52 protein-coding genes and 1 pseudogene (2 of these 53 running past the window's edge) are annotated in these 56,196 nt (G+C 70.7%); 25 read left to right on the forward strand and 28 right to left on the reverse strand.

Going from position 1 to position 56,196, the window contains the following annotated elements:
- Positions 1–561 carry the 5' portion of an enoyl-CoA hydratase-related protein gene (locus ACGFIQ_RS03000; protein WP_357522232.1) on the reverse strand. The gene continues 213 nt to the left of window position 1, outside the view, so 561 of the gene's 774 nt are visible here — the first part of the coding sequence; its start codon is at positions 559–561; its stop codon lies off the left edge, out of view.
- 96 nt (positions 562–657) lie between these two features.
- Between ACGFIQ_RS03000 and ACGFIQ_RS03005 the strand changes: the two genes are divergently transcribed.
- The 3 genes from ACGFIQ_RS03005 to ACGFIQ_RS03015 all read left to right on the forward strand — a co-directional run bounded on the left by ACGFIQ_RS03005 (position 658) and on the right by ACGFIQ_RS03015 (position 2,499).
- Positions 658–1,137, forward strand: coding sequence for a DUF6232 family protein (locus tag ACGFIQ_RS03005; RefSeq protein ID WP_393238285.1), 480 nt, complete (start codon positions 658–660; stop codon positions 1,135–1,137).
- 92 nt (positions 1,138–1,229) lie between these two features.
- Positions 1,230–1,709 (forward strand): DUF6232 family protein, encoded by a 480-nt coding sequence (locus tag ACGFIQ_RS03010; protein ID WP_393238288.1) that lies wholly within the window; start codon positions 1,230–1,232, stop codon positions 1,707–1,709.
- Between the two features lie 61 nt (positions 1,710–1,770).
- The gene (locus ACGFIQ_RS03015) at positions 1,771–2,499 is read left to right on the forward strand and encodes a hypothetical protein (RefSeq protein ID WP_393238291.1); all 729 of its coding nucleotides are present in this window, start codon (positions 1,771–1,773) and stop codon (positions 2,497–2,499) included.
- Between the two features lie 24 nt (positions 2,500–2,523).
- On the opposite strand, the gene ACGFIQ_RS03020 is transcribed toward ACGFIQ_RS03015, so the two are convergent.
- A complete protein-coding gene (locus ACGFIQ_RS03020; protein ID WP_393238293.1) occupies positions 2,524–2,982 on the reverse strand; it encodes a rhodanese-like domain-containing protein in 459 nt (152 codons plus the stop codon).
- 70 nt (positions 2,983–3,052) lie between these two features.
- On the opposite strand from ACGFIQ_RS03020, the gene ACGFIQ_RS03025 reads away from it, so the two are divergent.
- Entirely contained in the window at positions 3,053–4,075 is a 1,023-nt protein-coding gene (locus tag ACGFIQ_RS03025; protein WP_393238296.1) for a helix-turn-helix domain-containing protein, read from the forward strand.
- A gap of 86 nt (positions 4,076–4,161) precedes the next feature.
- On the opposite strand, the gene ACGFIQ_RS03030 is transcribed toward ACGFIQ_RS03025, so the two are convergent.
- Both ACGFIQ_RS03030 and ACGFIQ_RS03035 read right to left on the reverse strand, forming a co-directional pair.
- A complete protein-coding gene (locus ACGFIQ_RS03030) occupies positions 4,162–5,058 on the reverse strand; it encodes a ribokinase (protein ID WP_393238299.1) in 897 nt (298 codons plus the stop codon).
- A gap of 25 nt (positions 5,059–5,083) precedes the next feature.
- Positions 5,084–5,914, reverse strand: a complete 831-nt coding sequence (locus ACGFIQ_RS03035) for an ABC transporter ATP-binding protein (protein ID WP_393238302.1) — start codon at positions 5,912–5,914, stop codon at positions 5,084–5,086.
- Positions 5,915–6,045: 131 nt separating this feature from the next.
- Between ACGFIQ_RS03035 and ACGFIQ_RS03040 the strand changes: the two genes are divergently transcribed.
- Both ACGFIQ_RS03040 and ACGFIQ_RS03045 read left to right on the forward strand, forming a co-directional pair.
- Positions 6,046–7,053: an ABC transporter ATP-binding protein gene (locus ACGFIQ_RS03040; protein ID WP_393238305.1), complete on the forward strand. Its 1,008-nt coding sequence runs from the start codon at positions 6,046–6,048 to the stop codon at positions 7,051–7,053.
- A complete protein-coding gene (locus ACGFIQ_RS03045) occupies positions 7,050–8,066 on the forward strand; it encodes an ABC transporter permease subunit (RefSeq protein WP_393238308.1) in 1,017 nt (338 codons plus the stop codon). The genes ACGFIQ_RS03040 and ACGFIQ_RS03045 overlap by 4 nt, the downstream gene beginning before the upstream one ends.
- Before the next feature lie 120 nt (positions 8,067–8,186).
- On the opposite strand, the gene ACGFIQ_RS03050 is transcribed toward ACGFIQ_RS03045, so the two are convergent.
- Positions 8,187–9,362, reverse strand: coding sequence for an ROK family transcriptional regulator (locus ACGFIQ_RS03050; protein ID WP_357071338.1), 1,176 nt, complete (start codon positions 9,360–9,362; stop codon positions 8,187–8,189).
- A 169-nt stretch (positions 9,363–9,531) separates the two neighbouring features.
- Here ACGFIQ_RS03050 and ACGFIQ_RS03055 point away from each other — a divergent pair, with 169 nt between their 5' ends.
- From ACGFIQ_RS03055 to ACGFIQ_RS03070, 4 genes are all read left to right on the forward strand, one after another.
- Entirely contained in the window at positions 9,532–10,986 is a 1,455-nt protein-coding gene (locus ACGFIQ_RS03055; protein ID WP_393238311.1) for a glycoside hydrolase family 3 N-terminal domain-containing protein, read from the forward strand.
- A gap of 157 nt (positions 10,987–11,143) precedes the next feature.
- Complete coding sequence (locus ACGFIQ_RS03060; RefSeq protein ID WP_393238314.1) at positions 11,144–11,731, forward strand: hypothetical protein; 588 nt, start codon at positions 11,144–11,146, stop codon at positions 11,729–11,731.
- Positions 11,728–12,222 carry a thiol-disulfide oxidoreductase DCC family protein gene (locus ACGFIQ_RS03065; RefSeq protein ID WP_393238317.1) on the forward strand — a complete coding sequence of 165 codons (495 nt, stop codon included), beginning with the start codon at positions 11,728–11,730 and terminating at the stop codon, positions 12,220–12,222. The genes ACGFIQ_RS03060 and ACGFIQ_RS03065 overlap by 4 nt, the downstream gene beginning before the upstream one ends.
- Positions 12,185–12,883 (forward strand): TetR family transcriptional regulator, encoded by a 699-nt coding sequence (locus ACGFIQ_RS03070; RefSeq protein ID WP_357071327.1) that lies wholly within the window; start codon positions 12,185–12,187, stop codon positions 12,881–12,883. Before ACGFIQ_RS03065 ends, ACGFIQ_RS03070 begins: the two co-directional genes overlap by 38 nt.
- A 224-nt stretch (positions 12,884–13,107) precedes the next feature.
- Here ACGFIQ_RS03070 and ACGFIQ_RS03075 read toward each other — a convergent pair whose 3' ends face one another.
- Entirely contained in the window at positions 13,108–13,770 is a 663-nt protein-coding gene (locus ACGFIQ_RS03075) for a GNAT family N-acetyltransferase (protein WP_393238321.1), read from the reverse strand.
- Between the two features lie 164 nt (positions 13,771–13,934).
- Here ACGFIQ_RS03075 and ACGFIQ_RS03080 point away from each other — a divergent pair, with 164 nt between their 5' ends.
- The gene (locus ACGFIQ_RS03080) at positions 13,935–14,126 is read left to right on the forward strand and encodes a hypothetical protein (RefSeq protein ID WP_393238324.1); all 192 of its coding nucleotides are present in this window, start codon (positions 13,935–13,937) and stop codon (positions 14,124–14,126) included.
- A gap of 126 nt (positions 14,127–14,252) precedes the next feature.
- Positions 14,253–14,771 carry a hypothetical protein gene (locus tag ACGFIQ_RS03085; protein ID WP_393238327.1) on the forward strand — a complete coding sequence of 173 codons (519 nt, stop codon included), beginning with the start codon at positions 14,253–14,255 and terminating at the stop codon, positions 14,769–14,771.
- Positions 14,772–14,781: 10 nt separating this feature from the next.
- On the opposite strand, the gene ACGFIQ_RS03090 is transcribed toward ACGFIQ_RS03085, so the two are convergent.
- Entirely contained in the window at positions 14,782–15,513 is a 732-nt protein-coding gene (locus tag ACGFIQ_RS03090) for a Clp protease N-terminal domain-containing protein (RefSeq protein WP_393238330.1), read from the reverse strand.
- 141 nt (positions 15,514–15,654) lie between these two features.
- Here ACGFIQ_RS03090 and ACGFIQ_RS03095 point away from each other — a divergent pair, with 141 nt between their 5' ends.
- Positions 15,655–16,470 (forward strand): DUF72 domain-containing protein, encoded by an 816-nt coding sequence (locus ACGFIQ_RS03095; protein WP_393240326.1) that lies wholly within the window; start codon positions 15,655–15,657, stop codon positions 16,468–16,470.
- 9 nt (positions 16,471–16,479) lie between these two features.
- Here ACGFIQ_RS03095 and ACGFIQ_RS03100 read toward each other — a convergent pair whose 3' ends face one another.
- Positions 16,480–18,546, reverse strand: coding sequence for a glycoside hydrolase family 15 protein (locus ACGFIQ_RS03100; protein ID WP_393238333.1), 2,067 nt, complete (start codon positions 18,544–18,546; stop codon positions 16,480–16,482).
- Here ACGFIQ_RS03100 and ACGFIQ_RS03105 point away from each other — a divergent pair.
- Positions 18,446–18,871: a VOC family protein gene (locus tag ACGFIQ_RS03105; protein WP_393238336.1), complete on the forward strand. Its 426-nt coding sequence runs from the start codon at positions 18,446–18,448 to the stop codon at positions 18,869–18,871. The two genes, ACGFIQ_RS03100 and ACGFIQ_RS03105, sit on opposite strands and share 101 nt — an antisense overlap.
- Position 18,872: 1 nt before the next feature.
- Positions 18,873–19,418 (forward strand): YdeI family protein, encoded by a 546-nt coding sequence (locus ACGFIQ_RS03110; protein ID WP_393238338.1) that lies wholly within the window; start codon positions 18,873–18,875, stop codon positions 19,416–19,418.
- Between the two features lie 96 nt (positions 19,419–19,514).
- On the opposite strand, the gene ACGFIQ_RS03115 is transcribed toward ACGFIQ_RS03110, so the two are convergent.
- Complete coding sequence (locus ACGFIQ_RS03115; RefSeq protein WP_357071300.1) at positions 19,515–19,811, reverse strand: DUF6582 domain-containing protein; 297 nt, start codon at positions 19,809–19,811, stop codon at positions 19,515–19,517.
- Between the two features lie 350 nt (positions 19,812–20,161).
- On the opposite strand from ACGFIQ_RS03115, the gene ACGFIQ_RS03120 reads away from it, so the two are divergent.
- Positions 20,162–21,349, forward strand: coding sequence for a DUF1996 domain-containing protein (locus ACGFIQ_RS03120; RefSeq protein ID WP_393238341.1), 1,188 nt, complete (start codon positions 20,162–20,164; stop codon positions 21,347–21,349).
- Between the two features lie 44 nt (positions 21,350–21,393).
- Here the strand turns inward: ACGFIQ_RS03120 and ACGFIQ_RS03125 are convergent, their stop codons facing one another.
- The gene (locus ACGFIQ_RS03125) at positions 21,394–24,093 is read right to left on the reverse strand and encodes an RICIN domain-containing protein (RefSeq protein WP_393238344.1); all 2,700 of its coding nucleotides are present in this window, start codon (positions 24,091–24,093) and stop codon (positions 21,394–21,396) included.
- A 395-nt stretch (positions 24,094–24,488) separates the two neighbouring features.
- On the opposite strand from ACGFIQ_RS03125, the gene ACGFIQ_RS03130 reads away from it, so the two are divergent.
- Together ACGFIQ_RS03130 and ACGFIQ_RS03135 are read left to right on the forward strand one after the other, a co-directional pair.
- Positions 24,489–24,887, forward strand: a complete 399-nt coding sequence (locus ACGFIQ_RS03130; protein WP_393238347.1) for a nuclear transport factor 2 family protein — start codon at positions 24,489–24,491, stop codon at positions 24,885–24,887.
- Between the two features lie 203 nt (positions 24,888–25,090).
- Positions 25,091–26,095 (forward strand): GrpB family protein, encoded by a 1,005-nt coding sequence (locus tag ACGFIQ_RS03135; RefSeq protein ID WP_393238350.1) that lies wholly within the window; start codon positions 25,091–25,093, stop codon positions 26,093–26,095.
- Between the two features lie 44 nt (positions 26,096–26,139).
- On the opposite strand, the gene ACGFIQ_RS03140 is transcribed toward ACGFIQ_RS03135, so the two are convergent.
- Positions 26,140–26,574: an SRPBCC domain-containing protein gene (locus tag ACGFIQ_RS03140; protein ID WP_393238353.1), complete on the reverse strand. Its 435-nt coding sequence runs from the start codon at positions 26,572–26,574 to the stop codon at positions 26,140–26,142.
- A gap of 148 nt (positions 26,575–26,722) precedes the next feature.
- Positions 26,723–28,153, reverse strand: a complete 1,431-nt coding sequence (locus ACGFIQ_RS03145) for a class II 3-deoxy-7-phosphoheptulonate synthase (protein WP_393238356.1) — start codon at positions 28,151–28,153, stop codon at positions 26,723–26,725.
- Positions 28,154–28,419: 266 nt separating this feature from the next.
- Between ACGFIQ_RS03145 and ACGFIQ_RS03150 the strand changes: the two genes are divergently transcribed.
- Entirely contained in the window at positions 28,420–29,943 is a 1,524-nt protein-coding gene (locus tag ACGFIQ_RS03150) for an anthranilate synthase component I family protein (protein WP_393238359.1), read from the forward strand.
- Positions 29,940–30,518, forward strand: coding sequence for an anthranilate synthase component II (locus ACGFIQ_RS03155; RefSeq protein ID WP_393238362.1), 579 nt, complete (start codon positions 29,940–29,942; stop codon positions 30,516–30,518). The genes ACGFIQ_RS03150 and ACGFIQ_RS03155 overlap by 4 nt, the downstream gene beginning before the upstream one ends.
- 17 nt (positions 30,519–30,535) lie before the next feature.
- Here ACGFIQ_RS03155 and ACGFIQ_RS03160 read toward each other — a convergent pair whose 3' ends face one another.
- Entirely contained in the window at positions 30,536–31,957 is a 1,422-nt protein-coding gene (locus ACGFIQ_RS03160; protein WP_393238365.1) for a PLP-dependent aminotransferase family protein, read from the reverse strand.
- A gap of 110 nt (positions 31,958–32,067) precedes the next feature.
- Here ACGFIQ_RS03160 and trpD point away from each other — a divergent pair, with 110 nt between their 5' ends.
- The gene (gene trpD / locus ACGFIQ_RS03165; protein WP_393238367.1) at positions 32,068–33,153 is read left to right on the forward strand and encodes an anthranilate phosphoribosyltransferase; all 1,086 of its coding nucleotides are present in this window, start codon (positions 32,068–32,070) and stop codon (positions 33,151–33,153) included.
- Between the two features lie 142 nt (positions 33,154–33,295).
- On the opposite strand, the gene trpA is transcribed toward trpD, so the two are convergent.
- The 12 genes from trpA to ACGFIQ_RS03225 form a co-directional block, all read right to left on the reverse strand.
- Positions 33,296–34,132 carry a tryptophan synthase subunit alpha gene (gene trpA, locus ACGFIQ_RS03170; RefSeq protein WP_393238369.1) on the reverse strand — a complete coding sequence of 279 codons (837 nt, stop codon included), beginning with the start codon at positions 34,130–34,132 and terminating at the stop codon, positions 33,296–33,298.
- A complete protein-coding gene (trpB, locus tag ACGFIQ_RS03175; protein WP_393240329.1) occupies positions 34,125–35,288 on the reverse strand; it encodes a tryptophan synthase subunit beta in 1,164 nt (387 codons plus the stop codon). The genes trpA and trpB overlap by 8 nt, the downstream gene beginning before the upstream one ends.
- Before the next feature lie 116 nt (positions 35,289–35,404).
- Positions 35,405–36,208 (reverse strand): indole-3-glycerol phosphate synthase TrpC, encoded by an 804-nt coding sequence (gene trpC / locus ACGFIQ_RS03180; protein ID WP_393238372.1) that lies wholly within the window; start codon positions 36,206–36,208, stop codon positions 35,405–35,407.
- A 13-nt stretch (positions 36,209–36,221) separates the two neighbouring features.
- The gene (locus tag ACGFIQ_RS03185; protein WP_393238375.1) at positions 36,222–37,832 is read right to left on the reverse strand and encodes an FAD-binding oxidoreductase; all 1,611 of its coding nucleotides are present in this window, start codon (positions 37,830–37,832) and stop codon (positions 36,222–36,224) included.
- A 5-nt stretch (positions 37,833–37,837) separates the two neighbouring features.
- Positions 37,838–38,467, reverse strand: coding sequence for a DsbA family protein (locus ACGFIQ_RS03190; RefSeq protein WP_393238378.1), 630 nt, complete (start codon positions 38,465–38,467; stop codon positions 37,838–37,840).
- Positions 38,464–39,750 carry a flavin-dependent oxidoreductase gene (locus ACGFIQ_RS03195; protein ID WP_393238381.1) on the reverse strand — a complete coding sequence of 429 codons (1,287 nt, stop codon included), beginning with the start codon at positions 39,748–39,750 and terminating at the stop codon, positions 38,464–38,466. The genes ACGFIQ_RS03190 and ACGFIQ_RS03195 overlap by 4 nt, the downstream gene beginning before the upstream one ends.
- The gene (locus ACGFIQ_RS03200; RefSeq protein ID WP_393238384.1) at positions 39,747–40,916 is read right to left on the reverse strand and encodes a monodechloroaminopyrrolnitrin synthase PrnB family protein; all 1,170 of its coding nucleotides are present in this window, start codon (positions 40,914–40,916) and stop codon (positions 39,747–39,749) included. Before ACGFIQ_RS03200 ends, ACGFIQ_RS03195 begins: the two co-directional genes overlap by 4 nt.
- Before the next feature lie 135 nt (positions 40,917–41,051).
- Positions 41,052–42,791 carry a beta-ketoacyl synthase N-terminal-like domain-containing protein gene (locus ACGFIQ_RS03205; protein ID WP_393238387.1) on the reverse strand — a complete coding sequence of 580 codons (1,740 nt, stop codon included), beginning with the start codon at positions 42,789–42,791 and terminating at the stop codon, positions 41,052–41,054.
- 154 nt (positions 42,792–42,945) lie between these two features.
- Entirely contained in the window at positions 42,946–43,842 is an 897-nt protein-coding gene (locus ACGFIQ_RS03210) for an SDR family oxidoreductase (RefSeq protein WP_393238390.1), read from the reverse strand.
- A 210-nt stretch (positions 43,843–44,052) separates the two neighbouring features.
- Positions 44,053–45,531 carry an MFS transporter gene (locus ACGFIQ_RS03215; RefSeq protein ID WP_393238393.1) on the reverse strand — a complete coding sequence of 493 codons (1,479 nt, stop codon included), beginning with the start codon at positions 45,529–45,531 and terminating at the stop codon, positions 44,053–44,055.
- The gene (locus ACGFIQ_RS03220) at positions 45,528–47,003 is read right to left on the reverse strand and encodes a 4-hydroxyphenylacetate 3-hydroxylase family protein (RefSeq protein ID WP_393238396.1); all 1,476 of its coding nucleotides are present in this window, start codon (positions 47,001–47,003) and stop codon (positions 45,528–45,530) included. Before ACGFIQ_RS03220 ends, ACGFIQ_RS03215 begins: the two co-directional genes overlap by 4 nt.
- 70 nt (positions 47,004–47,073) lie before the next feature.
- Positions 47,074–48,375, reverse strand: a complete 1,302-nt coding sequence (locus ACGFIQ_RS03225) for an FAD-dependent monooxygenase (protein WP_393238399.1) — start codon at positions 48,373–48,375, stop codon at positions 47,074–47,076.
- Between the two features lie 278 nt (positions 48,376–48,653).
- Between ACGFIQ_RS03225 and ACGFIQ_RS03230 the strand changes: the two genes are divergently transcribed.
- From ACGFIQ_RS03230 to ACGFIQ_RS03245, 4 genes and pseudogenes are all read left to right on the forward strand, one after another.
- Complete coding sequence (locus ACGFIQ_RS03230) at positions 48,654–49,613, forward strand: AraC family transcriptional regulator (protein ID WP_393238402.1); 960 nt, start codon at positions 48,654–48,656, stop codon at positions 49,611–49,613.
- Between the two features lie 476 nt (positions 49,614–50,089).
- Positions 50,090–50,191: pseudogene (locus ACGFIQ_RS03235) on the forward strand (helix-turn-helix domain-containing protein); the annotation flags it as partial.
- Between the two features lie 82 nt (positions 50,192–50,273).
- Positions 50,274–50,501, forward strand: coding sequence for a winged helix-turn-helix domain-containing protein (locus ACGFIQ_RS03240; protein ID WP_393238405.1), 228 nt, complete (start codon positions 50,274–50,276; stop codon positions 50,499–50,501).
- Positions 50,502–50,563: 62 nt separating this feature from the next.
- Entirely contained in the window at positions 50,564–50,953 is a 390-nt protein-coding gene (locus tag ACGFIQ_RS03245; protein ID WP_393238408.1) for a transposase, read from the forward strand.
- On the opposite strand, the gene ACGFIQ_RS03250 is transcribed toward ACGFIQ_RS03245, so the two are convergent.
- The 3 genes in view from ACGFIQ_RS03250 to ACGFIQ_RS03260 are tightly spaced (at most 23 nt apart) and all read right to left on the reverse strand, a layout consistent with a single transcriptional unit that may run on beyond the window.
- Positions 50,882–52,681, reverse strand: coding sequence for a dynamin family protein (locus ACGFIQ_RS03250; RefSeq protein WP_393238411.1), 1,800 nt, complete (start codon positions 52,679–52,681; stop codon positions 50,882–50,884). The genes ACGFIQ_RS03245 and ACGFIQ_RS03250 overlap by 72 nt on opposite strands.
- A 23-nt stretch (positions 52,682–52,704) precedes the next feature.
- Entirely contained in the window at positions 52,705–54,729 is a 2,025-nt protein-coding gene (locus tag ACGFIQ_RS03255; protein WP_393238414.1) for a dynamin family protein, read from the reverse strand.
- Positions 54,726–56,196 carry the end of an NACHT domain-containing protein gene (locus ACGFIQ_RS03260; RefSeq protein ID WP_393238417.1) on the reverse strand. Its footprint extends 1,757 nt past the window's final position, so only the last 1,471 of its 3,228 coding nucleotides appear in the window; its start codon lies off the right edge, out of view — the gene reads right to left on this strand; it ends in the stop codon at positions 54,726–54,728. Before ACGFIQ_RS03260 ends, ACGFIQ_RS03255 begins: the two co-directional genes overlap by 4 nt.

The following is a 56,196-nucleotide window of genomic DNA, read 5'->3' on the forward strand; positions in this document are numbered from 1 at the left end:
GTCGTACACCTCGGCGGCCGGGACGACCCGGTCGACCAGGCCGATCCGCAGCGCCTCCTGCGCGTCCACCATCCGCCCGGACATGATCAGATCCTTGGCTCGGGCCGGGCCGACCAGGCGGGCCAGCCGCTGGGTGCCGCCCGCACCGGGGATGATGCCCAACTTGATCTCCGGTTGGCCGAGCTTGGCGTCCTCGGCGACCACCCGCCAGTCACAGGCCAACGCCAGCTCGCAGCCGCCACCGAGCGCGTACCCGGTGATCGCGGCGACCACCGGCTTGGGGATCCGGGCGAGTGCGCCGAGCGCGCTGGACAGATCCGGTGCCCGCTCGACCATGTCCACGTAGGACATGTCGGCCATCTGCTTGATGTCGGCACCGGCGGCGAAGACCTTCTCCCCGCCGTACACGATGACGGCGCGGACCTCGGGGTCGGCGGTGGCCGCCGTGGCGGCGGCGCGCAACTCCTCCTGCACCTGGGTGTTGAGCGCGTTCATCGGCGGCCGCTCCAGCCGGATCGTGCCGATGCCGTCCCTGGTCTCCAGCCGAACGAACTCGCCCACGGTGCCTCACTTCCTCGTTGAAGTCGCGTGCCAACCTTACGACCCCGCTCGTTGGGGTATGTAGTGTGGTGTCAGCCTCCGAGCAGGAGTGAAGCCATGGTCACTTATTACGACGACAGGTCGGTGCAGGTCACCTCCACCACCTTTCGAGTCGACGGCCGCAGCTACGCATTGACCGACATCACCATGATCTGGCACCGCCGCGGCACCCGTTCCTGGCGCGTCCTGGTGGGGCGCGGCGCGATCGGCGCCGCACTGGCCGGTCCGCTGGTCGCCGCGGTGCTCGGCATCGCCCTGGCCATCTGGCTGCACCGCTCGCCCACCGTGACGATCGCGATCGTCGGCGCGTCGGTGCTGGTCGGGCTGGCGGTCGGGCCGGTCGCCGACTTCCTCTTCGAATACCTGGACCGCTCGTACACCCGGGGCAGCCGCCAGTTGGAGATCTGGGCCCGCTGGCGCGGCCAGCCGGTGCGGTTGCTGCGCACCGGCGACGCGTTGCGCTTCGGTCAGATCTACCGGGCGGTGCAGCGCGCGGTCGAGCACAGCCAGCCGTCCCGCCCCGGCACCCGCCGCTAGCGACCCGGGCGCGTCCGGCACGGGGCCAGCCACCCTCGCGCGGATTGCCTACGGGCTGTCGACGGGTTGCCTACGGGTGGTTAGGCTTAGTGATGACCCTCTATTACCGGGACGACGCGGTGCAGGTGACCTCCGAGTCGATCCGGGCCGGTGGGCACGTGATCGCCCTGTCCGACGTGACGTTCGTGTGGCACGCGCGGGGGCAGAAGACCCTCGCCGTCCGCGGCCGGGTGCTGGGTCGCGGTGTGCTGGTCCTGCTGCTCTCGCTGCCGCCGTTGGTCGCGGTGGTCTGCGTGCTCTCGCTGGCCTGGTCGGCACAGGACCGGGGCAACTGGCAGTTGGCCCTGATCATCCTCGCCGCCTGCGCGGTGGGGGCGCTGGTGGCGCTGCCGTTCCTGGAGATCCCCCTCGGCTGGCTGGACCGCTCCTACGAGCGCGGCAGTCATGTGCACGAGTTGTGGGTGCAGCACCACGGCCGGGAGGACCTGCTGGTGCGCACTCCGGACGCGCTCCGGTTCGGGCAGATCTACCGGGCCGTCCAGCGAGCCGTCGAACAACACGGAGACCATTGACGATCGCCACCGCGGCGACGCCGTCGAGCGGTTGCGGCGCGGCCGACGCACACTTGGTCCCATGGCGATTCCCCTCCCCACACCGACCGCCGTTGTCGGTCTGACCCGCTTCGCTCTCGACCAGGCGCTCGGCTCGGCCGCCTCGATGGCCGCCGTGCCCGCCCGCGCGTTCGCGGTGCTGGACGGGGTGGAGGCGCTGCTGGCCCGGATCAACGGCGTGGTGGACCGGATCGAGACGACCCTGGACCGCACCGACCAGGTGCTCACCGACGCCGAGGCGGCGGTCCGTGAGGTGGGCCTGATCAGCGCGGCCGCGACCACCGCCATCGACACGGCCACCGAGGTGGCGACCGCAGCCGCCGTGGTGGTCGCCGAAGCCGACCGGGTGTCCCGGTCGGCCGGCTCGGTGGTCGCCGAGGCCGACACGGTGGCCCGCCGGGCCGCCGCCACCGTGGGCACCGCGGCGGAGGCCGCCGCCACGGCCGCCGAGTTGCTGGCGGCGTACGAGCCGGCGTTGCGCCGGGCCGCGCCGATGACGCGCAGGTTCGTCGAGGAGCTGAGCCACGAGGAGATCAGCGCGGCGATCCACCTGATCGACGAGTTGCCCAAGCTCAGGGAGCACCTGACGGCCGACATCCTGCCGATCCTCGCCACCCTGGATCGGGTCGGGCCGGACCTGCACGACCTGCTCGACGTGACCCGCGACCTCAAGCTCGCCGTGGCCGGCATCCCCGGGTTGGGCATGCTGCGTCGCCGCGGCGAGAAGCTCGCCGACGAGCCCGCCGACTGAGCCCTCCTCGCGCGCGTCGGGGGATCAGCACTCGCAGGTGATCGTCGCGGTCGGCGCGGTCAGGTCGTCGACCGGGCGCCGGGTCAACCCGGTCTCCGTCACCACCGGCAGCCCCTCCCGTACCCAGTACTCGAACCCGCCGAGCATCTCCTTCACCGGGTAACCGAGGCGGGCGAACTCCAGCGCCGCGCGGGTCGCGCCGTTGCAGCCCGGACCCCAGCAATAGGTCACCACCGCCGAGCCCGGCGGGATCAGGTCCGCCGCCCGGCTCGCGATCTCGGCGGTGGGCAGGTGCACCGCGCCGGGAAGGTGCCCCTGCGCCCAGGCGGCCGCGCCCCGGGAGTCGACAACCAGCAGGCCCGGGGTACGAGCCGACAGATCGGCGTGCACATCGCTGACGTCGGTCTCGACGCTGAGCCGATTGTGGAAGTGGGCGGCGGCGGTGGCCGGATCGGCCGGCGGAACGGCGAAAGTGAAGGTCATGCACCGATCCTCGCCGGCACACCACCTCGGGACGAGTGGCGCGAACGACGTCCTGCGCTAACATCCCGCCATGCCGACCCGAGCCCACACCACCGGCTCGCGCCCGCTGCCGACGCCCCGGCTGCCGGCGACCGCGCACCGCGTCGCCGTGCTCGCGTACCCGGGGATGTCGATGTTCGAGGCCGGCATCGTCACCGAGGTCTTCGGGCTGGCCCGACCCGAGTTCGACGTCGACTGGTACGACCTGGTGGTCTGCGCCGAGCGGCCGGTGCCGGTGGTCGGCGGGGCCAGCCTGCACACCCCGTACGGCCTGGCGGAGCTGGCGCAGGCACGGACGGTGATCGTGCCCGGCGTGCCGGACGTGACGGGTGACCCGTCGCCCGAGCTGGTGACCGCGCTGCGCCGGGCGCACCGGGGCGGTGCCCGCATCATGTCGATCTGCTCGGGCGCGTTCGCGCTGGCCGGGGCGGGGCTGCTCGACGGTCGGCGGGCCACCACCCACTGGCGGTACGCGGAGCTGCTGGCGCGGCGTTACCCACGGGTCGAGGTGGACCCGGACGTGCTCTATCTCGACGACGGTGACCTGCTCACCAGCGCCGGCAGCGCCGCCGGGCTGGATCTCTGCGTCCACGTGGTCCGGCGCGACCATGGCGCGGCGATCGCCAACGCGGTCGCCCGACGGCTGGTGATTCCCCCGCACCGCGACGGCGGGCAGGCCCAGTTCGTCGAGACACCGGTGCCCACCGACCCGGACGACGACCGGATCGCGGGCAGCATCGACTGGGCCCTCGCCCATCTCGCCGAGCCGCTGAGCGTGGCCCAGCTCGCCGGGCGGGCGCACATGTCGTCCCGCACCTACCTGCGGCACTTCGCCCGAGCCACCGGGACCAGCCCGATCCGGTGGCTGATCGACCAGCGGGTCCGTGCCAGCCTCACCCTGCTGGAGGAGACGGACGCCCCGGTCGAACAGGTCGCCCGGACGGTGGGCTTCGACACGCCGGTCACCTACCGCCACCATTTCGGCCGGGTCATGCTGACCTCGCCGTCGGCGTACCGCCGGGCCTTCCGGATCAACGCGGGCCGGCCGGCGTAGCGCGGGCGCGCTCAGGCCGGTGTAGCGCGGGCGCGCTCAGGCCGGCGTAGCGCGGGCGCGCTCAGGCCGGCGTAGCGCGGGCGCGCTCAGGCCGGCGCGTACAGCTCGTCGATCTCGGCGCGCCGGGGCAGCGCCACCGAGGCGCCGAGCTTGCGGACGCAGGCCGCACCGGCCGCCGACGCCCAGCGCACGGCGTCGACCAGGTCGCGCCCCTCGCCCCAGCCGACGGCCAGCGCGGCGGTGAACGCGTCACCCGCGGCGGTGGAGTCGACCACGTCGACCCGTACCGCCGGCACGTGCACGTGGGTGCCGTCCCGGTCGACGTACCAGGCGCCCTCGCCGCCCAGAGTGAGCACGGCCCGGGGGGTCAGGGCGAGCAGCGCCCGGGGGTCCTCCCGACCTCGGCCGGCCAGTGCCTGCGCCTCGCCCTCGTTGACGACGAGCACGTCCACCGCGGCGAGCAACTCGGGCGGGAGGTCACGGGCCGGGGCGGCGTTCAGGATGACCCGGGTGCCGGCGGCGCGGGCGGCCACCGCGGCGGCCGTCACGGTGCGCACCGGGATCTCCAGTTGGGCGACCAGGACGTCCGCCTCGCGCACCGTGGCCAGCTCCTCCTCGGTGAGGTCGACCAGGGTGTCGTTGGCGCCGGGGGTCACCATGATGGCGTTCTCACCCTGGGCGTTGACCATGACCAGCGCGACGCCGGAGGTGCCGTAGACCACGCGCAGTTGGCTGGTGTCCACCCCGGCGGCGGTGATGCGGGCCTTCAGGGTGACGCCGAAGGCGTCCGAGCCGATCGCGCCGAGGAAGGCGCAGGAGGCGCCGGCCCGGACGGCGGCGATGGCCTGGTTGGCGCCCTTGCCGCCGGGCACCATCACGAAGTCGGTGCCGAGCGTGGTCTCACCCACCCGGGGCAGCGTGGGTGCCATCGCGACCAGGTCCATGTTGGCGCTGCCCACCACGGCCACCCGGGTCTGCGGCACTGTCGTCTCCGCCCTGTCCCGACGCTCAGGCGGCCCGCGCGGTGTAACGGTCGCCCGACCGTTCGACAACCAGCGGCAGGCCGAAGGTCTTGGAGAGGTTGTCGCCGGTCAACGTCTCGGCGAGCAGACCCTGGGCGACGACCCCACCCTCGCGCAGCAGCAACGCGTGGGTGAACCCCGGCGGGATCTCCTCCACGTGGTGGGTGACGAGCACCATCGCCGGTGCGTCCGGATCGTGGGCCAGCACGGCCAGTCGGGCGACCAGGTCCTCGCGACCACCCAGGTCGAGCCCGGCGGCGGGCTCGTCGAGCAGCAGCAGCTCCGGGTCGGTCATCAGGGCACGGGCGATCTGCACCCGCTTGCGCTCACCCTCGGAGAGGGTGCCGTAGCGGCGTTCGGCGAGGCCACCGACGCCGAGCTGGCTCAGCAGTGCCCGCGCCCGCGCCTCGTCGGCACGGTCGTAGTTCTCCCGCCAGCGGCCGACGACCGACCACGCGGCGGTCACCACCACGTCGCTGACCCGCTCGTCGGCGGGCAGCCGCTCGGCGAGCGCGGCGGTGGTGAGCCCGATCCGGGTCCGCAGCTCGTTGACGTCGGTGCGGCCGATCCGCTCGCCGAGCACGTGCGCGACACCGGTGGTCGGGTGCAGCCGGCCCGAGGCGAGGTTGAGCAGGGTGGTCTTGCCGGCACCGTTGGAGCCGAGCACCACCCACCGCTCGTCCAACTCGACGCGCCAGGTCAGGTCCTGCAGGAGGGCGGTGCCGGACCGGCGTACACCGACGCCGGCCAGGCTGACCACCAGATCCGGGTCCACAGGCGCGGCGCCGGTAGCGTCGGGGATCAGGTCACCAGTCACCGCACCATCCAACCACGCAGCGACGAGGCGCCCCCCATGGGCGGCGCCTCGGCCATAGGGTGAAGCGCCGTGTCGTTGATCACCACACCCGGAGGACGGCTGATGCCCCGTCGAGGTACGGAGCCGCGCGGATGAGCGCGGTCATCGAGATCGAGGGTCTGCGCAAGACCTTCCACAGCCTGCGTAACGGGCGGCGGGTGGCGGTGGACGGGTTCGACCTGCTGGTCGAGGCGGGCCAGGTCCACGGTTTCCTGGGGCCCAACGGCTCCGGCAAGACCACCACCCTGCGAGCCCTGCTCGGGCTGGTACGCGCCGACGGTGGGCGGATGGCCGTGCTCGGCGAACCGTCGCCGCAGCTGCTGCCCCGGGTGGCTGGCCAGGTCGGCGCGATCGTCGAGAGCCCGCAGTTCTTCGGCAACTTCACCGGGTACCGCACCCTGCGGTTGTTGGCCCGTGCCGGCGGGGTGCCGATCTCGCGGGTGGACGAGGCACTGGATCTGGTGGGGCTGCGCGACCGGGGTGACGAACGGGTGAAGGGCTACTCGCTGGGCATGAAGCAGCGCCTCGCGGTGGCGTCCGCACTGTTGAAGGACCCACGGTTGCTGATCCTGGACGAGCCGGCGAACGGGCTGGACCCGGCGGGGATCCGGGAGATGCGGGACCTCATGCGATCGCTGGCGGCCAACGGGGTGACAGTCCTGGTGTCCAGTCACATCCTGGGTGAGATCCAGTTGATCTGCGACCACGTCACGATCATTTCGCGGGGGCGTCGGGTGGCGGCCGGCCGGGTGGACGAGGTGCTGGCGGGCCATGACCGGCACGAGTTCCTGGTGCGGGTGGCCGAGCCGGAGCGCGCGGCCGAGCTGCTGCACGCGGCCGAGCTGACGGCTGTCGTCGACGGCGGGGCGCTGGTGGTCAGTGGCGTGGATGACCCGACGGTCATCAGCCGGGTGCTCGGCGAGCAGGGGTTGTGGGTGGGCGAGCTGACGCCGCTTCGGCCGGATCTGGAGAGCGTCTTCCTGGAGCTGACCGGTGCGAACGCGCAGCCGGCGGTGCCCCGGCAGGTCGACGGCTCGGCGCTGCCGGCCGGCGGTCAGGGCGAAGCTGTGATTGACCTCGATCGGGGAGTGGACGCGTGAACCTGGTTCGTGCCGAGTTCGAGCGGCTGTCCGCCCGTCGCTTCGTGCAGCTCATGGTCGTCCTGTTGGCGTTGGCGTTCGCCGTGACGGCGGCGACCACCCTGGCTGGTTCCCACAAACCGAGCGCGAGCGAGCTGAACTCGGCGCGGGCGCAGGCCGCCGAGCAGCTACAGGGGATGGAGATCGCCTACCAGCAGTGCCTGGCCCGACAGAACGGCACTCTCCCGCAGAGGGACATGGACAAGTACTTTCCGGCGGAGTGCTCGGAGATCGACCCGGTCCGGCTTGAGCAGCTGCCGACCGCCGCCGACTTCCTGCCGGGGGTGTTCAGCTTCGCCCAGCAGGCGGAACCACTGCTCTACTTCCTCATCGCGTTCCTGGTGCTGTTCGGGTTCCTGGTCGGCGCCTCCTACATCGGCGCCGACCTGAACTCGGGCGGCGTGGTGAACCTGCTGCTCTGGCGACCACGCCGGTTGACGGTGCTCGGGGCCAAGTTGGGCACCCTGCTCGGCACGGTGCTGGTCCTGGCCCTGCTGGCGTCGGTGGCCTACCTGGCCACGTTCTGGGTGATCGGGCAGACCGCCGGGTTGCCGGGCCGGTTGGACGGGGACTTCTGGCGTTCGCTGGGCGCGGTGCACGGCCGTGGCCTGGTGCTGGTGTTGTTGGCCAGCGCGGCGGGCTTCGCCATCGCCACCCTGGGTCGGCACACGTCGGCGGCGCTCGGCGCGCTCGCCGCGTACGTGGTGGTCTGGGAGTTGGGCGCCCGGCTGGTTCTGGAGATCGTCGACGCCCCACAATCGGACCTGTTCATGCTCTCCAGCCACATCGGGGCGTGGCTCAACGGCGAGGCGCGTTTCTACGACGCACGGATCTGCCGCGGCGACAGCGCTGGCTCCTACTGCGAGGGGTTCTACACGCTGACCTGGTTGCCGTCACTGTTGGTGCTGCTCGTGATCACCGGCGGGCTGACCGCGGCGGCGTTCGCCGTGTTCCGCCGACGCGACCTGATCTGAGGTTTCGGCGGCCTGCCCGGAAAGTCGCGGGCAGGCCGCCGAACCAGGACGTCGACGGCAATGGCTTGCAGCCTGCTGGCCGGCGGTGAAATATTCCTTCACATGACCGGCGCAGCGGGCTCAGCCGACGGTGGAGCCGAACACCTCGTCGCGTACCGCGTCCAGGGCGGTGCGCAGCGCGCCGTGCAGGATCGGCTCCTCGGTCAGCCCGGTGGGCACCACCCGCGGTCGGACCAGGGTGATCGCCGCGACCTCGTGCTGCACCCGCTCGGCGAGGGCGGCGCCGCCGGCCTGGCCCACCTCGCCCGCGAGCACGACCAACGGCGGGTCGAGGACCACGCAGGTGCTGGCCACGCCGAGCGCGAGCCGGCGGGCCAGCTCGTCGAGCATCGGGCCACCGTCGGCGCCGGCCGCGACTGCCGCACGCACCGCCTCGGCGGCGTCGGTGTCCGGGTAGCCGTGCTCGCGGGCCACCGCGCGCACCGAATCCGCGCCGACGAGCTGCTGGAAGGCGGGCTTGGCGCGGCGGGAGACGTCCCGCGGGATGGGCGCGCCGGGCACCGGCAGGTAGCCGATCTCACCGGCCGCGCCACTGCTGCCGTGGTGCAGCCGCCCACCCAACATGATCGCCAGGCCCACGCCGGCACCCACCCAGACCAGCACGAAGTCCGCCAGCCCCTGGGCGGCACCGGACTGCGCCTCGGCCACCGCGGCCAGGTTGACGTCGTTCTCGAAGACGACCGGGGTGTGCAGGTCGTCCCGCAGGGCGGCGAGCAGGCCGCTGTGCCAGCGCGGCAGGTTGAAGGCGAAGGTGATGTCGCCGGTGCCGGGGTCGACCAGGCCCGGGGTGCCGAGCACGATGCGCCGTACGCTGCTCAACTGCGCGTGGGCGCTGCTGGCGGCCTGCACCACGGCGTTGTGCACGACGCCCACCGGGTCGTCGGTGTCCCGGGTCGACTGTTCCACCCGGCCAATGACCGCGCCGGTGATGTCGGCACACGCCGCCACCACCCGGTCCGGCCCGACGTCCACGCCGACCACGTGCGCGCTGCCCGGGCTGACCGCGTAGAGCTGGGCGTTCGGCCCCCGCCCGCCGGCCTGCTCGCCGACCCGCGTGACGAGACCGCGCTCCTCCAACCGCTCGACCAACTGGGAGGCGGTGACCTTCGACAGCCCGGTCAGCTCGCCGAGCCGGGCCCTGGTCAGCGGGCCGCGTTCGAGGAGCAGTTCCAGTGCCGCACGGTCGTTGAGCGCCCGCAACAGGCGGGGGGTACCGGGCAGCCGGGTCGCACTCATGACACGTCCTCTAGTTTTAGTAAACTTTGCTAACTGTAAACCGACCTGCGAACGGGTAGCCGTAGCGTATCGGCCACCCGGAGGCGGGGCGCTCCGCCGATTCGGCAGGGCGAACACCACCACCGGTACGACGTTTCGTACCCGCGGGGGCACCGAAGGGGGAGATCACGTGGGGCTGGATCCAGGACTGCGCCGGCTGGCGCTGGGCACGCTGCTCGCCGCGTACCCGGGACCGGTCCCGCCGGACTGGGCGGTCGACCTGCTGGCCGACGGGCTGGCCGGGCACACCCTGTTCGGGGCCAACGTGCACGACCCCGCCCAGGTGGCGGCGAGCACCGCCGCACTGCGCGCCGGCCGCCCGGACGTGCTGATCGCCATCGACGAGGAGGGTGGCGACGTGACCCGGCTGGCGCATGCCACCGGCAGCCCGTACCCCGGAAACGCCGCCCTCGGCGCGATCGGCGACGTGGCGCTCACCCGACGCGTCTACCGGTCGATCGGCGCCGAGCTGGCGACGCTCGGCATCACCGTCAACCTCGCCCCGACCGTCGACGTCAACACCGCCGACGAGAACCCGGTGATCGGCACCCGGTCCTTCGGCGCGGATCCGGTGCGGGTGGCCGCCCACTCGGCCGCCGCCGTGACCGGGTTGCAGGCCGCCGGCGTGGCCGCCTGCGCGAAGCACTTCCCCGGGCACGGCGCCACCGTCACCGACTCGCACCACGAGCTGCCCACCGTGGACGCTCCGCTGAGCCTGCTCCGCCAGCGGGACCTGCCGCCGTTCGCGGCGGTCGTCGCCGCCGGTGCGCGCGCCGTGATGACCGCGCACATCCGGGTGCCGTCGCTGACCGGCGCCGATCCGGCCACCTTCAGCCGGGCCGTCCTGGTCGACCTGCTCCGCACCGACCTCGGCTTCACCGGCGCCGTGATCACCGACGCGTTGGAGATGAAGGGCGCCGCGGTGGCGGCCGGCGGGGTCGGGCCGGCCGCGGTCCGCGCCCTGGCGGCCGGGGCCGACCTGCTCTGCATCGGCGCGCGGGTCGACGCCGCGCTTGTCGAGCGGGTGGCCGCCGAGATCGTCGACGCCCTCACCGACGGCCGGCTGGCGACCGCCCGGGTCGAGCAGGCGGCCGGCCGCGCCGCCGAGCTCGCCGCCTGGACCCGGGCCGCCGGCGGGTCGCCGGCCACCGGCGACACCGAGCTGGGGTACGCGGCAGCGCGGCGGGCCCTGCGGGTGGACGGCGTGCTCACCGGCCTGGACCGGCCACTTGTGGTGCAGTTGCACACCGAGTCGACGATCGCCGAGGGTCGGGTGCCGTGGGGCCTCGGCCCGCACCTGGACGGCGTGCCGGAGATCCGCGTGATCGCCACCGAGACCGACCCGGCGCAGCTGCGCGGGTTGGCCGGCGACCGACCCATCGTGCTGGTGGGGCGGCACCTGCACCGGCTGCCCGGCGGCCCGGAGCTGGTCACCGGGCTGGCCGCCCAGCATCCGGTGACAGTGGTGGAGATGGGCTGGCCGGCACAGTGGCGCCCGGCGGGCGTGCGCGCCTTCGTCACGACGTACGGCGCGAGCCACGCCAACGGCCGGGCCGCGGCCGAGGCGCTCGGCCTGGCCGGCTGAGCCACGGCGTTCTCCGGCCGGGCCCCGAGGCTCGGCCGGAGGACGCGCTCCGGCACCACAGTGTCCACAGTCACGTGTCGGCCATTCTTGAACATGTTCAATATCCGCCCTAGGCTGGCGACGTCGGTAGTTGAACACGTTCAAGAAGGGCGTCCACATGGACACCAAGGTCTGGATGTACGTGATCTACCTGGCGGTCAGCGTGGGTCTGACCATCTGGGTGGCTCGGGCGCTGTCGCGCAACGGGCTGGTCTTCCTGGAGGAGGTGTTCGCCGAGGAACGACTCGCCCGAGCGGTCAACAATCTCCTGGTCGTCGGCTTCTACCTGCTCAACCTCGGCTACGTCACGGTGGCGATGAGGCACTCCGACCCGGTGCTCTCGACGAGCCAGGCCATGGAGGAACTGTCCCTCAAGATCGGCTTGGTGCTGCTGGTGCTCGGCGCGCTGCACTTCTTCAACGTCTTCGCACTGGGTCGCTACCGCCGAAACCGCCTGCGCCAGCTCGCCACCCACCCCCCGATCGCCCCGATCGGCCGACTCCCCATGCAGCCCACCCCAGCCGGGCCGCAGCTGGTCGGCGCGTACCCGGGCGGGCCGCACCCGACCGGCGGGTACCCGACCGGACCGCAGCAGGCCGGACCACAGCAGGCCGGTCCGCAGCAGGCGGGTCCGCAGCAGGCCGGACCACAGTCGGCGGGTCCGCAGCCCGGCGCCGGCCCGGCGAACAACCCGCCGACCCGATGACCGTGCCACCGGCCGATGACGTCGGTCGGCTCCCGGATCCCACTGCTCACTCCGGCGGTGGGATCCGGGGGTTCACCGTCCTGTTCGACGCGGCCTGCCCGCTCTGTCGCGCCGCCCGCCGCTGGTTGTCGTCCCGCGCCCAGCTCGTACCCCTGGAGTTCGTGCCGGCCGGGTCCGCCGAGGCCCGGCGGCGCTTCCCCGGCCTGGACCACGACGCGACGCTGCGCGACCTCACCGTGATCGCCGACACCGGTGAGGTGTACGCGGGCGACGGCGCCTGGTTCGCCTGCCTGTGGGCGTTGGCCGACCACCGGTCCACGGCCGAGCGGCTGGCCCGACCGCACCTGCTGCCCCTCGCCCGCCAGGTGGTGGCCACCGCGTCGGCGATCCGGGAGCGGGTCCGCGACCCGTGGGCCGAGCCGACCGACGACCTGGCGGGATACGGTGGCCCCGATGACCGAACAGCCTGCGCAGACGACCACTGCGGGTGACCCAGCCACAGCCCGGGGCGAGCAGACCCGGCAGCTGATCCGGGACACCGCGATGCGACTGTTCCGCGAGCGTGGTTACGCCCAGACCACCATGCGGGCGATCGCGCAGGAGGCCGGCGTGGCGGTCGGCAACGCCTACTACTACTTCGGTTCCAAGGACCACCTGATCCAGGAGTTCTACGCCCAGTCCCAGGCCGCGCACCGGGCGGCCGCACAGCCCGTGCTGGATCGGGAGGAGGCGTTCGGCGCCCGGCTGGCCGGAGTGCTGCACGCGGGGATCGACGTGCAGACGCCCTCGCACGCGTTCGCGGCGACCTTCTTCAAGACGGCGGCCGAGCCCACCTCCCCGCTGAGCCCCTTCTCCGCGGAGTCCTCCGGTCCCCGACAGGCGGCCATCGACCTCTTCGCCGAGGTGTTGACGGGCTCGACGGCAAAGGTCGACGCCGAGCTTCGCCCGCAACTGCCCGAGTTGCTCTGGCTCGCGTACATGGGCGTGATCCTCTACTGGGTGCACGATCGATCGCCGGGGCAGACCAAGACCCGTCAGCTGATCGACGGGGTCGTACCACTGATCGACCGGCTCGTGGCGCTGTCCCGGCTCCGGGTCCTCCGGCCGGTGACCCGCCAGGTGTTGGACCTGATTCGCACGCTCCGTCACTGACCCGTCCGGCGCCTACAGATCGGCGAAGAAGCAGGTCAAGTCCACTTTTCGACACTCCGAACGGACAGCATCAGCCTTGCCCCGAGCCCGTTCGATACGTAGCGTGATCGCCACGTAGCGGCTCGCCCACGGCGGGGCCGCCACACCCGGAACCCGGGCCTGGGGAGAGGTCGCGGACCGTGGATCCGGCCCGGGATCCACGGTCCGCTCGCGCCCGTCGCCGCTCAGCGCGGATAGACCCCGTACGCGCGCCAGCCCCGGTCCGGGAAACCTGCCGCGTCGGCGACCCGGGCCGAGGCGAGATTGTCCCGCTCGTGCAGGTAGGTCGGCACCGCCCCCTCGTCGAGGACCCGTCGCGCCGCCTGTGCCACGAGTCGGCGGGCGAGGCCGCGACCCCGGGCGGCCGGCGCGGTGCCGACGGCCAACTCGTGCCCGTACGCGTCGTGCCGTTTGATCCCGGCACCGGCCAGGTAGGTGCCGTCCGGGTCGCGGACCACCAACACCGGCCGGTCGAAGAGCCGCAGCCAGGGCGGCAGCCCGGGGGTCGTGGAGGCGGTCCACTCCCCCACGTCGGGCAGCGGCGCGGGGGCCGTACTCCAGCGGAAGGGGCCGTCGTGCACGCACCAGTCGGGCCACCCCACGGCCTGCGGCAGTGCGGCGAGGAACCGGTCCGGGGTACGGCTGACCAGGGCACGGATCGCCGCCACCCGCTCCGGCGCCACGGAGAGCACGCCACTTCGCCCGGTGTCCACGGCGAGCGCGGGGCGCAGCCTGCCGTCCCAGGCCGGTGTGGCCCGTCGGTGCGACGCGACCACGTGCAGCCCAGGCCCGCCCGGCCACTGGCCGAGCCAGGTGGCCAGGTGTAGCTGGACCCGCCGGTCGAGCATGTGCACCTCCGGTGTCGCCCCACCCGTCGTGGATCACCGTACGCCGGGCCGCCCCGGCCGGGCGGACGATCCCTCCGGGCCGGGCAGGCGCGCAGACCTGGTGCGGCAATCGACCGTCATATCTATTTTTCAACCTGGACACCTTTGTTTGGGACGGTAGGGCAATGCCGAATGACCCCTACCACCACCAGCAGGACCCCGAGCGACTCTGGCTCACCGCGGGGACCGCTGGCGGCATTCCGCCCCAGCCGCGCTACCGCAACCCCCGGGCGATCGGCGGCAGCGCACTGTCCTGGGCCGGGCTGAACAAGCTGGCCGTCGGCAGTTCCGGTCGGCACCGGCTGAACACGCACTGACTCGCCGGTCGACCGGCAGCCCCCGTTCGGCGACACACCGGGGAGGTCCAGCGCGGGCTTTCGCACACCTGTCGGGTAATTTCTTGTGGTCCGGCATCCCGGCCTACGACAGGAGAAGCTCCGCGCATGGGCAAGAAGACGATCCACGTCTCCGACTTCACCGGCACGGTTCTGCAGCAGGACGACGAGGTGGTGCGCGTCGTCGTGCTGGAGCACCCGGACCTGGTCGCCGGGCCCGTGCAGTTGGACGCCACCCCGGGCGAGGTGGAGCACATCGACGACGCCGCCCTGGACGTGGCGGTGGTGGAGATCCACGACCAGCACGGCGGCGGCGAGCCGCGTCGGGTGGTGTTGACGGCCAGCGAGTTCGACGCGATGGCCACCGACGTGCCGATGGCGCAGCTGTTGCGGACGGCCGAGCGGGTCCGCCCACCGAAGGCCCGCAAGAGCGCCGAGAAGATCGACTACAGCACGCTTGAGCACGCCGGCAAACCACACCGGGGCCGGGTCACCGAGGAGGAGGCCCGACTGGTGCGCGAGCGGCTCGACGAGGTCAACAAGCGTCTCGCCGACGCGGGCGTGCGCCAGATCGACCCGGCCGACCCGGAGCACGCCCTGCGTTACGGCTTTCCCGAGGCACCCTGACCCCAGGGCCTCACGTCTGCTGCGCCGTGAATGCGGCGAGCGCCGCCGCCAGGTCGGCCTCGACCGTCGCCTTCGCCAGGCCGAGATCGGTGAGCACGCCGGCGCCGTCCTCCTGCTCCAGCAGGGCCAGCAGGATGTGTTCGGTGCCGATGTAGTTGTGCCCGAGGCGCAGCGCCTCCCGGAAGGTCAGCTCCAACGCCTTCTTGCCGCGTGCGTCGTACGGGATGAGGTCCGGGACCTGCTCGGCCGGCGGCGGAAGGGTGGCACCCACCTTCTCCCGCACCGCCTCGGAGGTGGCACCCCGGCCGGCCATCACCTTCGCGGCCAGCCCCTCCGGCTCGGCCAGTAGGCCCAGCGCCAGGTGCTCGGGGCCGATCTCGGCGTTTCCGGCGGCGCGGGCCTCCTCCTGGGAGGCCATCACGACGTTGCGGGCCCGGGGGGTGAACCGGCTGAAGGCTTCGTTCGGGTCGAGCGGCAGCCCGTCGGACGCCTTCGAGACGAAGCGCTTCTGGGCGGCCTGCTTGGTGACCCCCATGCTGCGGCCGATGTCGGTCCAGGAGGCGCCCGAGCGGCGCGCCTGGTCGACGAAGTGCCCGATCAGGTGGTCGGCGACCTCGCCGAGGTGATCGGCGGCGATGACCGCGTCGGTGAGCTGGTCGAGCGCGTCGGTGTGCGCCCTCTTGATCGCCTGGATCAGGTCGTCGAGCTTGACGGTGTTGCTCATCTGGAGAGGATCTGTCATGCGTCAACCATAAGTTGACGATCTCATTGCGTCAACCCTGAGTTGACGACCGTCGGCCCGGTCGCATCGGCTGGCCCGGATACGGTGGGCTCCGGTCGAGCGGCGGGAAGGGCGGTCATGCGGCTGCACGTGGGGTGCGCGATGTGGAGCCACCGGTCGTGGTCGGGGCACCTGCTGCCGCCGACGGAACGTCTGCGGCACTACGCCAGCTGGTGCGACGCGGTGGAGGGCAACACGACGTTCTATGCGACACCCGCCCGGGACACCGTCTCGTCGTGGGCCGCCCAGACGGACTCCGACTTCCGGTTCGTCCTCAAGCTTCCGAAGGTCATCACCCACGAACGCCGGCTCACCGACGTCGGCGAACCACTGCACACCTTCCTGGACGCGATCGAGCCGCTCGGCCCGCGCGTACACACCCTCTGGATCCAACTGCCCGGCTCGTTCGCCCCCACCGACGTCGCGACCCTGCGCCGGTTCCTGGGCCAACTCCCGCAGTCGCACCGGTACGCGGTGGAGGTCCGCCATCCCGCGTTCTTCGGCGACGCCCACGCCGCCCGACTGCTGGAGGCGACCCTCGCCGACGCGTCCGCCGAGTGGATCCCCTTCGACACGACCGCCTTCTTCGCGAGCCCACCCACCAGCGACGCGGAGCGGGACGCCTGGACCAAGAAGCCGCGTGTGCCGCTCCGGTCGCTCGCGTTGACCGACCGGCCGATCGTCCGCTACCTCGGCCGGGACGACTCGGCTCGCACCGTCGAGGGGTGGCAGCGCTGGATCGACGTCACCGTGGCCTGGCTACGGGAGGGGCGCTCACCGACGATGTTCGTGCACACCCCGGACAACGCCGACGCGCCAGTGCTCGCGCGGCGCTTCCACGACGAGGTACGAGCACGCGTACCCGAACTCGACGCGCTGCCCGAGCCGATCCCGGTCGAGCCGCTGACACTGTTCTGACCCCGGCGGTCAGCACTGCTCGCCGAGCAGGTCGTCGAGGTGGGTCGCCGTGCTGATCAGGGACAGGTGGCTGAACGCCTGCGGGAAGTTGCCGATCTGCGCACCGGTCGGGGCGATCTCCTCGGCGTAGAGGCCGAGGGGGTTGCTGTAGGTGAGCATCTTCTCGAAGGTCAACCGTGCGTCGTCGAGCCGACCGGCCTGGGCGAGCGCCTGGACGTACCAGAAGGTGCACATGTTGAAGGTGCCCTCGGTGCCGGCCAGGCCGTCCGGCGAGGCCTTCGGGTCGTAGCGGTAGACCAGGCTGTCGGAGACGAGTCCGGTGTCCATCGCCCGCAGCGTCGACTCCCACATCGGGTCGGTCGGTGAGATGAAGTTCAGCCCGGGCATCGCCAGGAGCGAGGCGTCCAGGATGTCGGACCGGTAGTGCTGCACGAACGCCTGTCGCTCCTGGTTGAACCCACGGGTCATGACCTGCTCGTAGATGGCGTCGCGTTCGGCGGCCCAGCGGGCGGTGTCACCGGGGCGCCCTCGGCGGTGCGCGATGCGGATGGCACGGTCGAGCGCGACCCAGGACAACACCCGCCCGTAGGTGAAGTCCTGCCGACCGGACCGGGTCTCCCAGATGCCGTCCTCGGGTTGGTCCCAGTGCGCGCAGAGCCAGTCCATCAAACCGGCAGTCTTGCGCCAACCCTGGTACGGCGGGATCAGCCCGCTGCGGTCGGCGAGTTCCAACGCGAGGAGAGCCTCGCCGTAGATGTCGAGTTGCAGTTGGCCCGCCGCACCGTTTCCGATGCGCACCGGGGCCGAACCGCGGTACCCCTCCAGGTGATCCAGCACCTCCTCCGACAGGTCCGGTGAGCCGTCGATCCGGTACATGACCTGCAGCGGGATGTCACCGTCACTGGCCGCACGAATGCGCGCGTCGAGCCAGAGCAGATACTTCTGGGCCTCGTCGGTGAAGCCCAGGCGCAGCAGCGCGTGCACCGAGAAGGACGCGTCCCGGACCCAGGTGTAGCGGTAGTCCCAGTTGCGCGGCCCGCCGATCTGCTCCGGTAGCCCCGCGGTGGGCGCGGCGACCAGGGCGCCGGTCGGCGCGTACGTCATCAGTTTGAGCGTGATCGCCGACCGCTCGACCACCTCCCGCCAGCGACCCGTGTAACGGGAACCACCCACCCACCGCCGCCAGTAGTCGCGGGTCTGTGCGAGCAGGTCGCACGCCTCGTCGGTGGTGAGCGCCCGGGGCGCGTGCGGGCAGGCCGTCTCCAGGACCACCCCGCCGATGTCGCCCTGCCGCAGGGTGAACGACGCGGACACCCCGTCGGCGTCCCGTCGGATGTCCCTGGCGTTGAACACCCGTTCCACGTTCTTGAAGGGAGTGAGGGTGAGGGTCAGCGTCCGGCTCCGGAAGACGTCACCCTCTGGGTGCACCTCGAGGGTGTACGGATCGCGCCCGTAGTTGAACCGGGGCCGGCAGTCGAAGCGGAACCGCATGCTCCCCCGGACCATCCGGACCAGCCGGATCAGCACGTGCCGCTCGGTGGCGCGTGCACCGGTGACGGGCATGAAGTCCAACAGCTCCGCGACGCCGTCGGCGCTGTGGAAGCGGGTGATCAGGATCGGCGTACCGGGCAGGTAGAGCTGTTTGCTCATGTAGTAGACGCCGTCGGGCGACAGTTGGAAGTGGCCGCCCCGATTGCGGTCCAACAGCGCGGCGAAGACGCTCGGGGAGTCGAAACGGGGCGCACAGAACCAGTCGACAGTGCCGTCCGTGCTGATCAGCGCCGCGGTCTGCAGGTCACCGATCAGGCCGTGTTCCTCCACCGCCGGGTAGGTCGTCGCCACGCTGCCCCCGCATCCGTCGAGCCAACGGCGGCGACTACCCGGGAATTGACGGCCTACACCCGCGATTGCGGAACCAGACCTTCCGCAATCGTCGATAGCGTCGACACCGAACACATCGATGAGAGGACACCTGATGAGCCTGCGAGGATTTGCCACACTCAACATCTGGGCGGACGACGTGGAGGCGGCCACCAAGTGGTACGCGGAGTTCCTCGGCGTCGAGGCGTACTTCATGCGCCCGGGGCCCGACGGACGCCCGGCCTACACCGAGTTCCGGATCGGTGACTACCAGGCGGAGCTGGGCATCATCGACCGCAGGTTCGGCCCGCCCAACGCCGCGACGGGGCCCGGGGGCGTGGTCATGCACTGGTACGTCGACGACCTCGACGCGACAGTCAAGCGTCTGCTGGCGCTGGGTGCCACGGAGTACCAGCCGATCACCCCGCACGGGGACGAGGGGTTCATCACCGCGTCGGTCGTCGACCCGTTCGGCAACGTGCTGGGCGTCATGAAGAACCCGCACTACGAAGAGATCCTGGCCGCACTGAAGGGCAGCTGACGTGGAGGTGCTCGACTTTCCCGACGCGGCGGCGTGGGAGGCGTGGCTGGCCACACAGCACGAGCTACGCGACGAGGCGTGGCTACGGATCGCCAAGCGGCACTCCGGGCTGGCCTCGATCACGATCACCGACGCGCTCGACGTGGCCCTCTGCCATGGCTGGATCGACGGACAACGCAGGGCGTTGGACGACCTGTCGTTCCTGCAGCGCTACTCGCGCCGCCGCCCACGGAGCACCTGGTCACAGGTCAACGTCGCCAAGGTCGAGGCCCTGACGGCGGCCGGCCGGATGCGGCCCGCCGGGCTCCGGGAGGTCGCGGCAGCCAAGGCCGACGGGCGATGGGACGCGGCGTACGAGAGGCAGCGCACCGCCACCACCCCGCCCGACCTCCTGGCCGCGCTGTCCGCCGATCCCCGCGCGAGCGCCGTGTTCGACCGGCTCGGCCGATCCGCCCGGTATGCCGTGATCCTGCCGGTGCTCAGGGCCCGCACCCCCGAGGCCCGGGCGAAGGTGCTGGCCCGGGAGGTCGCGCGACTGACCAGGTAGTGGCGGCGGACGGTGGACCGGCCGGCAGTCCTATCCGGCCCGGTCCACCCTTCGCCGCACCGACACCGCCGCCTGGTCGACGCGGACCTGTCCGGATCAGTGGGCGGGATTGGGTGTGTGCGGGAGTTTGCCGAGTTGGCGCCAGTTCGTCTCGGCGACCTCGACGTCGTAGTGCTTGGCGGCGGCGAGGATGTTCTGGAAGGCCAGGTCCCGGTCCTCGTCGGTGACGCCCTGCACCTGGTCGAAGCGGGCGATGGCGTTGCGGACGTGGCCCGCGTCGGTCATCGGTTCCTTACGTTCACGAGGGAACGCGAAGACGGTTTCCGGCAGCTCGCGCTTGTCCTTGCTCGACAGGCCGCCGTGCTTCTCGTGGGGCTTCCAGGTCGACTTCATCACCTGGCATTACCCGCACGCTGTCCGCCAGCACCTCTCCGGCCGACATTTTCCGGTCCCGCCAACCCGACCAGAGCGGGCGGAGCACCCACCGTCGACCTCGCCGGCGAGGCAACCTTCGCCTTCGACGGGTTGGGAAAGCGATACATATCACCCCGGGGAACGGTAATCCGCGACATTCGGCCGTTCCGCGTCCGTGGCCAGGCACGACGCACCGACCTGTGTGGACACCCGCGTCCGCGTGCTTTATGGAAGGTTTAAGGAACTGTCGAGTACGGGCGGCGGGCACCTACCATTCGGCGGCCGTGGCCGTTCGGGTCAGCCTCATGTCGGCTCGTTGGGAGTGACAGGTGTCGTACGAGAGCCCACCCCCGTCACGTCATCGCCCGCCGGGGTGGCCGGCCCGCACCAAACTCGGCGTGGCCGCCGGAGCGGCGGTGCTGCTCGTCGTCGCGGCCGGGGGCGTGTACCTGGGCAACGGCGGGGTGCCGCCCGAGCCGTCGAACGCGGCCAACGCCGTGGATTACCCGTCTCCATCGGCCCGGCCCACCGAGTCCGCTGCGGCAGCGTCGGCCGTCGCGACGCCATTGGCCTCCACGACCCCGTCGATCGCCGCGACCCCGTCCACCGCCGCCGCGCCGAAGATCCCCGCTACCGGCTGGATTCCCGTCGACCGCGCGGCCTGGAAGGCGCAGGCCGACGCGTACCGGGCGTTGACGATCGACCCGGTCCCGGCCGGTGTGGGCAACCTGCCGGAGTTCCGCGCGGACTGCCAGTACAGCCACCAATTGCCGGACGACCCGATCGTCGCTCCCGGCCTACCGGGTGCCTCACACATGCACTCCTTCGTCGGCAACAAGGCCGTCGACGCGAACACCGTCGCCGGTGACCTGACGAAGTTCACGGCCACCTCCTGCAAGCCGGCGCAGGACCACTCCGCCTACTGGGTGCCCACGCTCTACGACAACGCGACGGGCAAGCCGGTCGAGACCACTGGCTTCCGGGTCTACTACCGATCGCTTGCCAAGAACTCGACAGGCCAGATGCCCCTGCCCAACGGCCTGCGCATGATCTCCGGCGACGCCAAGAAGAAGCAGCCGACACCGCGTGGCGCGACCGGGCAGTTCTACTGCGCCTTCTACGGCCCGGGGGATCTCGACGGCGTGGCGCGCAGCACCAACGGCAACTGGCCCATCTGCGGAGGGGACGCGACGCTGCACTTCATGATGCAGTTCCCCGACTGCTGGGACGGCAAGCACCTGGACAGCCCCAACCACAAGGACCATGTGGCGTACGGCAGCGGCGACGCCTGCCCGCCCAGCCATCCGGTCCGGGTTCCGGCGATCACCTTCGACATCCAGTACCCGGCGAAGGGCACCCCGTCGGGCTACTACCTCTCCTCCGACAAGGAGGGCAAGAGCGCCTCGTCGATGCACGGCGACGCGTTCGTGATGTGGGACGTCGCCACCATGAACAAGCGCACCAAGAACTGCGTCCTCGGCCGCCGGACCTGCGACAACTACGGATACCAGAAATAGCCCGGGGCCAGGCCCGTGTCGGCCTGGCCCCGGGGTCTGATCGGTCAGCTACGCAGCGTCCACCGCTGGTTCGCGCCGCCGTTGCACGACCAGAGGATCACCTTCGTGCCGTTGGCGGTGGCAGCGCCGTTGGCATCGAGGCAGAGCCCGGACTGGGCGTTCGTGATGGTGCCGTTGGTGTTGACGTTCCACTGCTGGTTCGTGCCGCCGTGGCAGTCCCAGATGATGACCGCGGTGCCGTTGGCCGTGCCGGCCCCGGACGCGTCCAGGCACTTGTTGCCGTACACGGTCAGCTGCTTGCTGGCGGTCTGGGTCCACCGCTGGTTGGTGCCGGTGGAGCAGTCCCAGAGTTGCGTCTGGGTGCCGTTGGTGGTCGAGGAGTTGGGCACCTCGACACAGCGGCCGGACTGGCCACCCACGAGTTGCCCGACGCCCGTGCCGCCACCGCCCTGCTGTTGCCGGACGATGAAGGTCGACTCCGCCGATCGGTTGCCCTGCGCGTCGACCACGTAGAGCCGGTACTCGCCCTGGGTCGTCGGCACGGCGATGGACGTGGCGGTGCCGGTCGCCCTGGTCATCGTCGCCCCGGCGGTGAAGGTGGTCGTGCCGGACGGAGCCAGCCAGACCGACTTGGTGGCGTCACCGGTGCTGCGGATCGGGATCGACGCCGTGGCACTCGCGACGAACGTGCTGGCCGGCAGCACGTAGTTCGGCGCGGAGAAGGTGCTCGCCGCAACGATGTCCCGGTACGCGTCCTCAAGTCCGGAGTTCGCGGCGATGCTGTAGGCCGCCGCGGGCCAGACATAGTCGGAGGAGACGAGGATGTCGGCGACAGTGCTGTTCGGCAGGTTCTTGTTGGAGACCTTGTTGATCGGGCCGTAGATCTGCGTGATGCTCAGATCGTGCTTGCGCCCGAAATCGTCCGAATTGATCATCCAGGTGACGTTCTTGTCGATGCTCAGGACGTTGTCGCGGAACGTGATGAACGCCGATCCCTCGTCCGGGTGCAGCCCGTACTTGTGGCCCGAGGGAACGCCCTGGAGATAGTTGTTGGTGATCATCGTCCCGGGCTGGCTGCCGAGCGTGTAGATGGGGGCGGTGTCGCTGAGGCGCTGCACCGTGTCGATGATGTGGTTGTAACTGATGTTGTTGTTTCGCGCCGTCGTGGTGGGTCGGTTGGGCACGATCGAGCCCGATGACCCGTCGAAGTTCCACCAGCCCCAGCCGAGGGTGATGCCCGACCACGGAGTCTTCTCGATCCGGTTGTGCTGGATGGTGAGGGTGTCCGCGAAGTAGGCCGAGATGGGGCTGTGCCCGTTGAACAGGACGGCACTGTCGTAGAGATAGTTGTTCTTGATGTCGATGTTCTTCGGCAGCCCCTCGACCTGCGCGGAGTACTTCTCGCGGTTGGTCGACGTGCCGTCTCCGATGTAGACGTGCTGGGGATGGCCCACCAGGATCGCGGAGCCGGCGATGTCGTTCGTGGAGTTGCCGATCAACTGCGAGCCCTGCACGTCGTTGACCATGCTGATCCCGTCGGCACCGGTGTGCTGGATCCGGTTGCGTTGCAGGAGGATCGCGTCGGCGTTCTGCACCTGGACGATGCCGGGAACGACGTCCACGTTGCGGTAGTGGTAGACGTGGAAGTTGCCCTTCGCGTACACCTGGGCGCCGAGGTTGCCCTGCTGCGCCTGCTTGAACGACGCGCCGGCAACGTTGAACAGGTTCCAGTCGGAGTGCTGCACCGTCAGGCCGGAGAACGTGATGTTGCGGGCGTGGCTGCTGGTCGAGGTGCCGGCGACCCGCAGCACGGTGGTGACGTTGTTCGGCGCGTAGACCGTCGCGGTCGACATGTTGTCGGCAGTGGCCTTGTAGTAATAGACCGTCTTGGTGCCCTTGTCGAAGAAGAACTCGCCCGGCGCGTCCAGGAACTCGTAGGCGTTCATGAGCTTGTGGGTGCCGCCCACCTGGGCGTTGCCGTTGAACGAGCCCTGGGCGATCGCCGCACCCGGCTGCTGGAACAGGGCGACCCGGTTCGCGCCGTCGGAACTCGTGGTCACCTGGCGGACGCCCACGATGGCCGTGGTCCAGGTCGTCCCCGTCTCGATCTCGATGTCGTCCTGGTTGCGGGCGACGGCGGGGAAATCGTTCAGGTTGTATTTGGCGCCGTCGCACTGCGAGCCCGACTCCCAGGCCCACGCGGCCTGGTTGGCGGTGATGTTGTACGTCCCGTAGCACCCGCCCGAGCTGATCGTCTTAGACGCCATGAGGGCACGCTTGTCATTGACGTACAGCGCCCGCAGCTTGTTGGCGCGGTCCAGTGGCGCCTTCCAGATGTTGCCGCTGTGCTGGGTCCACCCGGTCACCTGGACGCCGCCGTCGAGGACCGGCTTCTCACCGGGGTACGCGCCATAGCTGACCCGGAATCCGTTGGTGCCCGAGTCGCTCGTGCCGAACTCGACGGTGCTGCTGATCGGATAGGTCCCGCCGCGCAGCAACACATTGATGTCGCCGGTCATGTTCGTATTCACCGTACGAACGACATCCCGTGCGCGTTGCAGGGTCTTGAATGGGGATTCGAGCGTCCCCGCGTTGGCGTCGTTGCCGTCCGGGGCGACATAGTAGGTCGCCTGAACCGCGGCCGAGGCCGGCAGCTGATTCGTCAGCACGGCCGGCACTGCGGCGGAGACGAAGACCGCGAGCGCCAACAACGACGTTCGAGCGGTGGATATTGCTGATTTCACGTGCTGTTCCTTTCACTTGCCGTCGACGGGATGCCGAATGTGGGTATCGAGCGACGAGCACGGAACAGCGATGCCACTAAGGACTGGCGGAGGGGCTGCTGTCGCCCGACCGCACTCTTTTTCCAATCGCTACGAAGCTCTCCCAGGGACTGTATGTCGAACGTGTGACGACTGCAACAGTCAATTAAGAGTGGTCAATGCGCAAAGACGCTCGTACCGGGCAGAACGCCCGAGCCCCGCCCCCGGCGCCGCCGGCATCGTCCGATGAATCCGCGACGCAGGATCGCGCTGCCCAGCGTGCGGGCGTGGAACTGCGACGCCGGCCGCGCGAGCGTCAGGGGTCAGTGGTACGAACTGGGCTGACCCGAGACGCGGCAGCAGCGGAGGACACCACCATGCGGACACACACGGCCGCCCGCCGCTGGGCCACGACCTGGGCCGCCGCCTGGCCGACCCGGGACGTCGACGCGATCGTCGCCCTGCAACGGGAGGACGGCGACCACTGGGCATCCCTGTTCCGCCCGTACCGTGGCCGATCCGGCCTCCGGGCCTACCTGGAGGAAGCCTTCGCCGAGGAGTCCCGCCCCGCCCAGGTGTGGTTCGGCGAGCCACGGGTCGACGGCGATGGCGCAACCGTGGAGTACTGGGCGGTGGTCCACCTCAAGGACCATCCCCTGACCATCTCCGGATGCACGGTGCTGCGTTTCGACGAGGCGGGCCTCGTCGACGAGGCCCGCGACTACTCGCACGTGCGCGAGGGCCACCACTCGCCGCCGGCCGGCCTGTTCACCTGACGAGAGACAGCACCCCACTCCAGGACGCATGTTCGACGCCGCGTTGGTCAATCTCTACACCCGCGACATCGACGCGGGGATCCGGTTCTAGGAGATCGTCGCCCAGATCCCCCGCACCTCGCACGGACAACCCGCGAGGGAACAGTTCTTCATCACCTGCGCGCGACTCACGTCAGCACCGAGAGTGCGGTTAGGACCTGCGGATGGCTGACGAATTCGACGTCGTGGTCCTCGGCGCCGGTCCCGGTGGCTACGTGGCCGCCATCCGTGCTGCTCAACTCGGTTTGCGCACGGCCGTGGTGGAAGAGAAATACTGGGGCGGCGTCTGCCTCGACGTGGGTTGCATTCCGTCGAAGGCGCTTCTCCGCAATGCCGAGCTGGCCCACCTGTTCACGCGCGAGCCCAAGACGTTCGGCATCAGCTCGACCGGCGAGGTGACCTTCGATTTCGGGGCCGCGTACGCGCGCAGCCGCAAGGTCGCCGACGGCCGGGTCAAAGGCGTGCACTATTTGGCGGTGAGCAGCAGGTCCAGCCGCCACCGGCGGTGCGACGTCGGGCGGATCGACCCAAACCGCTGCGCTACCGTGCTACACGTGGTCGATCCAGATTCGCTCACCACGTTCGTAGCTGCCCCGGACCCGGATTGGCAGCAACAGGGAGCGGCGCTCGTCCACGAGCTGCAGGCTGTTCTGGCACCGGTGGCACGGCGGGTGGATCACATCGGCAGCACCTCGATCCCCGGCATGGCAGCCAAGCCGGTGTTCGACCTGCAGGTCAGCGTCGCCGACCTCGACGCCGCCGTAGTCGCATTCGATGAACCACTGGCCGCCCTCGGATTTCGCCGACGACCATACGAGCGAGACCACGTACCGGCCGGTCGTGACGACCCGCCACACAGGTGGGCCAAACGGTACTGGAACAGACGAAGCGTCGGTGAACCGCATGTCAACCTGCATTGTCGGCTCGTAGGCTCACCGAATGAGCGGCTCGCCCTGCTGTTCCGGGACTGGTTCAGGGCGCACCCGCCAGCAGTGCCAGCGTACGGACGGTTCAAGGGCACTCTGGCCGCCGCAGTCGGCGACCTGGACGTCTACACGGACGTCAAAGACCCGGTGGTCGACCTCGTCGTGACCGTCGCGGAGGAATGGGCTGCCGCCACCGGCTGGTCCCCGGGCGGCGTCGACGGTCGAGGACTGGCTGCCCGTTAGCCGGCTCGCACCGCATCCACTTCCGCCGCCGTCCGATCGTCAGGTCATGTCTCGAGATGCGCTGCCAGGTTGGCGAGTGAGGAGGTCATGCCAGCAGCGTGGTCGCCGGCGGAGATACCGGCCGGGACGTTGTCCGCTTGGAACTCCACGCGCGTGCCCTGCTCCACCTCCGTAACCGTCCACGTCATCGTCATCGTGCCCGAGTGGGCCGGGTCTTCGGAGACGAAGTCGACGGCCTGCACCACCCGCACACCAGGGACGATGTCGACGAAGGAGGCCTCCACCACGTCCGAGTCCGCGGTGCTCTTGCCCGGCGCGGTCGAGGCGTCGGCATAGGTCAGCACAAGCCGGTAGGACCCGCCCGGCCTGGCGTCGAACCGCTCGAATCGGGCGCTCATGCCCTCGGGTGGCAACCAGACCGTCAGCGCTTCGGGGTCGACGAGTGCCGCGTACACACGGTCGGCCGGAGCCATGATCACTCGGGAAGCCGTGTCCGTCCTAGCCATGGTCGGATCCTAGTTTCTCGACGCTTGAGAATTGCTCCGCGCCTGCGCCCACCAGGCCCGGTCCGCGCCGGCTCCCTCATGCCGCCGGACGGCGCGTGCCTCTCGACACCCGCCCGGCGCCTCAGGACGGCCGGGACGGTTCGGTGCTCGTGGGAGCGGCGACCCGGGCCGCCCGGAAGTGGGTGTGCAGTAGTTCCGCGGTACGGAAGGACAACTCGATCGACTGGCTGCGGTTCAGCCGGGGGTCGCACGCCGACTCGTAACCGGCGTGCAGGTCGTCGAAGGCGACCGGTTCCCCGCCGCCGACGCACTCGGCCACGTCGTCGCCGGTCAGCTCGATGTGCAGGCCCCCGGGGTGGGTGCCCAACGCGGCGTGTACCTCGAAGAAGCCCGTCACCTCGTCGACTATGTCGTCGAAGCGTCGGGTCTTGTGCCCGCTCGGTGCCGTGATCGTGTTGCCGTGCATCGGGTCACTGACCCAGCTGACCGCGCCACCGACGGAACGGGCCGCCTCGACCAACGCCGGAAGCCGGTCACGGACGAGCTCGGCGCCCATCCGCGCGATGAAGGTCAGTCGGCCGGGCCGGCGGTGCGGGTCGAGCAGTTCGACGTAGGCGACCACCTCGTCGGGTGTGGTCTTCGGCCCCAGCTTGACCGCGAGGGGATTGTCGATCGTGGTCAGGTATGCCAGGTGGGCACCGTCGAGCTGCCGGGTGCGCTCGCCCAGCCACAGCAGATGACCGCTGCCGGCGTAGCGTCGGCCGCTGCGGGGATCCGTTCGGGTCAGTGCCTCCTCGTAGTCGAGCAACAGACCCTCGTGGCTGGTGTACAGGTCGACCCTGCGGCTACCGGCCAGGTCCATGTTGCAGGCCTGGACGAAGCGCAGCGCCCGGTCGATGTCGTCGGCGAGGCGCTCGTAGCGTTGGCCGACGGGCGAACGAGCGACGAAGTCCTGGTTCCAGGCGTGCACCTGACGCAGGTCGGCGTACCCGCCGGTCAGGAAGGCCCGGATGATCGCGAGCGTCGCCGCCGACGCCTGGTACATCTCGTGCAGGCGGCGCGGGTCGGGTCTGCGGGCCTCGGCGGTGAACTCGATGCCGTTGACCGCGTCGCCACGGTAGGCCGGCAGGGTCACGCCGTCGCGGGTCTCCGTCGGCGCCGACCGAGGTTTGGCGAACTGTCCGGCCATCCGCCCGACCTTGACGACCGGCAGTGAGCCGGCGTAGGTGAGGACCACCGCGATTTGGAGCAGGGTCTCCAGCTTCCGGCGGATTGCCAGTGACGAGGTGCCTCCGAACGTCTCGGCGCAGTCACCACCCTGGAGCAGGAACGCCTCGCCCCGGGCGACCTGCGCCAGCCGGGTCGTCAGCTCGTCACACTCCTGCGGTGACACCAGGGTCGACGCGGTACTGAGCTGGCCGACCACCCGGTCCAGCAGGTCCCGGTCCGGCCAGTCCGGTGCCTGGGCGACCGGTCGGCCGCGCCAGTGATCGGCCACCCGGGTGGTGGCGGTAGGGGCGTGGTGCACAGGAGCGAGCAGAGCGCTGGTCATGGCAGCCTTCCGCGGCGGCAGAGCATGGTCTGGTGAGACGGGTCATGGACCGGCCGGGCTGAGCGTAGGCCCGGCGGACCCGGCCCCGTCAAACCCGGCGGGGCCACCCGAGCGGCCCGGCCTGACCGTCCGCGTACCTCCGCGGCCTGGGGATTCGCCACCACGACGGACACCGCGAGGGCGAAGTGGACCGGTACACGGACCGGTGAATGGTCTGGGGTCCCCCGGTGCCACCTGCTTGGCTGGCAGCGGCGAAGGGGGATGTGATGCCGACGAATGAGGCTGCCCGGACAGATCGCGACGCCGTGACGTCGCCGGGCCTGCTCGAGCACCCGAGGATGCGGGTCGCGGTGCGTTCGACGGAGCTGCCCTCGCGCGATCCGTTGGAGCTCTACGCCTCCCTTGCCGCCAGCCTCGGCAGTCACCAGGTGTTCCTGCTGGAGAACCTCTCCGGGGCGGAGCCGCAACGACGGGGTTCGGTGGTCGGCTGGGGGCGTCTCGCGCAGATACGGCTACACCCGGAACACCTGGAGTTCGACGGGGTGACCGGAATCGTGGAAGCGCTGCGGCGGTTGGCCGCCGGACTCGGGTTGCGCACCGACGGGCCCGACCGGTGGAGGTTCGACCGGGCGGAAAGCGTCTGGGAGCTGCTGCGGCACACCCAACGCCTCTTCGACGTGGTGACCGACGAGCCACCGCAGGCGTACGCCTTCGGTTTCCTCCTCACCGCCGGCTACGGCGCCGCCTGGCACATGGAGGACCTGCCTCCCCGGCCCGCGGGTGACGTCCCGGATCTGACGCTGACCCTGTTCCAGCAGTCGGTCTGGTTCGATGCCGGATCCGGCCGGGTCCGACACCTGCGCGGCGACAACCCGTGCTTCCCCGCCCTCCCGGACGTACCACCGGTTCCGGAGCCGGCCGGGGTGTCGGTGGCGGTGCCGGCGGCGCCGCCCCCCGACCAGGTCAGTGACAACGTCGACCGGGAGACGTTCCTCGGCTGGGTGCGACGCTGCCTGGAGCACATCCACGTCGGTGACGTCTACCAGATCCAGATCGGCCACCGGATCGACGTGCGTACCTCGCTGACCCCACTCGAGGTGTACCGGCGGCTGCGGTGGCGCAATCCCTCGCCGCACATGTACCTCCTGCCGCACGCCGACTCCACCCTGATCGGTGCCAGCCCGGAGCTGCTGTTCCGCACCGAGGGGGACCTGCTGGTGATGCGGCCGATCGCCGGAACCACCCGCCGCGACCCAACCGGTCAGGGGAACGACGAACGCGTGCGGGCGCTGCTCGCCAGCACGAAGGAACGGGCAGAGCACATCATGCTGGTCGACCTGTGTCGCAACGACGTCAGTCGTGTCGCCCGCCCGCGCAGCCTGGCCGTCGACCGGCTGATGGCGGTGGAGACCTTCTCCCACGTCTTCCACCTGGTGTCGACCGTCTCGGCCCGGATGGATCCGGCCACGGACCTCTGGGCGGCGCTGCGGGCGACCTTTCCCGCGGGCACGATGACCGGTGCGCCGAAACTGCGGGCCATGGAGATCATCAGCGAGATCGAGCGGGACGATCGGGGCAGCTACGCGGGCGCGGTCGGTCTGGTCGACGCGCGCGGCTGGAGCGAGCTGGCGCTCTGCATCCGCACCGTCCACTACGACGGCACCCGGTACTCGACCCAGAGTTCGGCCGGGATCGTGGCCCAGTCCGACCCCGAGGGCGAATGGGCCGAGACCCTCCACAAGATGTCCGCCGCCTACTGGGCCCTGACCGGAGAGGATCTGGAGCCGTGAAGGTGCTTCTCATCGACGCCTACGACAGCTTCGTGCACATCATCCAGCAATACCTGCGGGATCTCGGCGTGCACGCCGAGACCGTACGGTCGAAGACGCTGTCGGAGGCCGACCTGCTCGCCTGGGGTCCGGACGCGGTGGTTCTCGGGCCCGGCCCCGGACACCCGGCCGACTCGGGTCACGTGGAGCTGGTACGGCTCTTCGCCGACCGGGTGCCGGTGCTCGGGGTGTGCCTCGGTCACCAGGCCATCGGGATGGCCTTCGGCGCGGAGGTGCGGGTCTCCGGCCGGCCGATGCACGGCCGCACCAGCGTCGTCCGGCACGACGGACGCGGTGTCTTCACCGGCCTGGCGCCGGACATGGTCGCCACCCGTTACCACTCGCTGGTGGTCGGCGAGCCGCTGCCAGAGGTGCTGGAGGCGACCGCTCACTCCACCGACGACGGGTTCGTCATGGGTTTACGGCATCGGCATTTTCCGGTCGAGGGCATCCAGTTCCACCCGGAGAGCATCACCACCGTCGACGGCATGCGCCTGCTGGAGAACTTCCTGACTGCCTCGGTGGCTGCGGTCTGAGCGATCCGGCCGGCCCGTCAGGCGCTGTGGCGCAGGCAGGGCCGGCCGGGCAGCTCCGCGGCCGTCTCCCCCACGGCCCGGATCGCCTCGAACAACCCCGACCTGGGCAGAGCGGCGTACCCGACCACCAGAGCCGCGGTCGGCGAGGGCTCCGCCGTGGCGAAGGACCGGCCGCCGGCGACCAGCACCGAGCGTCGGGCCGCGCCGTTCACCAACGCGGCCTCGTCGATGTGCGCGGGCAGTCTCAGGTACGCGTACAGCCCGGCCGCCGACCCGCTCATGCGGGCCTCGGGCAGGTGACGGCCGACGGCCTGGGTGAGCGCTTCACGTCGAACCCGGCAGCGGGCCCGCATACGTCGGGCGTGGCGGTCCAGTAGCCCGCTGCGGATGAACTCGGCGAAGGCCAACTGGGTCAGGCTGTCGCCGGCGAACTCACGTTCCGAGCCGACCCGGTCGAGGACGGACGACAGGGTGGGCGGGACGCACAGCCAGCCCACCCGCAGCCCCGGGCCCAGAATCGTGCTGGCCGTGCCGGCGTAGATGACCCGGTCGGGCGACTCGCGTTGCAGGGCCAGGGGGCGGGGCCGGGGTTCCATCCACAGATCACCGTCATGGTCCAGCTCGATGATCCACGCGCCGGTGTCGTGTGCCCAGCGCAGCAACTGGTCCCGGCGGTCCCGGGTCATCGTGACCCCGGTCGGGAACTGGTGGGCGGGGGTCGTCAGCACCGCCCGCACCCCGCTGCGGGCGAGCGCCCGCACGTTGATGCCGCTGGCGTCGACGGGCACCGGGTACAGGCGCTGGCCGAACCGGGCGGCGATGCCCCGGTGCCGGGGGTGACCCGGGTCCTCCACGCCGAGCTGGTCGATCCCGATCCGGCGCAGCGAGATGCTCAACAGTCGCAGCGCCGCCGAGAAGCCCGCGGTGACAAGTGTCTGCCCGGGGCAGGCACGGACCCCGACGACCCGGCCCAGATAGCCCGCGAGTTCCGTGCGCAGGGCCGGGACGCCGAAGGGGGGTGGCCGGTCCAGGTCGGGCAGGCGGACCGACCGGATCGCCCGGTCGTACGCGGCCAGCCAGTCGCGGTGCGGGAAGTGGACCGCGTTGCCCGCATCCGGCCGGAGGTCGAACCGGACGAGCTGCGCCGCGGCATGCTCCACCGGCTCGGGCCCGGCCGGCACCGGCGTGATGTGCCGGGCGACGCGGGTGCCCGAGCCTCGTACCGCCTCCAGGTAGCCCTCGGCTATCAGCCGGTCGTACGCCTCCACCACGACACTGCGGGAAACCTCCAGGTCGGCGGCGAGTTGCCGGCTGGACGGCAGTCGGGTGGCCGGCCGCAGCGACCCGGCGGTGATCTCTCGCTGGATGGCGTCGTGGATCTGCGCGGTCAACGGGGTGCCGGAGTTTCGGTCGACGTGGATGAACAACCGCCAGGTCATCACACCACTCTCTCGACGGGCGAAGTGGACCGGCCGTTCGACGTCGGGGTGGTCTGGCACGGCGCGACCTCCGATCCGACAGTGGGCAGGAGGATCTGAGAGGGGAACCGATGACCGAGACCGATCGGCGCTGGCCCGTTTTGTTGAGCGCCCTGCTGCGGCGTGAGGATCTGACCGCGACGGACACCGAGTGGGCGATGGACGAAGTCATGCGGGGTGCGGTCGGGCCGGCCCGGCTGGCCGCCTTCCTCATGGCGTTGCGCGCCAAGGGTGAGACCGTCGCCGAGGTCGAGGGGCTGCTGCGGGCGATGTACGCGCACGCGGTGCCGGTGCCCGTCGCGGGCCCGACCGTCGACATCGTCGGCACCGGCGGGGACGGCGCCCAGACGGTGAACATATCCACGATGGCGTCGATCGTGGTCGCCGGCGCCGGGATCCGGGTGGTCAAACACGGCAACCGGTCGGTGTCGTCGTCGAGCGGCTCCGCCGATGTCCTGGAACACCTCGGGGTGCCGCTGCCGCTCTCGGCCGCCGAGGTGGCCACCCTGGTCGATCAGGTGGGTATCGGGTTCTGTTTCGCGCCCGTGTTCCATCCGGCGATGCGGCACGCCGCTCCCGTCCGCCGGGAGCTGGGAGTCCCCACCGTGTTCAATCTGCTCGGGCCCCTGTCCAATCCGGCCCGCCCGACCGCCCACGCAGTCGGCGTCGCCGACGTGCGGGCCGCCCCACTGGTCGCCCAGGTGTTGGCCGGTGGCGGCGCGAGCGCACTGGTGTTCCGTGGTGACGACGGGCTGGACGAATTGACAGTGACCACGACGTCCCGGGTCTGGGCGGTGCATGACCGGACGGTGCGCGAGGAGGTCTTCGATCCTCGCGAGATCGGTATCGGCTACTCCCCGCTGGCGGCGCTGCGCACCACCGGGCCACAGGACAGCGCGCGGGTCGTGGGCGAGGTGCTGGCCGGTGCGGCCGGCCCGGTACGCGATGCGGTGCTCCTCGCGGCGGCGGCCGGGATCGCGGCGGCCCGGCCGACCGACGAGTCGGTCACCGCCCGGCTGGCGACCGGTGTGCGGCTCGCCGCGGAGGCCATCGACTCCGGTGCCGCCCGTCGGCTGCTCGATCGCTGGCGAGAGGTCGGCGGTGCGCTGGCCACGAGTGCCGTGCGGGTTCCGGACGGCACCGTCGCCGCTCTGTAGGTAGGCCGGGCGGCACGGGTTCCGGCATGGGCCGGCGGCCGGACGGGCAGAGCCGAGGTGCCGGCACTGTCGGATGCCGACGCCGACCGGGTTCAGCGGCAGGACCGACCGCCGTGCGTCGGCGGTCGGTCCTGCCAGCAGGTCAAGCGGGCACACGAGCATCCCGGATACTGTCGGCCAACCGCGCGGCGAAGCCACGGACCCCGTCGAGCCGGGCGGCCTGGTCCTCGTTGTCGATCAGCTGGCGGACGAACCCGGCGCCGACGATCACGCCGTCGGCGTAGGCGGCGATTCGGGCCGCCTGCTCCCCGGTGGACACCCCCAGCCCGACGCAGACGGGTAGGTCGGTGACCTGTCGTACCCGGCCGACGAGCCGCTGCGCCGCCTCCGCCTTGGCGCCGCCGGTGCCGGTGACACCCATCAACGCCGCCGCGTAGACGAAGCCCCGGCTGGCCGCTGCCGTCCGGCTGAGCCGCTCGGTGGTCGAGGACTGGGCGACCAGGTAGATCCGGTCGAGCTGGTGGGCGTCGCTTGCCGCGGTCCAGCCGCTACGGTCCGCCTCCTCGGGAATGAGATCCGGGATGATCAGCCCGCAGCCGCCGGCGGCGGCCAGTTCCTCGGAGAACCGGCCGACGCCGTAGCGCTCGACCGGGTTCCAGTAGGTCATGCAGACCGCGGCCGCTCCGGCGGCGGTGACCGCCTCGACGGCCTCGAAGACGTGCGGCGTGACAGTTCCGTTAGCCAGTGCGACATCCACGGCATGTTGGATGACCGGCCCGTCCATGACCGGGTCGCTGTAGGGCAGACCGACCTCGATCACGTCGACGCCCGCGGCGACCATCGCCTCCATGGCCGCTATCGAGTCGGCGACTGTGGGAAACCCGACCGGCAGATAGCCGATCAGCGCTCCCCGCCCGGCCGCCCGTGCGTCACGCAGGACACGGCTCAGCCTGGTCTCCGACGCGTCTGCGTCACCCACGGTCGTCCCCTTCCAGCCCCAGGTGCTCGATGGCGGTGTGCATGTCCTTGTCCCCTCGTCCGGAGAGGCAGACGACGATCACCGGTTGGGCGTCGTTCGGACCGGTGGGCAGCGTGGGCGCGATCCGGAGCGCCCCGGCCAGCGCGTGCGCCGACTCGATCGCCGGGATGATGCCCTCGGTACGGCTCAGCCGCGCGAAGGCCCGCATCGCCTCGTCGTCGTCCACCGGCTCATACCGCACCCGACCGGTGTCGTGCAGCCAGGCGTGTTCCGGGCCGACCGCCGGGTAGTCCAGCCCGGCGGAGATGGAGTGGCTCTCCCTGGTCTGTCCGTACCGGTCCTGGAGCAGGTAGGTGCGAGCGCCGTGCAGCACGCCCACCGAGCCTCCGGTGATCGAGGCGGCGTGCCGGTCGGTCGTCACGCCGCGACCACCGGCCTCGAAGCCGTACAGGCGCACCCGGCTGTCGGGCACGAACGCGTGGAACGCGCCGATCGCGTTCGAGCCACCACCGACGCACGCCGCCACGGCCGTCGGGGAGGCCAGACCGAGGGCGGCTACCTGGGCGCGAGCTTCCAGCCCGATCACCCGGTGGAAGTCGCGGACCAGCGCCGGGAACGGGTGCGGGCCCGCCGCCGTGCCGAGGACGTAGTGCGTGGTGTCCACGTTGGTCACCCAGTCCCGGATGGCCTCGTTCAGGGCATCCTTGAGCGTACGGCTACCCACCGCCACCGGAACGACCTGCGCGCCGAGCACCCGCATCCGGGCGACGTTGAGCGCCTGCCGGCGGATGTCCTCCTCGCCCATGTAGACGACGCACTCGAGGCCGAACAGTGCCGCCGCGGTGGCGGTCGCGACGCCGTGCTGGCCGGCGCCGGTCTCGGCGATCACCCGGCGCTTGCCCATTCGACGGGTCAGCAGCGCCTGACCCAACACGTTGTTGATTTTGTGCGAGCCGGTGTGATTGAGATCCTCGCGCTTGAGCAGGATCCGCGCGCCGGCACCCTCGGCGAACCGGGGCGCCTCGGTCAGCGGACTCGGCCGCCCCGCGAAGCCGGTCAACAGCGCTGCGAACTCGGCGTGGAAGTCCGGATCCTTACGGGCCTGGTGATACGCCTCGGCCACCTCGGCCAGCGCCCCCATCAGCGCCTCCGGCATGAACTGCCCACCGAAACGGCCGAAGTGGCCGTCCCCGCCGTCGGACAGGTCAGCGCCGTCGAGCGCCTCGGCCACCAGCGCCACGTACGCCTGCGGCGGCGCCGCCCACGGCGGGGTCATCGGGCCACTCCCGCCGACCGCCGGCCCGCCGCCACCAGAGCGGCGACCGACCCGCGTGGGTCCGCGCTGGTCACCAGCGTCTCACCGACCAGCACGGCCGCCGCACCGGCATCCCGGTAGGCACTGACATCGGCCGGAACCCGCACCCCCGACTCGGCGACCCGGACCACGTCGTCGGGCACCAGGGCGGCCATCGTCGCGAACACGCCCCGGTCAACCCGCAGTGTGTGGAGATCCCGGGCGTTGATGCCGACCACCCGCGCGCCGGCGTCGACCGCCCGGCGCACCTCTTCGGCGTCGTGCGCCTCGACGAGGGTGGTCATGCCCAGCTTGGTCGCCTGCCGCAGCAGCGACTCCAACTCGGCCTGGCCGAGCGCGGCGACGATCAACAGCACCAGGTCGGCCCCGTGGGCTCGAGCCTCCCAGAGCTGGTAGGGCGAGACGATGAAGTCCTTGCGGAGCACCGGCACCCGCACCGCGGCACGGACCGCGCTCAGGTCCGCCAGGGAACCACCGAACCGGCGCGGTTCGGTGAGGACGCTCACCGCGGCGGCGCCCCCGGCCACGTACGCCTCGGCGAGCCCGGCCGGGTCCTCGATCGCGGCCAGCGGGCCCCTGGCCGGGCTGCGCCGCTTGATCTCGGCGATCACCCGTACCGCGTCGCCGCGCAGCGCGGCCACCACGTCCAGCGGCGGGGCGGCCGTGGCTGCCGCCGCCTGGAGGTCGGCCAGTTCGACGAGCGCCTCCCGTTCCGCCAGATCAGCGCGCACCCCGCGGACGATCTCCTGCAACACGCTCATCGGGACATCTCCTTCATCGGGCCGGCTCCACCGAGAGCTGGTGGTGGAACAGTCGCTGCGGGTCCCACTGACTCTTGACCCGCCGCAACCGCTTGTAGTTCTCGCCGTAGTACAGCTCCTGCCACGAGGTACCCGAGCTGTTCCACGCCGGATCGCGCAGGTCGACGTCCGGATAGTTGATGTACGCCCCCGCGGTGCTGCCGTCGCGTACCGGCACACCTCCGGTGCTGGCGTAGACGTCCCGGTAGAACTCGCGCAGGAAGCGGAGGTGGGTCGCATCCTCGGCCTCGTTGTCCCACTCGCTCAGGTACAGCAGTATCAGCGCGGCGTCGCGGTGCGAACTCGCGGTGGCGGACCCGGTTACGGCGCTGACCTGACCGCCGTAGGGAGCGATCAGCACCCCGCTGCCGGGATGCGTGTAGTCGGTGGAGACCAGCGCGCGGTGGATGGCCGCCGCCTGGGCCTCGGTGAGCGCGCTCCGGTGCAGCGCCGACTTTCCCTTGATCCGGCGTCCGACCGGCCGGTCGGCGAAACCGGACCACTGGGTTCCGAGCAGCCAGGGCAGCCGGCGCCGGACGGTGCTCTGCATGGCCACGCCCACCCCGTCCCCGATCGCCTCCAGGAACTCGTCGAGCAGTCCGTCAGCGTCCGGAGCCTGCCCGGACACCTGGGTGTTGAGCACGACAGCGCCACCGGAGCGGTGGAACGTGATCAGATGGCTGTAGAGGTGGTTCTCCACCCGGCCGGGCCGGTTGCGCGCCGCGTACCAGCGGCTGTAGTTGAGCAGCAGCCGGGTGAACGCCGCCCGGTCCATCGCCTCCCACGGCCAGATCACGGTGTTGACCAGCAGCTCGGCCGGTGGCCGGGGCAGCAGTCGGCGGGGATCCGAGGTGTCCGCGCCGGGTGAACGGAACCAGTACCGCGTCACCACGCCGAAGTTGCCGCCGCCACCGCCGGTGTGTGCCCACCACAACTCCCGGTTCGGGTCGTCGGCCTCGCGGGTGGCGAGCACCGCCCGTGCCGACCCGGACCGGTCGGCCACCACCACCTCGACCGCGTAGAGGTGATCGACGGTGAGCCCGAACAGGCGGCTGAGCGGACCGTAACCGCCGCCGGCGATGTGCCCACCGACGCCGACGCTCGGGCACGAGCCAGCCGGCAACGCCACGCCCCAACCGGTGAACAGCCGGCGGTTGACCTCCTCCAACCGGGCACCCGCGCCCACCACGAAGGCCCGCCGGGCCGGGTCGAAGCCGATCTCGTCGAGCCCCGCCAGGTCCAGCAGGACCTCGACGGCGGGATCACTGACGAAGTTCTCGAAGCAGTGGCCGCCGCTGCGGACCGACAGGCGCCGTCCCGAACGCGCGGCCTGCTGGACCGCCCGTACGACGTCGGAGGTCGAGGTGGCCACCACCACCTGCCCGGGTCGGCCCACCCACCGCTGGTTGACACCGCGCACCAGGTCGGCGTACTGCGGGTCGCCGGGCCGTACGGTCAGTAGCGCGTCACCGGCCACCGACCCCGGCCTGGCCGCCGGTGCGGGTGCGGCGCCGACGAGCGCCGCGGTCACCACACCACCCAGCACCGCCGAACCACCCAGCACTCCACGACGAGTCACTTCCATCTGAGTCACCTTTCTTCCGCGATCTGTCGCAACGCCGCCAGCAGGCGGTCACGTTCGTGCACGCCGTCGAGCCGGATCCGGCCATCGACGACGATCAGGGGCACGACGGCGGTCTCCTGTCGGGCTTGCCGGACCAGCTCCCGGACCTCGTCCACGCCGTCGCCGGCATCGAGGAAGCAGGCCACCCGCTGCGGCGCCATCCCCGCCCGACCGGCCCGTTCCACGAGCACCTCGGGGTCGGAGACGTCGACGGCGTCGACGAAGTACCCCGCGAAGAGCAGTTCCTCGAGCCGCCCCTGGACCTCTTCGCCGTACTCCCGCCCGGCGAGCCAGAGCAGTCGGTGCGCGGCCAGGGTGTTGACCGCGTAGCCGGACTCGTTCGCGAAGGCGATACCCATGCCGCGCCCGTACGCGGTGACCTCGCTGCTCATCCGGGTCGCCTTTGCCGCGCCGTACTTTCCGGCCAGCCAGGTGAGCATCGGCATCGGCGTGGCGGGATGTTCGCCGTCGATCTGGTACGGATGCCGCACGACCCGCACCGTGGGATCGCCGAACTCCCGCACAGCCGCATCGAGGTGCCGCTTGGTGACATAGCACCAGGGGCAGGAGACGTCGAGGTAACTGTCGACTCTCACGGCCGTACTCCCCGGGCGGCGACCGGCACGTCGTGGGACGGCCGGTCGTTGACGGTGGCAACGTCGAACCCGCCCAGGCGGGCGTACCGCTGGGAGATCTCGGCCAACTCGGTGGCCGGGATCACGTCGTGCACGTCGACGAAGCCGTCCGGGGCCCGCTGAGCCGCCAGGCTGATGACGAGCTCCGGCCCGAGCTGCCGGTTGCGCTCCTGAAGGTCCGTGGTGACCGGTCGACGCAGGCGCTCGTACTCGCTCAGGGCGGTGACCGGGTCGGCGTGCAGAGCCAGGCAGTACGCCAGCACCCGTGCGTCCACGATGGACTGGGTCGCACCGTTGGAACCCATCGGGTACATGGCGTGCGCGGCGTCGCCGAGCAACGTGACCGGCCCGAAGCTCCACCGGGGTAGTGGATCTCGGTCCACCATGGGATAGAGGAACGCCTCCCCGCCGGCCCGGACCAGCTCCGGCACGTCCAGCCAGTCGAAGCGGAGGTCGGCGAAGTCGGCCAGGAAGGAATCCGGTTCGACCACCCGGTTCCAGTCGGCACGGGCCGGCCTGTCCTGCTCGGCAGCCGGTCGGGCCAGCGCCCAGTTCATCAGGACCGGCTGCCCGGGGCCAGCCGCTCGGGACATCGGGTACACCACGGCCCGGCGGCGTTCGTCCCCCGCGATGATCATCGTCTTCCCGTTGAGGATGGGCGCCCGCCAGGCCGACCCCCGCCACACGAGCAGTCCGTTCCACGGCGGCTCGCCCTCGCCGGGGTAGAGCGCCGCGCGTACCGCCGAGTTGATGCCGTCCGCACCGACCATGACGTCAGCCTCGAACTCGCTGACGCCTCCAACGCCGGGCTGGCCCACCACGGTCCGCACCGAACCGTCTGGCCGGATGTCGAAGTCCCGTACCCGCGCGTCGGTGACGATCGTCGCGTCACCGAGACGTCGGCGTACCTCCTCGAGCAGCACCATCTGCAACCGACCCCGGTGGATCGACAGCTGCGGCCAGCGGTAGCCGGCGGATCGCCCGCGCGGCTCGTTCCAGATCAACGAACCGAACCGGTTGTAGTAGGACAGTTCCCCGGTGCAGACCGCGACCGCCGTCAGGTCGTCCAACAAACCCAGCTCGGCGAGTTCGCGCACCGCGTTGGGCAGGATGTTCAGACCGACCCCGAGAGGTCGGATCTCCGGGGCCGCCTCGAGCACCCGGACGTCACGGATCCCCGCCGCGTGCAGGCTCAGCGCCAGGGTGAGCCCACCAATGCCGGCACCGGCGACCAGGACCCTCACAGGGCCACCCCGCCCTGCCAGCGCTGCCGGGGAATCGTGCCCTCCGGTCGAACCCTGTGCGACTCGGTCGGCGGGTCGGACCGCCGGGCCTGGACCAGACTGGCGTTCTGCCGGGTCAGATCAATGATCTGCCGGAGCAGTTCGACGCTGGCGCCGCCGCTGCCGACCGGATAGAGCCGCAGGTCTGCCTGGTACGCCTGACGGGCGATGCCGAGGTGGCGACCCCGGAACACCACCACCGTACGCAACACCCGGGCCAGTGCCTCCGCGCCGCGGCGTAGCACCGGGGATACGTTGCCGGTCCCCGCGCCGTCGACCCCGCCGAAGGCGTCGACGAGGCGGCTCACCACCGACCTCCGCTCGGTCCACCGGGTGTAGTAGGCCCGCCAGCGCGGCAGGCTGAAGGGAACCGAGTGGCGGATGAACTCCTCGTAATCGGGCTCGCTGCGGTCCGCCGCCCAGATGACCTGGTCGACGAGCCAGAGTGGCACCTGCGCGGCGGCCGGGCCGAGCAGTTCCCGGCCCGAGACGGTGATCTCCTCGAAGTACGGGCGGAGTACCCGGGCGAAGAAGACCGGGCTGACGTGTCGCAGCACGAGGTCGATCGAGTCCACCATCGCCGTGAGCCGGAGGTTCAAATCGTCCAGCAGCGGCGCGAACTCCGGGTCCGTCGGCGCGGTGTCGGCCAGGACGTCGCAGGTGATGAGGCCGGTACGCAGGCCGGGAAAGACCATCCGCACCGACTCCTGGAGGAACCCCTCCTGCGGGTCGCCGGTGTACATCCGCTGGCGGTGCCCCAGGGGGTTCCAGGTGGTGTAGTGGTGCACGGTGTCGCGGGGCACCATGTCGGTGCGCCGGCCCAACTCCTCCAGCACCACTGTGGCTTCCGGCACGACCGACAGCGGCTCGACACCGTGTCGCTTGAGGGAGCCCAGGAACATGCCGAGGTCGCGCATCGCCGCGAGGCACTCGTCCACCGAGTACGTGGCGACCTCGTCCAGGCCGGGTATCAGGGCGCGCAGGGCACCGGCTATCGCTGGCACGTCGGCCTGCGCGTTCATGGCGCGGAGGCGGAAGCAGGCCGGATCGGCGTTGAGGGGGTCGAGGAGCCGGACGTTCTCGATCCGGGCCAGGCTGGACAGGTCGGTGATCGTTGCGTTTGGCATTGCTCACTTCCTGATCTGTGAGGGACGGTGGGTGGGTGGCGGGAGGGCGCGCGTCATGGCGGCACGACGTGCGCAAAAGTGGCGGGAAGACGATGAGGTGGTCCGGTGCGGCGGTGACGGCAGCGCTGCCGCCGATCAGGTGCCGACCGCGGTTCTTGGGCTCGGCGGCCCCACCCAGTCCAGCCAGTGCCGGGTGGTCTGCCAGGGCCGGATCGGCAACGGCACCAGCCGGCCCGATGGCCCGATGTCGCGCGGGGTCAGCACGGTCTCCGGCGGTTCGCCCGACAGCACCGCGCGGAGTTCCCGGATCATGTCGTCGTGGGAACGGCCACGCACGACCACCCGGTGCGGGTAGCGCCGACGCCGGACGTTGGTGCTGTAGCAGATGTCCCGCAGGTCGAGTGCGGCGCCCGCGCCGTCGGGCGCCAGGAAGGCCAGGTAGCTGTGGATCAGCTCGGTCAGCCCGGCCGGCGAGCGGGCGGTGAGCACCAGCGGATAGTGGTCCCGGCCCGCCTCGGGCACTCCGGACGACCGGCCGGTCCCGGCTCCGCCCGGCTCCGGGGCCACCGCCGCCTGGGCGAGCACCAGGTGGACGTTCGTGCCGGGCATGCTCTGCCCGTTGACGGCCACGATCGCCGGTCGACCACGGTCGGGCAGCGGGGTCGCGACGTCGGGCACGACCAGCGGTACCCGAGCCCAATCGACGTCCGTCCGGGGGCGGGCGCAGTGCAGGCTGGGTGGTACGAGCTGGTGCTCCAGGCAGAGCACCGCCTTGACGAGGCCAGTCAGGGCGGCGGCGGCCTCGGTGTGGCCGAGGTTCGTCTTGACGGACCCCACCAGGCAGGGCCGTCCGGCGGGGCGCCCCTCGGCGAGCACCTCGGTCATCGCGGCGAGTTCGGCCGCGTCGATGCGGGTCCCGGTCCCGTGCGCCTCGACGTAGTCGACATCCCCCGGGGAGACGCCGGCGGTGGCGTACGCCGACCTCATGGCCATGGCCTGACCGGTCACCGAGGGCGCGGTCAGCTCGGGCTTGGCACGACCGTCGTTGCTCACCGCGCTGCCCAGCAGCACGGCGCGTACCCGATCACCGTCGGCGAGGGCGGCGGACAGCGGCTTGAGGACCACCACCACGACACCGTCGCTACGGACGAACCCGTCCGCGGATCGGTCGCCGAACTTGCACCGCCCGTCGGCGGCCAGCACCCCCGCCTGCCCGAACAGCACCGCTGGCGTGGGCGCCAGCACCAGGTTGATCCCGGCGACGACAGCCATCGTGCTCTCGCCCGACCGTAGGCTCTGCGCCGCCAGGTGAACCGCCGCACCCGAGGACGCCTGGGCGGCGTCGACTGTCACACTGGGTCCGCGCAGGTCGAAGGTGTACGAGAGCCGGCCGGCCGCCATGCCGCGCTGCTGGCCGCCGAGGGCGGAGAGCAACCCGAGGCGGTCCGGTCGCGAGCTCTGGAGATCCCAGTAGTCAGCCTGGCTCTGGCCCACGAACACCGCCGTCCGGCTGCCCGCGAGGTGTTCGGGCAGTTGTCCGGCGTCCTCCAGCGCCTCCCACGCGGTCATCAGCAACAGCCGTTGCTGCGGGTCAAGGCTGGCGGCCGCGTCGTCGTCGATGCCGAAGAACTCGGCGTCGAACTCGGCGACGCCGTCCACGAAGCCACCCCAGCGACTGGTCGTCATGCCTGGGGGCGGGGGAAACGGTGCGACGTAGTCGTCGACCGAGAACCGGTCCGGCGGGACCTCCGTGATCAGGTCCCGACCGTCAACCAGGTGTTGCCAGAGCTGCGGCAGGCCGTGCGCGCCGGGAAGGCGGCACCCTGCGCCGATCACCGCGATCGGCTCCCCCGCCTGTCGTCGTGCTGACCACATGTGTCGAGCTCCTTGCCGCGAAGGTCGTGCGGTGGACCCGCCGCGCCGTTGCGAGCGGTGGCCGTCACCCCCGGGGCCCGGCCGGCGGACTGCTGTGTCGGCTGGCCAGGTTGCCCGGGGGTGACCGCCCTCAGGGAAGTTCCGCCTGCTCCTCTTAGGCGAACTGCTGCCACGGCCGCGCCGTGACCCATTCGGCGATCGGCGTCGGCGTCACGTTCAGGGCCTTCGGCAGCGTCGCCGGGTCCAGGTCGAACAGGTCACGACCGGCATCCTGACCGACCCAGCGGTAGATGCCGGCGACGCCGGTGGCCGCCTCGGCGCCCAACGCGAAGGCCAGCCCTTCCTGGAAGGCGTCGACCTCCAGCGGCAGGTAGTTGATCTGTCGGCCGAGCACGGTGGAGAAGATCGCGGCCAGTTCGGGGCCGGTCACGACGTCGCCGCCGCCGAACTGCACGGACCTGCCGACCAGGTCCGGACGGTCCAGTGCCGCCACCATCGCCGCCGCCAGGTCGTCGTGGGACAGCCAGGCCACCCGCCGGTCCGCGGGCAAGGGGTACGCCAGCACGTTCTGGTTGGCCAGCGCCCCACCCACCCCGGGGTTGAAGAGGTTTTCCAGGTACACCGGGGGGCACAGCACGACCGTAGGCACGCCGCTGTCCGCCAGGATCTCTGCGGCGATCCGTCGGGTCTCGTACGCCGGGTACGGCGTCGTGTCGTCCGGGATGCAGGTGTTGGTGTTGTAGACGAGCTGCTGCACGCCGGCCTGCCGGGCGGCGTCCGCGATGTTGCGGGCGTAGTCGGCGACCGTCGGTGTGTCGTACACCAGGGGCAGGGTCACCGCGGCGTGGGTGACGCCCGCGAACGCCTCGCGCACGGCGGCCGGGTCGGCCAGGTCGCCGGCGACCAGGCTGACCCCCGAGTCGGCCCGCTCGGCGCCGCGACGAGCGAAACCGCGCACCGGATGGCCCCGTTCGGCGAGGGTCCGGACGACCGCGCCACCCTGGCCACCGGTCGCGCCGAACACCAGATACTGCCTGCCCTGCTCTGTCATTGCTCAGTTCCTTCGCGTGCGTGGGAGGAGCGCCCCGCCCCGGGGGCACGGCGCTTGGTGCAGGACCCGTCCTGCCAGGTCCTCGTTTCCGGCCGGGACCGCTCGGGTCACGACCGGGTGCGCGGACCGCGGGCGTTCCGGGTCCGCTCGGCCGGTGGAGTCCGGATGGTGCCGGGCTCCGCCGCATCCGGCACGGGATCGGCCGCCGGCCTACCGTCCGGAGACCGTCGCCGAGCCGACGGGCGCCGGCCGGGCCCGACGTAGCCGGACGGCCGCCACGGCCGCGATCAGCGCGACCACCGCGCCCACCAGGAACGCTGCCTGGAAGCCGGCGGTGGTGGCCGCCGCGTCCAGGCGGGCCGGGTCGTCACCGGTCACCTGGTTGGTCCGGGCGGCGGCCACACCGGCCATGACCGCAAGACCGACGACCGCGCCGATCTGCTGACTCGTGTTGATCAGCCCGGAGGCGAGTCCGACCTCGTTGTCGGTCGCCTCCGCGGTCGCCGCGACATTCGTCGTCACACTCACCAGTGGCAACCCGATGCCGACGAGGACGGTCGGCCCGAGCACCTCGGAGACGAAGTCCCCCTCGGCGGAGAGGCGGGACAGCCAGAGCATGCCCACACCGACCAGGACGAAGCCAACCGTCATCACGGCCTCGAGGCCCATCCGGGCGATCAGCCGCTCGGCCATCGCGGCCACCACGATCACCACCAGCGACATCGGCAACAGACCGAGCCCACCACCCAGGGGCGAGTAGCCGAGCACGTCCTGGAGATAGATGCTGACGAAGAAGAACGTCGGGAACAGCACGAGCTGTGCCAGCCCGCCGAGGATGTTCGCGGTGCGGAGTCGACGCCGCCGGAAGATGCCCAACGGCACCAGCGGGTGGCTGCTGCGCCGCTCGATGAACACGAACGCCACCAGGCACAGCGCCGCCACACCGGCCGCGCCGACGGTGCGACCGGCGAGCCAACCGATGTCTCCGGTGGACACCAACGCGTACGCCAGCAGCCCCAGGCCGGCGGTGACGGTCACGGCGCCGATCGCGTCGAAGGCCCGGCGGTCTGCGGGTTCGCGTACCTTGGGCACCACCCGGAGGGCGACGACGGCAAGCACGGCACCGGCGACGACGTTCATGAGGAACGTCGAGCGCCAGCCGAACGAGTCGGTCAGCAACCCACCGAGGACCGTGCCGACGGCACCTCCGGCGCCCGCCATCGCGGCGAAGATACCGAGGGCCCGATGCCGTTCCGGACCCTCCGGGAAGATGCTCAGCACCAGCGCCAGCGCGGCGGCGGCGGCCAGCGCGGCGGCCAGACCCTGGATCGCCCGACCGGCGATCAGCCAGCCGGCCGAGTTCGCGACCGTGCCCACCGCCGAGCCGAGGACGAGGACGACCAGACCGATCACGAAGACCCGGCGGCGGCCGACATGGTCGGCGCTGCGTCCGCCGAGGAGCAGGAGACCGCCGAAGGTGATCAGGTAGGCGTTGGCCACCCAGGAGAGCCCGGTGGGCGAGATGTGCAGGTCCTCGCCGATCGAGGGCACCGCCACGTTGATGATCGCGGTGTCGAGGATCAGGAGGAACTGGGTGCAGGCCAGCACCGCCAGCGCCCGCCACCGGTGGGGTGCCCCGGAGGCGTCGGTGGCGGTGGCACCGGGCGGGGAGACGTCCGGACTGGTCATGAGGCGCCGTACATCGAGTTGTCCAGTTCGTAGCCGTCCAGGCAGGACTGGGTGAGCTGTTCACACAGGTCCGGACGGCCGTCGCGCACCACCGCCGGCAGGTAGACGTGCGGGGCACCGTGGTAAAAACGCTCGTACTGCTCGTGCCGAGAGGCGAACTCCGAGCCCAGCGCGTCCCAGGCGAGCTTGAGCAGCTTGATCCGCGCCTTTGCCGAGTGGCCGGGTGAGCGCACGTACTTGGCGAGCACCGGCCCCAGCTCGGGGTGCAGCAGGTCGTAGCCGGAGGCGGGGAGCTGGATCAGGCCGCCGCCGGCGAGCAGCTTGACCTCGGCCACCGCCTTCGGGTAGATGTCACCGGCCATCGCTCGATGCGCGGATGCGATCTCCGGGTTGATCATGACGCCCTCGCCGCCCGGGACGGGGACGAACTCCGTCTCGGCCGCGATCAACATCGAACGCGCGATGTTCACCCAGGTCATCAGGCGGCCGATCTGCATCTGCACCGGGGGCAGACCGTAGGTGTTGTTCGCCTTGGCGATGAGGATCGCCAGGCCGGTGAGGAACTCCAGCTTGGTCCAGAAGCGGGTGGCCGACTGGTGGACGAAGTTGTTGTACGCCGGCGTCGCCCACCACTGGCGCAGGCTGGCGTCCACGTCGCGATAGACCAGCACCCGCTCCCACGGCACGAAGACGTCGTCGCAGACGAGCAGCGAGTCGTTCTCGTCGAACCGGGAGGAGAGCGGGTTGTCGAAGACGCTCCGGGCACCGGCCTCGTACGAGGCGCGCGAGACGAACTTCAGCCCCGGGGTGTCGAGGGGGAGGGAGAAGCTCAGCGCGTACTCCACGTCCTGCGGGGCCAGGGGCTCGATCGTGCCCACCACCACTTCGTCGCCGAAGGCGGCGGCTGTGCCGATCATCTTCGCGCCGCGTACCACGATGCCGCCGTCGGTTTCCCTCACCACACGCAGGTAGAGATCGTTCTCCTCCTGCTCGGACGCGGCCCTGGTTCGGTCGATCTGCGGGTTGGTGATGGTGAACGCCTGGTAGAGATCACCAGTAGACATCCGCCGATGGTGGGCGGCGACATTGTCCCGACCGTCGAACCCGCTGCCCGCGAAGACCTCCGGCAGGGCGGCGAACCCGGCGAGGCCGGACGCCATGTAGTCGGGCGAACGACCGAGGAATCCGAAGGTCGCCTCGGACCAGATCTTGTGTGCCTTGCGCCGAGCGACCAGATCCTCGTAGTCGCGGGCGATGTGGAACGCCCGGTGGATGCGGTCGCCCGACGGGGATTCGACAGTCAACACCGGGGCGAACTCGGCCTGGTGTGTCAGGTCGTAGAGGTGGGCGATGGACCGAGCGGTGTTGCGGAACGCGCGGTGTCGGGTCAGGTCCTTGACCGGTTCGCCGTCCAGCCAGATCTCTCGGCCGTCGCGCAACGCATCGAGATACTGCTCGCCGGTTCGCGTCATGTCTCATCTCCTAAATCACGGGTTAGGCAGGTGGTTGGTGGTGAGTGGACCTGTCAGGTGTCCGAAACGATCAGGACCCGGCCGGCTGCTGGGCGGGGCGAGCGGAGTGCGGTCGACGTTGGACCGAGTAGGAGGAGGCCGCGTTGGCCGTCGCCACGTCGAAGCCGCCCAACTCCGCATAGCGTCGAGAGATCTCGGCCAGTTCCCGGTCGAGGTCGCGCGCCGACGGACCGGGACGGATGACCGATCTGGCCCGGTCCGCCATGGCGACCACCACCTCCGGGCCCAGTGCCCGGTTGCAGTTCTGGAGCAGCGTCATCCGCTCACGCCGGTCCCGTTCGTAGGCCACGAAGGCGGTGCTGAGGTCCGGTTGGCCAGCCACGGCGCTGGCCAGGGCACGAGCGTCGATGATCGCCTGGGTGGTGCCGTTGGACCCCATCGGACACATCGCGTGGGCGGCGTCACCGACGAGCGTCACCGGTCCGAAGGTCCAGCGGGGCAGCGGATCGCGATCGACCATGGCCTGTTCGAAGGGGGCGGCGGCGGCGATGAGGGCACCGACATCGAGCGAGTCGAAGACCCAGCCGTCGAGCGCGGCCAGCAGCTTCGCAGGATCCACCACCCGGTCCCATCCCGCCCGGTCGACCACCTCACCCGGCACGAAGGTGCGGGAGACCGCCCAGTTGGTGTCGACCAGGCCGGCGGCGTCCGGCCCTGGCGCTATCGGGTAGGCGACCACCTTCCACGTGCTGTCGCCTCCGACGAACATCGACCGACCGTCGGCGAACGGCGGAATCTTGGTGATGCCGCGCCACACCACCTGCCGCTGCCACACCGGCGGTCCCTCGTCGGGGAAGAGCACCCGGCGGACGCCGGACCGGATGCCATCCGCGCCGATCAGGGCGTCGACCTCGGTGGTGGTGGTGTCGCCGGTGCGATGGGCGAGGGTGACCCGCACCCGACCGGTGGGCAGCCGACAGAAGTCGGTGACCCGCGCATCGGCGCGTACACACTCCCGGCCGAGTCGTTCCTCGGCGGCGGCGAGCAGCACCATCTGCAGGTGCCCCCGGTGCACGGAGAGCTGCGGCCATCGGTGACCGGCCGCGCGGCCCCGCGGCTCACGCCAGATCACGTCACCGTGCCGGCTGAAGTAGACCAGCTCGGTGGTCGGGACGGCGGACGCGCCCACCGCCGCGTCGAGGCCGAGGTCCGCGAGTTCCCTGACGGCGTTGGGCAGGAGGTTGATCCCGGCACCGAGGGGCCGGATCTCCGGGGCCGCGTCGACCAGCCGGATCTCGTCGAGACCGGCCGCGTGCAGGCTCAGGGCCGTGGTCAGGCCGGCGATGCCCGCCCCGGCGATGAGTATCCGCATCGACGCTCCCTCCCTGCTCGTTTCATGCCGGATCGCCGGCTGGCGATACGTCCATCAACGCGGGTGACACCGACCGCCGTGGTCAACGACGGGAGCGGAGTGCAGCCCGCGAAGTTCGACGCGACACCAGGAAGGCCCCCCGTGCATGAAGCTCGTCTTGCGATACGCAACCACGTATACCGATCGTCTCGACCGAACGACCCGGTTCCCTCGGAAGTTTCACGGAAGAGTTAGCTACGATCAATTAAGAACTCTCCGCTCTGATTTAAGGATCGTCCATGAATGACCTTGACGTACTGGCTGAGCTGCTCAAACCGATACGTCTGATCAGCGTTTTCCACAGCCGCTGGGTCGTGCGGGGACCATGGAATGTCCAAGGTGACGACGATCACTGCGCGGTGCTTCACTACGTCCTACGAAACAGTTGTTACGTCAAACTTAGGGACCGACCACCCATTCTGCTGCGCCGGGGCGACCTGGCGATCTTTCCCTACGGCACAGCGCACACATTGGGCGACGGATCACCAGGACCGACTCACCCGTTACGCCACTTGCTCCCCGAGCGCCGCCTCGGCGAGTCGGCGATTGTACGGATTGGCGAGGAGGGTGCTCTCACCGAGTTGATGTGTGCCAGCCTCAACTACGACCCCGGCGGCGAACCCCCGCTGTACCGGTCGCTCCCGCCGGTCTTCGTGCTGGGCAAGCCCGAGCTCGACGAGGAGCCACTCCTGCTCCGAACGCTGGAGTCGCTGGTTCCAGAGACCGAGCGGCGCGAGCCGGGCAGCCCGCTGGTGACTCTGCGAGCTTTTGAGATGGTATTCGTGCTCGCCCTCCGCGTGGCACTGCAGAATCTGACAGTCGACTCGCCGGCGCTGCGCGCACTGGCCCATTCCGGCGTAAGCCGTGCCCTATCCGCCATTTACGGCGAGTTCCGGCAGCCGTGGACGCTGGACCTGCTGGCACAGCGCGCCGGCATGTCGAGGTCGAGTTTCGCCAAGACGTTTAGGGATCTCGTCGGGGAGGGGCCGGCGCTACATCTCACCCGACGCCGCATGCAGGAGGCGGTGCAACTGCTGACGTACACCAAAACCCCACTCAGTTCAATACCCGAGATGGTGGGGTACCGGAGTTCGGTTGGATTCCATCTCGCCTTTCGCAAGATTTTGAATGACACACCGGGCCGGTACCGGGCACACCATGGATTGGCCGGCGGCCCGCCGTGCAACCATGATTCCTGAGGCCCCGGGGGCCTGTCGCGGACGTGCGACGGTCACACCCCGGGCCACGGGGGCACGGGCGCGAGCGCTCGCGGCGACGAACAGCCGCGCCCTCCGGCCGGCCCGCCCGCCCGCCCGTCGGTGAGAGCACCAACCACCCACGCACACGAAAGGCCCCGACCCAGCACATCCCACCGGGTCGGGGCCTTGATCGTTGGTGCGCCGCCAGGGACTCGAACCCCGAACCCGCGGTTGTCGACGAGCGCCCGCTCGGACTTGTCGTTGATTGTCAAGAACCAGGGTTGACCTGCCCGAACGAGGCCAGCCGCCGATCATTGATTGTCGCTAAAGAGATTGAAAGGTTGACGTCTCTCGACGTGTGTGCGTGATCTGCGTCGATGTTTGGGTAGATCCGGGTGATGAGGTATCCGGCTGGTGGTGGCATGAACACGGCAGCCCGGGTCCGGCGTGAGAAGGTTCGGGTCCAGGCCGCGACGATGTTCGAAGAGTCCAAATCGACGACGCAGATCGCTTCTGTGCTGCGGGTTTCCGAGAAGTCTGTCCGTGAGTGGCGACGTAAGTGGGTAGCTGGCGGAGCCCAAGCTCTGGCGTCGGCCGGGCCGGGTGGTTCGGATTGCAAACTCTCCGCTGACCAGCAGAAAGAACTCACGGAGATGCTCGATGACGGTCCTTCTGGCCCACGGCTGGGAGGACGCCCGCTGGACCCTGGCCCGTGTCGCCGGGGTCATCGATCGCCGCTTCGCGGTCAACTACACGCTGCGCGGGGTGTCCTATCTGCTGCACCGCATGGGCTACAGCCAGCAGGTCCCGACCCGCCGGGCGGTCGAACGTGACCCCGAGGCGATCGCGAGTTGGCACCGTAGGCGGTGGCCGTCGATAAGAGATTAGCCGCGACGCGGGACGCCTGGATCTGCTTCCAGGACGAGGCAGGCCAGGTCCTGAGGCCGCCCGTGAGCAAGACCTGGGCCCGGCGCGGACACACGCCCGTCGTCGAGGTCTGCGGCAAGGGCTCCGGTCGGGTCTCCATCGCCGGCCTGGTCTGCCTCAAGCCCGGACAGCGAGGCCGGCTGATGTGGCGCACCCGGCTGCACCTCGGTCGCGCCGGGAAGCGTGGCAGTTTCAGCGAGGACGACTACAGCGCCTTCCTCGACCAGACCCACCAACGCCTGCACGCACCGATGATGCTGATCTGGGACAACCTGAACACCCACGTCAGCCACCGCATGCACACCCTGATCGCCGCCCGGACCTGGCTGACCGTGATCCGGTTACCCGCCTACGCCCCGGACCTCAACCCCACCGAAGGCGTCTGGCGCTGGATGAAACGCGGCCTGATCTGACAGGTGCCCGCTGACACGGTTCGGCGTGCCCACAGATCCGGCAACGCGACAGAGCCCTTCGGCCCGTCGGGCCAGCGCGCCATGCACGTCGATCCTGCGGGTCAGTGCGGCGATCCGTTCCTCTGTTGAGGCCAGTTGCGTCCGGATGTACTCGTCCTGGGCTCGCGTGGCGGAGAGTTCCTGTGCCTGGATGCGGAGAAGGTGGGCGACCCAGAGTTCGAGGTGCCGTCCGACGTGCGAAACCTGGTGGTGGGCGTGCTCGGCCAGCATGGCGCGCGCCCGAGCGAGATCGCGTCCGGCGAGGTCGGCGACGCTGCCCAACGCCAGCCCCCAGCCCTGTCTGAAGCGGTGTCGGACACCGCTGAGAAGTCGGGTGGTGGTGTGGGCGACTCCGGTATCTGCCGTGAGGAACCGCTCGTCGAGTACGACCGGCGACATGAGCCCGGTCACGGTGATGACAGCGTGCACCTGGTCGTGCTGCTCTTCGGCCACCGTCCGGATGCGGGTGATGGCGCCTGCGAGTTCCTGGGCGTAGCCGGCGCTCAGGAAGCCCTTCACGGCCTTGTCGTTGGGGAGGCCATTGATGTGGACGACGAGCGCGGCGCGTTCGGCAAGGACGCAGTCCCGGATGCGGTCGATGGAACGGCCCACGGTCGTCGCGACCGTACGCAACCGGACCTCGTCGGCGGTCAGTCGTTGACGACCGGCGTGCAGGTGGTCGGTGAGCTGCTCGATCTCGGCGGCGTCGGCGGCCCGCTGCCGGGTGCACGCCTCGGCGAGCGCCTTGACCAGGGAAGCGACAGCGGAGGCCCGACCACGCCAGGTCGCAGAGCTGATCCCTGTGTCAGTTAGCCGCCTGACCAGGTCCCAGAGCTGGACGGTGTTGCCGCGTAGCTCCGCCGGCGCCTTCTCGCCGAGTGCGAGCGCGACGGTGGTCGGCGGTTGTGCGGGGCGCCATCCGAGGTGTTCGGCCAACATGACGGTGAGGTCAGCCGCTGCCGTCTCTTGGAGGCGGGCGACAAGCACGGCGGTGAGATCCTCGGCCTCAGTGGGATCGAGGTCCAGGTCGTGCGCCATGCTGCGGATCGCCCGCTCGGTGTGGGTCAGGCCGACGATGAGGCGGTCGTAGTCGTCGGGCGAACGGACGATGGTCCGCAGGGCGGCGAGCGCGTCGTGGGCCGGTGGGCTGTCGAGGCGGCGCGCGTCCAGAAGCAGGACGACGACGTCGGGGCGGCGGGCGAGCAGTGCCGCGGAGATCTCGGTGTGGAAGGCAACCGGGGAGCTGAAGCCGGCGGTGTCGATGACGGTGAGGCCTCGTAGCCGCGGATGGGGCAGATAACAGACCGCCTGCGTAACCTGCGTCGCCGCAGCCGGGTTGACCAACGCGGTGCGGAAATCCCGTGCCTGTGTGGGGTCGGCGAAGTCGAACTGGGCCGGCGGCTTGCGATTGTCGTGGTGCAGCTCGCCCCGGGCGGGTGTGCCGTGTCGCAGTACGGTGATCGCCGCTGTCGTGGCCGCGCGGCCGGTCGGTAGGTTGTCCGCGTCGAACAGGGTGCGCAGCAGGGTGGTCTTGCCGGCTGAGGATGCTCCGATGACTGCGACCCGTGGCGTGTCCTGTGCCCATTCGTCGAGCATGCGGTCGAGCTGCGCTCGGGCCGGGTGCGGTGTTGGCAGCGCCGCGCTGACCTCGGCGGCCAGCAGCGCGGCGTCGTGAGCCCACTGTGGCACGGTCGAGGACGCTGGCGGTTCGGTCACGGGGCATCGTGGCGGTGCCGCTCGAACGTCCGGGCCAACGTTTCGAGGGCTTCCGCGGCGTTGGCCGCCGCTGCGGCGTTCAGCGCCCACCGTTGACGTCCGTCATCGGGGGGCAGCAGGGCGGCCCGCGCGGCGGTGCGTAGCTGATCGAAGGCGTCGTCGACGACGGGTACCAGGGTGTCGCGGATGCGGGTGGCCTGGGCGCCTCTGCTGCGGTGAAAACCCGCGACCAAAGCTTGCATCAGATGACCCTTGCCCGCGTTGAAGTCCTTGTAGAGCTTGCGGATCTCGAGCGGCACCATGACCGCCGTGAACACGGTTGCGGACCGTGCGACCGTGCCGGTGGCGGCGCTGCGGGCGACATTCTGCGCCACGGTGGCGGCGAGCGCCGTACCCGCGCGTCCGGCACCGGCCCGGCCGACGACCGACACCGTCCCGGAGCCGGCAGCTTTCATCGCCGCAGCGGCGACCTGGCTGAGGACCTGGTTGAACAGGTCGCCGGCGATGTCACCGGCAGGGCCCGCGACACGTTGCACGTCGACCGGAGCTACTACGCTGCCAGCGGCCCGGTCGGTCTTCGGCAGGGTGACCGCGAGGTCGGCTGCTAGCGCCTGCATCCGCCACCGAATGGTGCTGGCGGCCACATCCGACAGCCGCTCGTGGAAGCGAAGCTCGGCGAGTTTTCGCGTGGTCGCCTCGTCGATCGAGCGGTCGAGTCGTACGCCGATCGAGTCGTTGGCGCCTCGGGTCAGCGAGGAACTCGCCGCGCTGCGTAGCGAACCGGTGAGGGTGAACTGAGCCATGACCACCTCCACGGCCACCGCGGCGAGAATGTCGACCAACTCGCTGGCGAACCGGTCGGCGATGGCGTGGATCTCGGTGTCGAGCTGGTCGCGGGCCGGGCCGATGACGTCGCGTTCGATCCGGTGCAGGGTGTTCATCTGGTGCTGGTGGAGTGCGGCCCGGCCCGCGAAGACCTGCTCCGCCGCGAGCGCGGCGTGCCGTAGCGCAGCGGCGGTGGCCGCGCACCGGGTCATCAGGGCGTGGGTGCGGGTGCTGGCGTCGTTGGCGACCGCCCGCAGCGCCTCCCGGACCTGGTCGTAGCCGCACCGCGCGAGTTCCCGCGCAATCGAGGGATCCAGGTGTTGGCTATCCGCGCCGCGCAGCCGTCGGACCAGGGCATGGGCGTGATAGGCGTCGTAGAGGAGGATGTCGCCTAGATAGTCCCCGAGGTGCGCGCGTAGCTGACCGACCACGTCGGCGAACGCCGGATCGGTGTGCGGGTCGTAGTCGTCATCGTCTTCGTGGTCCTCGAGAGCACGTGTGACGATGCCCAGCACGGTGCCGCGCCGACGAGCCAGCGCGTCGGCGAAGGTCTCGATCTCTGCGCGGTTGGCCGCGGCGTCCGGGAAGAAGGTCCAGATGACGAGGTCGGCCGCGTCGTCGCGAAGGTAGTCCAGGGTGATGTCCTGGAACGCCGCGATGCGGTCGCCGAGACCCGGGGTGTTGACGATGCGTAGGTTGTGCAGCAGCGGCTCGTCAAGGTGGAACCGCACTTCGCGGCAGGACATCTGATCCGCCTGGTCGCTGTGTTGGCGGGCCAGGAACCGTGCTCCGTCGGCCACGGAGGAGAAAAGCGTTTCCCGGCCGTCGGCGTCCACCCGTACCGCCTGTTCCGGCATTCCCGGGTGGCATGCCTGTAGGACGGAGACCACACCGTCGGTCGGCCGGTCAGAACTCGGCAGCAGCTTCCGGCCGAGCAAGGAATTGACGAACGTCGACTTTCCCGAGGACACCTGACCGATCACGATCACGGTCACGGCGGCCGACGCCCGTTCCCGCAGCCGCGACACCCATCCGGGGTCGGCGAGCACCGGGTGCTCGGACGTGCCGAGGTTCGCCTCGCGGGCGAGGCCGACCACCTCGGCGCACAGGTAATGGAGGCGGTCGAGTGCGGGGTCGTCCCGGAGCGTGGCGATGCGGAAGGCCGGGTCGGCCATATCCGGATTGGCAGGGGTCATCGGCCACTCCTCAGTCGGTCGAGGTCTTCCTGGATCGCCTTACCCGACGTGCTGTCCGCGGGTGCCTGCCGCAGCGCGGTTTCCAACTGTTGGGTCGCCGGACCGTAGCGGCCGAGCCGTTTGAGCTGCTGGGCGAGGTGACGTCGGGTTTGGAGTGTGCAGTGGTGACTGTCGCCGAGAGCCCACCGTTCCTCGGCCAGTTGCCTGGTCAAGATGTCTTCAGCCGCTTCGGCGGGTACCCCCGGCCGCAGGGCGATCACAGAACGGATCGGATGGAGATCGGCGATCAACCTGTCGTAACCGGCCGGTACCGGCCCCTCTCCGGGACGGAGTTTGCCGAAGGCCCGCCGGACGCTCATGAGGTGGTCGCCGGCCTCCTCCACCTTGCCGGCCTGGGTGAGGATCCGACCCAGGGCCCAACGGGCCTGCACGAGCAGGGCCCGATCCGTCTGCCGCCGTTCGAGGGCGGCCACGGTGGCGCGGGCCTGTCGCTCGGCGGCGCGGACGCTGCCCTCGCGGGCTTGGAGTTCCAGTCCGGTCAGAGACTCGACCACGGTGAAGGGATGATCGGCGCCGAGCAGCCGCGTGAGGGCAGCGACGACCCGCTGTTGGTGTTCGGCCGCCCCGGGCATGCCGGTATCCAACCGTTGCCACACTTCCACCCGGTCGGCCACCACACGTTCGAGGTCGGCGCTGGGAGCCACGGCACGCAGTGCCGCGGCCCAGGTCGTCGTGATGTCGTCGAGCGACCTCATGGTCGTCCAGACGGAGAGCGCGGGCTGCCCGGTGTCGGTCGGCGGGGCGGTGTCGGGAGTACCCGACGCCGGTCCATGGCCTGCCAGCCGGTCCTGAAGCCGGGCGTGCCGGAACCGGTAACCGGCACCGGAGTGGACGAGTACGCCACGGCGTCGGCCGTCGTCGAGCACCCTGATGACGGCGAATGGGAGGCGGCCCTGCGCTGCGAGCAGCAGCCGGGCCACCTGGAACCATGACCAGGGACTACGGACCAGGATCTGCAGACACACCGCGAGGCCGAGGAGGGCGAGAAGCGGCGCCGGCCAGGACGGCGCGAGCGGGAAGACGCCGGCGGCGACGTACGCCAGAGCCGCAGCGGTGACCGCGCCGGCGACCCCCTCCAGCACGGCCCTGCGCTCGATGATCAGGGCGGTGGACGGATCCACCCCCTCGGTTTCGCCGACCGCCTCGTGGCGCTGATCGGCCCAGGTCAGGCTCGACAGGAGCAGCCACAGGGCCAGACCAGCGAAGAAGCCCCCGACAACTCCATCAGTCACCGGGTCACCGAGACCGTCACGCAGATCGGCTATGACGCCGACCGTCACGCCGGTCAGTCCGAGGACCACCCCTCTGCGCGCAGCGGGGGTCGCGGTGCTTTTCGAGGCGGACACGGGACGCCACGGCTCAGGGAGGTCACGGCCGAAGCCGAGCCCGCCCGACAGGCCGCCGAGC

Source organism: Micromonospora sp. NPDC048898 (assembly GCF_043198035.1).
In the GTDB taxonomy this organism is placed as follows: Bacteria; Actinomycetota; Actinomycetes; order Mycobacteriales; family Micromonosporaceae; genus Micromonospora.

Excerpts from the sequence above, each read along its gene's own strand:
- ACGFIQ_RS03115 (WP_357071300.1), bottom strand. The coding sequence starts at position 19,811 with ATGAAGTCGACCTGGAAGCCCCACGAGAAGCACGGCGGCCTGTCGAGC.
- ACGFIQ_RS03040 (WP_393238305.1), top strand. The coding sequence starts at position 6,046 with ATGAGCGCGGTCATCGAGATCGAGGGTCTGCGCAAGACCTTCCACAGC.
- ACGFIQ_RS03230 (WP_393238402.1), top strand. The coding sequence starts at position 48,654 with ATGAATGACCTTGACGTACTGGCTGAGCTGCTCAAACCGATACGTCTG.
- trpC (WP_393238372.1), bottom strand. The coding sequence starts at position 36,208 with ATGAGCGTGTTGCAGGAGATCGTCCGCGGGGTGCGCGCTGATCTGGCG.
- ACGFIQ_RS03020 (WP_393238293.1), bottom strand. The coding sequence starts at position 2,982 with ATGACCTTCACTTTCGCCGTTCCGCCGGCCGATCCGGCCACCGCCGCC.
- ACGFIQ_RS03095 (WP_393240326.1), top strand. The coding sequence starts at position 15,655 with ATGTGGAGCCACCGGTCGTGGTCGGGGCACCTGCTGCCGCCGACGGAA.
- trpB (WP_393240329.1), bottom strand. The coding sequence starts at position 35,288 with ATGCCGGAGGCGCTGATGGGGGCGCTGGCCGAGGTGGCCGAGGCGTAT.
- ACGFIQ_RS03005 (WP_393238285.1), top strand. The coding sequence starts at position 658 with ATGGTCACTTATTACGACGACAGGTCGGTGCAGGTCACCTCCACCACC.
- ACGFIQ_RS03135 (WP_393238350.1), top strand. The coding sequence starts at position 25,091 with ATGGCTGACGAATTCGACGTCGTGGTCCTCGGCGCCGGTCCCGGTGGC.
- ACGFIQ_RS03100 (WP_393238333.1), bottom strand. The coding sequence starts at position 18,546 with ATGAAGTACGCCTCGACGCCGAGGAACTCCGCGTACCACTTGGTGGCC.
- ACGFIQ_RS03060 (WP_393238314.1), top strand. The coding sequence starts at position 11,144 with ATGGACACCAAGGTCTGGATGTACGTGATCTACCTGGCGGTCAGCGTG.
- ACGFIQ_RS03145 (WP_393238356.1), bottom strand. The coding sequence starts at position 28,153 with ATGACCAGCGCTCTGCTCGCTCCTGTGCACCACGCCCCTACCGCCACC.
- ACGFIQ_RS03225 (WP_393238399.1), bottom strand. The coding sequence starts at position 48,375 with ATGCGGATACTCATCGCCGGGGCGGGCATCGCCGGCCTGACCACGGCC.
- ACGFIQ_RS03185 (WP_393238375.1), bottom strand. The coding sequence starts at position 37,832 with ATGGAAGTGACTCGTCGTGGAGTGCTGGGTGGTTCGGCGGTGCTGGGT.
- ACGFIQ_RS03255 (WP_393238414.1), bottom strand. The coding sequence starts at position 54,729 with ATGACCCCTGCCAATCCGGATATGGCCGACCCGGCCTTCCGCATCGCC.
- ACGFIQ_RS03050 (WP_357071338.1), bottom strand. The coding sequence starts at position 9,362 with ATGAGTGCGACCCGGCTGCCCGGTACCCCCCGCCTGTTGCGGGCGCTC.
- ACGFIQ_RS03090 (WP_393238330.1), bottom strand. The coding sequence starts at position 15,513 with ATGACAGATCCTCTCCAGATGAGCAACACCGTCAAGCTCGACGACCTG.
- ACGFIQ_RS03150 (WP_393238359.1), top strand. The coding sequence starts at position 28,420 with ATGCCGACGAATGAGGCTGCCCGGACAGATCGCGACGCCGTGACGTCG.
- ACGFIQ_RS03070 (WP_357071327.1), top strand. The coding sequence starts at position 12,185 with ATGACCGAACAGCCTGCGCAGACGACCACTGCGGGTGACCCAGCCACA.
- ACGFIQ_RS03160 (WP_393238365.1), bottom strand. The coding sequence starts at position 31,957 with ATGACCTGGCGGTTGTTCATCCACGTCGACCGAAACTCCGGCACCCCG.
- ACGFIQ_RS03025 (WP_393238296.1), top strand. The coding sequence starts at position 3,053 with ATGCCGACCCGAGCCCACACCACCGGCTCGCGCCCGCTGCCGACGCCC.
- ACGFIQ_RS03220 (WP_393238396.1), bottom strand. The coding sequence starts at position 47,003 with ATGACGCGAACCGGCGAGCAGTATCTCGATGCGTTGCGCGACGGCCGA.
- ACGFIQ_RS03075 (WP_393238321.1), bottom strand. The coding sequence starts at position 13,770 with ATGCTCGACCGGCGGGTCCAGCTACACCTGGCCACCTGGCTCGGCCAG.
- ACGFIQ_RS03210 (WP_393238390.1), bottom strand. The coding sequence starts at position 43,842 with ATGACAGAGCAGGGCAGGCAGTATCTGGTGTTCGGCGCGACCGGTGGC.
- ACGFIQ_RS03065 (WP_393238317.1), top strand. The coding sequence starts at position 11,728 with ATGACCGTGCCACCGGCCGATGACGTCGGTCGGCTCCCGGATCCCACT.
- ACGFIQ_RS03105 (WP_393238336.1), top strand. The coding sequence starts at position 18,446 with ATGAGCCTGCGAGGATTTGCCACACTCAACATCTGGGCGGACGACGTG.
- ACGFIQ_RS03215 (WP_393238393.1), bottom strand. The coding sequence starts at position 45,531 with ATGACCAGTCCGGACGTCTCCCCGCCCGGTGCCACCGCCACCGACGCC.
- ACGFIQ_RS03240 (WP_393238405.1), top strand. The coding sequence starts at position 50,274 with ATGACGGTCCTTCTGGCCCACGGCTGGGAGGACGCCCGCTGGACCCTG.
- ACGFIQ_RS03085 (WP_393238327.1), top strand. The coding sequence starts at position 14,253 with ATGGGCAAGAAGACGATCCACGTCTCCGACTTCACCGGCACGGTTCTG.
- ACGFIQ_RS03015 (WP_393238291.1), top strand. The coding sequence starts at position 1,771 with ATGGCGATTCCCCTCCCCACACCGACCGCCGTTGTCGGTCTGACCCGC.
- ACGFIQ_RS03205 (WP_393238387.1), bottom strand. The coding sequence starts at position 42,791 with ATGTGGTCAGCACGACGACAGGCGGGGGAGCCGATCGCGGTGATCGGC.
- trpD (WP_393238367.1), top strand. The coding sequence starts at position 32,068 with ATGACCGAGACCGATCGGCGCTGGCCCGTTTTGTTGAGCGCCCTGCTG.
- ACGFIQ_RS03200 (WP_393238384.1), bottom strand. The coding sequence starts at position 40,916 with ATGCCAAACGCAACGATCACCGACCTGTCCAGCCTGGCCCGGATCGAG.
- ACGFIQ_RS03010 (WP_393238288.1), top strand. The coding sequence starts at position 1,230 with ATGACCCTCTATTACCGGGACGACGCGGTGCAGGTGACCTCCGAGTCG.
- ACGFIQ_RS03130 (WP_393238347.1), top strand. The coding sequence starts at position 24,489 with ATGCGGACACACACGGCCGCCCGCCGCTGGGCCACGACCTGGGCCGCC.
- ACGFIQ_RS03080 (WP_393238324.1), top strand. The coding sequence starts at position 13,935 with ATGCCGAATGACCCCTACCACCACCAGCAGGACCCCGAGCGACTCTGG.